Genomic DNA, 57,671 nt, shown 5'->3' with positions numbered 1-57,671 from the left:
CTGTTCCGTGAATGACTAATGTAGGTACTTGTATGGAGTGAAGCACCCCTTCATATGCATCATCGCCTTGAAGTAAAGCGTGATTAAACATGCTTAATAAATTGTTAGCTCGTTCAATTTCTTGTTTTACTTGATTATAGACTCTTTTTTCATCAAATGTGCGTTTGGACCCGCATAATAGACGGGACCCTGAAACTAAATATTCTGCTACAACATTTTCATTTGTCCAATCTAAATGCGTGCCATTTGCGTGATGTGTTAAAATTCTTTCATCCATCGGAGGTAAATCGCGCGTGTTATCGTCAGAGCCTATTATACTTGTAGCTAATAATGTTAACGATAAAATTCTTTCGGGATGTTTTACAGCAGCAATTTGAGCGATCATACCCCCTAAAGACATCCCGAATAGATGCGCTTGATCAATATGATAAGCATCAAGTACCCCAATTGCATCTTCAGCCATATCCGTAACGGAATAATTAGAAGTTCCAGGTTCATATGCGACGGAGCGTCCCACATCACGGTTATCAAAACGAATAACAAATGCCCCGCTATTCGCCAACTGTTCACAAAATTCTTCATCCCAATAAACCATTGAACACGTAGCACCCATAATTAATAAAATAGCTGGATTTTTAGGGTTTCCAAAGCTTTCTGTACATATATCAATCCCGTTTATTTTAAATATCTTTTCAGTCATAGAGTTCTCTCCATTTCTTTTGAATGTAATTAAAAACACAATTTTGAATGACTCTAAGGTGTGTGTAAGATTTTCTATGTTTCTTGCATAATTACCCCCAAAAATAAGTTTATGATAATTTAAGGAAAAAAATTTTGAGAAATATTTGTATGTTATTAAAATAAACAGTAAGGAGGAGAGGAAATGAAAGCAATTGTTATAGATCAATATGGTAGTGTTGAAGAATTAAAAGAAAGACAAGTTTTAAAACCAGTTGTTAAGAATAATGAGGTATTAATACGTATTCTCGCAACATCTATTAATCCTGTTGATTGGAAAATAAGAAAAGGAGACTTACAAGAACAGTTGCGTTTTTCATTTCCAATCATTTTAGGGCTAGATGTAGCGGGAGTTATTGAAGAAGTTGGGGAAGAGATAGAATGTTTCAAAATAGGAGATAAGGTGTATACGAAACCTGAAAATATAGGGCAGGGCTCTTATGCTGAATTCATTACAGTAAAATCGGATTTAGTATCCTATATGCCTACAAATCTGAGTTTTGAAGAGGCAGCTTCTATTCCTCTTGCAGGACTTACTGCATGGCAAAGTCTTGTAGATTACGCAAAAATAAAAGAACATGACCGAGTACTTATTCATGCTGGAGCTGGTGGAGTTGGAAGTTTGGCAATCCAAATCGCAAAATCATTTGGAGCTTTTGTTGCGACAACTGCCAGTAGTAAGAATGAAGAGTTTTTAAAGTCTTTAGGGGCAGATCTCGTTATTGATTATAAAAAAGATAAATTTGAAGAATTACTATCAGATTTTGATATTGTATTAGATACAATAGGTGGGGAAGTACAAGAAAAAAGCTTTCAGATTTTAAAACCTGGTGGTGTATTAGTTTCGATTGTCCATGAACCAATTCAAAAAGTAAAAGAGATAAAATCAGGTTTTTTATGGCTAAAACCAAACGGAAAACAATTAGAAGCATTATCAGATTTAATTGTACATGGAAAAGTAAAACCAATTATAAGTAAAGTTATGCCGTTTAGTGAGGAAGGGATTAGAGAAGCTCATATTTTGAGTGAAGGTCAGCATGTTAGAGGTAAGATTGTAATTAAAATGGAATGATAATGAAAATATTATTTATATGGTGAGTTTTATGTAATAAAAAGCAAATACCCCAAAATATTTTGGGGTATTTGCTTTTATAGCATAAACTTTCGCATTATATCATGTAATCTCTCTAATCCAATTATCATATCTTTTTCATTTAACATCGAATAGCTGATTCTTAAATGATTATTATTTGTTTCGGGATTTAATAGACAAGCTGTACCTGGTAAAAAAGACACATCTACTTCATTTACTTTTTGTAATAAGGTAAAGGGATCTATCGAATCAGGAAGAGTAATCCATAAATTAAAGCCGCCATTTGGTATTTCAAAGTGCATTTCTTTAAGTGGTGATAACATATCAATCGTTATATCACGTCTAATTTGTAAAGCCGTACGTAATTTTTCTAAATGATTTTTCATACGTTCTGCACGTAAAAATGGTAGAAGTGCTTTTTGTGTTAATAAAGGACTACCGATATCCATTGAACCTTTTACAGCATATAACCATTCGAAAATAGGGCCATCGGCAATAAGTGATGCAATACGTAGTCCTGGTGCTAACGTTTTACTAAATCCTTTTATATATATTACGTGACCGTTTGTATCAAAATTTTTAATAGGAGGGGGAACAGTCACGCCCTCAAAATATATTTCACCGAAAGAATCATCTTCAATGATAAAAAACTCATATAGCTCTGCCAATTCTATAAGTTCCATTCTTCGTTCTTTACTCATTACTGTACCTGTTGGGTTCTGAAAAGTTGGATTCGTATACAATAAAATGGGATTTTTACTTTGACAAATATCATCGATTAAGTCGGATCGAATTCCATAATTATCAAGAGAAACGGGTATAATTCGAGCCCCTTTATTGATGAAAATATCAAGCGCAGCACTATAACACGGACTTTCTACTAATACAATATCACCAGGTTTTATTAGTGTTTGAGCAATTAAATCAATTCCTTGTTGTGCTCCGCTTGTAATTAATAACTGAGATGGATCTGTCAATAATTTCTGGTGTTCATTTAAGTGCTTTGCTATTTCAACTCGCAATTCATAATCTCCTTGAACTGGTCCATAAGTTGCTAGAATCATCTGGTCTTTATTAAGTATTTTATGCATTTCGTCTGCCAAGAATGGATTTGGCAATAAACGAGGATATAAAATCGCTTGTGAAAAATCGTAATATTTCCGGTGCTGATTCATTGCATATTGAGATCGCATAACATTAATCGTTTTCGTTTGTTGCCATTTATACGGAACTGTTTTGAAATTTTTCTTTACATGTTTTTGTATATAAGCCCCTTTACCTTGTTCAATTCGTATATATTCTTTCTTTTCTAGCTGTTTATACGCCTTACGAACAGTTAATAGACTAATCTGTAAATCTTCGGCCATCGAGCGTAAAGATGGAAGTGAGTCACCATGTGAAAGCATGCCGCTTTGTACTCTTTCAACGATTTGCATATATATTTGCTGGTAATACGGTATGTTGGATTCTTTACGAAGGACAATCTTCATGGTTTCACCTTTTTCTTTTTTATTTAATTTAAGCGGAAAATATAAAGAGAATCAACTACGATTTTAGGAAACTGTTATATACATAAATACACTGTTATACACCATACCTTCTATACTCATGTGAAGAGTAAAAAGGAGGAAGAGTAATGGTCATTTTTAATTATATTTTAGTATGTATAATTTTTGGAACAACATTTTTAACAATAAAAATCGGAATTGGAGCAGGTGCACCCCCATTATTTTCAGCAGGAATTCGTTTCTTTCTAGCAGGAGTAATCTTAATGATTATATTTAAGCTAAAGCGAAAAGAAATTATGCCACATATATTTTCAAAACGTATTATATATGCTGGTTTTTGCTTAACGTTTATGACATTCGCAAGTTTGTACTGGGCGGAACAATATATTTCTTCAGGGCTAGCTGCTGTGCTATCTGCTACAGGACCGATGATGATTTTGTTATTACAGACAAAGAGAAATAAGACAAAATTACAAAAGGAGCAACTTCTTGCTTTAATCATCGCGCTAATAGGCGTTGTTTTTGTTTCTTTACCAGGAATGCACCAAGAAGTAAGTTTTATATGGAGTATCGCTTGTTTTGTTTTAATAATAGGAGAATTATTTTACGGAATAGGCTCAATTCGCTCAAAAGAAATACTTTCGGATTTACAAAGTGTATCGCCATTTCTCATTAATGGTATTCAAATGTTTTATGGAGGCGTTTTACTACTAATCGTGTCTGGCATAGTAGAACAACCGAATGTAACTACACTAGCTTCTTGGAGTGTACAGTGGCCTATTTTATATCTTATCTTTATCGGATCAATTGGTGGGCACGGATTATATTATTGGCTCTTATCAAAAACAAATCCTGTATTCCCGTCAACATGGTTATACGTATCACCGTTAATTGCTATTATAGTAGGATATATTATATTAGGAGAACCTTTAAACGCTACAATGGGAATAGGTGCATGTTTCATTTTGGTTGGTGTATTTTTAGCTAATCGATCCACACTCCGGTCTTATTTCAGAAAAGGGAGATTATTTGAGAAAGAAATGTAATTATATAAAGAAGCAGTTCTGTATATAGCAGGGCTGCTTTCATTTTATTCATGATACGGATTGACTTTATTTATTGGAAAAGCGTAATATTATTAAGCTATATGAAAGAGATCTGCAAAAAGAGGGGAGTTATTATGAAAATAAATTGGACTGAAGTCAAGGAAAAAATTCGACCGCAAATTTCAAAACCATCATATGAAACTTGGTTTACGAATACTACTGTTTATTTAGAGGATGATATATTAACAATTTATTGTCCAAATGAATTTGCACGTGACTGGTTAGAATCTCATTATAAAGAATTAGTATTTAATACATTAAGAGAAATGTTTAATACGACGTTTGAAATTCAGTTTGAATTAAAATCAAATACAAATACAACCAGTAATAATGAAAAATCAACAATTGAAGATATCACTTCCGAATTAGGAGAGCAGTTCAAAGTCTCTAATAACAGTTTAAAATATAATGATGTAGATGAGAGCAATAAACGTATTCGAGCGTTAGAAGCAAAAATAATGAACTTGGAAAAGGTCATTGGTACATTAGTAGAAAAATTAGATGCAGTAGAATTAAAAACACAGTTGGAAAAATAACCAACTGTGTTTTTTTACTTAATTCGCTTTTTTTATAAACCCTTTATAATGACGTTTTACAAGCTGGCTTTCTAACGTTTTCATTGTTTCAAGTGCCACACCGACAATGATCAGTAAGCTTGTACCACCAATTTGTGCAGAAGGTGGTAATGTAGCAATTTTCGTGAATACGAGCGGTAAAATTGAAATTGCACCTAAGAAAATCGCGCCGATAAATGTTAAGCGGTATAAAATTTTCGTTACATATTGTTCTGTTGATTTACCAGGACGAATACCAGGCACATATCCATTTTGCTTTTTCAAATTCTCAGCCATTTGTTCAGGATTTACTTGAATAAATGCGTAGAAGTATGTGAAAGCAACGATAAGACCGACATAAAGTGTCATTCCAAATGGATGTGCAAAATCCAGATTAGCAACTATCCATTTGGATACGCTTGAATCAGGGAAAAGCTGCGCAATTGTACGCGGCGTCATTAAAAATGCAGAAGCAAAGATTACTGGAATTACACCAGCACTATTTACTTTAAGAGGTAAATGAGTATTTTTTGCTCCTTGATATTGATTGTTGCCTGAAACAGCTTTTGCATATTGAATCGGTATTTTACGCACCGCTTGTTGTATGTAAATAACGCCAACAACTATCGCTAAAATTATAAGACAAATTAAGACCATCTTTATGATGTGCATGAATAATTGATCGCCTGCATTTTGAAATTGTTGCAAATAAATTTGGTTCGCAACATTTGGAATCGCTGCAACAAGTCCCGCGAAGATAATCATCGAAATACCATTACCTACTCCGTTAGCGGTAATTTGTTCGCCTAACCAAAGTAAAAATGCAGTTCCTGCAGTTAAAACTGTCGCAATAAATAAGTATGTAGTCCAGCTTTGATCTGTTATTAATTGTCCACCTGCTATATTATTAAAGCCATAAGACATCCCAATGGCTTGTATGAATGCGAGAATGATTGTAAAGTATCGAGTGAATTGAGCTGACTTCTTACGGCCCATTTCTCCTTGCTTTGCCCATTCCGAAAATTTAGGTATAACGTCCATTTGTAGTAATTGTACTATGATGGAAGCTGTAATATAAGGTGTAATACCTACAGCAAAGATTGAGAAGTGTTGCAGTGCTCCTCCGCCAAATACGTTTAGCATACCTAAAACGTTAGCTTGATCTTGTACTTTTAATACCTCTGCGTTAGTATGAGGAACTGGAATAAACGTGCCAATTCGGAAAACAATTAACATCGCTAATGTAAAAAGGATTTTCCTTCTTATCTCAGCTACTCTCATGAAATTTGAAATCGTACGAAACATAATGTCGCCTCCTATATTTTATCAGTTTAAAACTGATTATTATATCCCGATGAAGTAACCACAAACCTCCTTCCGCATTAAATTCATTTGACAAATGGAATTTTATACATTTTGTAGTTTTCACGGACATAAAAATATAAGGTGTTTTTTAGCGACCTATAAGTTTTTCGTAATCATTCAATACACATAATATATCGAATAAATTAACAAATGTACATACATACGCATGAAAAATGAATAAATAGGGTCATTTTTTACATTTATTTAATGATAAATTGATAGGACATTATTATTAGGGATTGTTATACATGTTATAAAAATAAAGGTGAGACATTATGATTTATAGCTAATATTCATTCGAATGTGTCAGCTAATAGTTTCTCCCAATCTTTAAAGGATAATTTATTAGTTATATGTTTTAGTGCATTAGGTACAATAATATGACAAATAAGTTCTAAGCTATTACCATCTGGATCAATAAAATAAACAGATGCATTACCTTGATGTGGACGGACAAAAGGTGCAATAGATTTATTACTCCCAAACGGAACAGCTTTAATTTGAAGTGAGTGTAACCAATTTAATGATTCTTTTAAATCCTCATATGAAACTCTAAATGCAATATGACGTAAAGAAGGATGATATTTCGTTTCACATTCAGAACCTTCCCATAACCCCAGCCAACTCATTCCTTCTTCAATCCAAAAGAATGCTGTTGATTCATCGCTCCAAGCTAATTTCAACCCTAGTTTTTCATAAAATTCAATTGAGTTTCTTAAATTGCTAACCGGTAAGTGTGCTTCGTATATTCCTTTAATCAATTTAAATCCTCCTTTATTCTTACAATTTCTTATCATTACTATAGCTGTTAAAAAAGAATATAGAATCGAGTAAAAGTATGAAAGTACATACAACTTTAGTAGTAAATAATCTTATTTCAATTAAGATTTATGCAATTAAGAAATTTGTTTATTTAAAAGGGATTTATCAAATTGAAAGATAAATAAATTGAATAGATACTTAATAAGGGGATGATATAAATGAAAGTAGTTGTAAAAGAATTACGACCATTAGAAGTGGCATTCATAAGAAGAACTGGTAGTTACTTTGAACCACAAGATCATTGGGGGAAGTTATTGAACTGGTCTATTGAAAATAAGCTTTATCCACCGGAGCAATCATTTATCGGAATCTCATTAGATAATCCTGAACTTGTTGCAAGCCATATGTGCCGACATGATGCTTGCGTGACCATACCTGAAAACTTTGAAAAAGAACAACATGAGGGTGTGCAATTTAAAAGTGTAGATGGAGGTCTATACGCTCTATACGAATTCTATGATGAACCTCATAAATTAAGTGTAGCGTATCAATACATGTACGCAGAGTGGCTACCAAATAGTGAGTATGATGCAGATTATGATAGAGATAATTTAGAGTTTTGCTTAAATAATGTTGCAGAAGATTTAGAAGGAAAGTTAAAGGTTGATTTATTTGTGCCAATTAAAAAAGTACCAATAAATATGAATGCAAATAAGTAGTATGTTTCTATCTAGCATTATCTTTACTATATTTTTTATTTGCTAATCAAACAGTAACGGAGGATACCGGCGTATTGGATGATATATTTTTAAAAGATTATTGGGTAGAGAAAACATTAAATAAACAATTAAATGAGACGAGCATATACTAATAAATGACACAATGCATAATTTATAATCGTATTTGAAGAGCACCTTAAAGTGCTCTTTTTTTATTGAAATTCATGCACTTATATAAGTTGTTCTTAATTTGAATCATCGTCCTTATATTATGTAATTTTGCATAATGTTACATAAATTGTGTATTTTCCCTTTTTTTCGACAGGAACAGCAAGTATACTTTGTACAAGCTTTCTATTTCAAAAATTATACGAGGTGAAAAAATGAAAAACAAAAAGACGTTAACTAAGGTAGCATTAACAACAGGTTTAGCTTTAACAGCAGTAGCACCATACGGAGTAGGTCATGCAGAGGAAACAGATCAACTACAAGTTCAAATTCAGGAGGAATCATTCCGTTCAGGTGAACTTACACAACCGTCACAAAAGGCACCAGAGAATGTAGTAAAAGATGCTCTGAAGGAGAAAACAGAACAAGCTCTTTCTCCAAAGCAAGTCAATGGAGAAACTGGAGTAGATTATAAAGTTCTTCAAAAACGTGGTTCATATGATGGGACTACACTTGTACGTATACAACAAACATATGAAGGAAAAGAAGTATATGGCCATCAATTAACTGCACACGTAGATCATAACGGTGTTATTAAAAGTGTTTCAGGAGATAGCGCGCAAAATTTAAAACAAGAAGAATTGAAACAACCTATCAATCTATCAAAAGATGAAGCAAAACAATATATTTATACGAAGTACGGGAACGATATCAATTTTATTACTGAGCCAGAAGTTAAGGAAGTTATTTTTGTTGATGAAAATAATGGCCAAGCTAGCAATGCGTACCAGGTTACATTTGAAGCTGCAACACCAAAATATGTTTCCGGAACATATTTAGTAAATGCACAAAATGGTGATATGTTAAAAAATATGGTACAAGAGTCTAACTTGAAAGCAAGTGAAAAACTAGTTGGAGCCTTAAAGAAAAGTAAAAAAAGCAGTCTTACATCATTAACGGGCACTGGAAAAGATGATTTAGGGATCTCTCGTTCATTTGGTATTTCTAAACAAAGTAATGGCAAATATGCTCTGGCTGATTATACAAGAGGGCAAGGAATTGAAACATATGATGTGAATTACAGAGATATTACGAAAGAAGAAAGCTATTATCCTGGTACATTAGCAACTAGTACTTCGACAACATTTAACGATCCAAAAGCAGTAAGTGCTCATTACTTAGCAACAAAAGTGTTTGATTTTTATAAAGATAAATACAATCGTAATAGCTTTGATAATAAGGGACAAAAGGTAGTTTCAGTTGTACATGCTTGGGATTCTGGAGATACGAATGATCCGAAAAATTGGCAGAATGCGTTAAGTGCTAATAATGGTAGTATGCTTGTGTATGGAGATCCTATCGTCAAAGCATATGACGTAGCTGGGCATGAATTTACACATGCTGTTACTTCTAGTGAATCTAATCTTGAATATTACGGTGAATCTGGTGCGATAAATGAGGCACTATCTGATATTATGGGAACATCTATTGAGAAATACGTAAATAATGGAAGCTTTAACTGGACGATGGGAGAACAAACTGGATCTGTCTTCCGTGATATGGAAAACCCAGCTTCTGTTCCATCTTCACTTGGAGTACCTTATCCAGATGATTACAGTGAATTTAACGATTTTAATGGATGGGATCAAGGCGGCGTTCACTTTAACTCAAGTATTATTAATAAAGTTGCATATCTCATTGCAAAAGGCGGAACTCATAATGGTGTAACTGTTAAAGGAATTGGTGAAGATAAAATGTTCGATATCTTCTATTACGCAAATACAGATGAGTTAAACATGACTTCTAATTTCAAAGAATTGAGATCAGCATGTATTCGAGTGGCAACTAATAAATATGGTGCGAATACAGCGGAAGTTCAAGCAGTACAGAAGGCATTTGATGCAGCGAAAATTAAGTAGGTTAGAAATATAGTTATTATTCATATATTATTACATTATGAAAAACAGCTAATATCCTTAAAGGACATTAGCTGTTTTTTTACGTAACTATGCATTAGTGAAAATATACTTACTTAACAATAATTAGGGAGGATATCTTTAAAAGTTACGTCAAATATGTAAGGTTTATAGTATATAAAAACAGAAAATTAATAATATATTGACCTCTTAACGGAAAGTGCTATAGAATGAAAGCGATAACAAACGATTGCTTTATAATGATTTCCCTGATCTTTTAGTATTTACAAATATATGAAGACATAAACAAACCTATTTTTTTATACATTAATGCAAACGTTTTCGTATTAAAAGATCATTGAAATACATATGTGAAATCAGCCAATATGGGGGTGAAATAAAAGAGATTTTTAGATTAATTTAAGTAGTTGTAATGTAGTACGAGCAGAATATAACGTTCATGCTATTTAAAGAAAGGGTGTATGTGGTGCAAATGATAAAAAGATTAATTAACAAATCAGTTTTATTACTTACTATAATCGTTATGTTATCATCTGTTTTCTCTTTTCAAAGTGTAAAGGCAGTTTCAAATTCGAAAACAACTGAAGTTATCATTCATTACAAAGAACAGTCTGGAAATACAAAAGACTGGAATCTTTGGATATGGGGAGAAAATGCAAATGGTAACTCATATGAATTTACTGGTGAAGATGAATTTGGAAAGTACGCAAAGATTAATATAGATGGTGACTATAATCGTGTAGGATTTATCATTCGTACAAATGAGTGGGAAAAAGATGGTAGCGATCGTTGGATTGAAAATATAAAGGACGGTCGTGCTGAAGTATGGATTCTTTCGGGTGATGAAAAAGTATATAATTCTAAGCCGTCATCGGATCTATCAATTCAAAAAGCAACTATTGATAGTTTCCATGAAATTACTGTAACGACTAATGTCCCGTTTAATATTAGAGAAAAGAAAATTGAAATGGAAGGGATTAAAATTAAGAGTATTAGTCCTTATGATAAAAACAGTGGAGATATTACGAATAAGTTTAAAATAATTACGGAGCAGAAAATTGATTTAAAACAGACATACAAAGTTAAAATCGAAAACGTAGCTGATACGAATACTGAAATCGGTAAAGTAATTCGTAGTGAGGAGTTTGATCATTCATTTTATTATGGTGGTAACGATTTAGGGAATATATATACACCACAACATACAAAGTTCCGTGTATGGGCTCCTACTTCGAGTGAAGCGAAATTAGTTACATATAAAAAATGGAACGATAAAATAGGTACTGAAATAAACATGCAACAAAGTGAAAAGGGCACTTGGAAAGCAGAACTTAAAGGGAATCAAAAAGGTCTCTATTATACGTATAAGGTAAAAATTGGTGATAAGTGGATTGAAGCCGTTGATCCGTATGCGCGTGCTGCTTCTGTAAATGGAGATAAAGGTGCGGTTGTTGATTTAGAAGAAACAAATCCGAAAAAATGGAAAGCAAACAAAAAGCCAAAATTTAAAAATCCAGAAGATGCTATTATTTATGAATTGCATGTACGTGATCTTTCTATTCAGCCCGAAAGTGGCATTAAACAGAAAGGAAAATATTTAGGTGTAACAGAAAAAGGAACAAAAGGGCCAGAAGGTGTAAAAACAGGACTTGATCATATAAAGGACCTTGGTGTTACTCACGTTCAGTTTTTACCGATATTTGATTATGCTTCAGTAAATGAAGAGAATGTAAACGAACCACAGTATAACTGGGGATATGATCCAAAAAATTTCAATGTTCCAGAGGGATCCTATTCTACAAATCCATATGAGCCAACTGTTCGAATAACAGAATTAAAGCAAATGATTCAAACACTGCATGATAATAATCTTCGTGTTGTAATGGATGTAGTGTATAACCATATGTACAGTGCTACTGAATCTAATTTTCATAAGTTAGTTCCAGGTTATTATTATCGTTACAATGAAGATGGAACATTCGCAAATGGCACTGGAGTAGGAAATGATACTGCTTCAGAACGAAAAATGATGAGGAAATTTATGATAGATTCCGTCACATATTGGGCAAAAGAATACAATTTAGATGGATTCCGTTTTGATTTAATGGGTATTCATGATTATGAAACGATGAATGAAATACGTAAAGCTGTTAATCAAATTGACCCTTCTATTATACTGCATGGAGAAGGATGGGATTTAAATACACCTCTTGCAGCTGAGCTGAAAGCAAATCAAAAAAATGCAGAGAAAATGAAAGGGATTGCTCATTTTAACGATAATATACGTGATGGATTGAAAGGTAGTGTATTTGAGGAGAAGGAAAATGGTTTTATAAATGGAAAGGAAAACATGGAAGATCGTATTAAAAAAGGCATTACGGCAGGGATTGACTACGATACAAATTCGTCGACTTATCAAGATCCAGAGCAGGTGCTAACTTATGTGGAAGCACATGATAATCATACATTATGGGATAAACTTGAGTTGACTAATCCAAGTGACAGTGAAGAAGTGCGAAAACAAATGCACAAATTGTCTTCTTCGATTTTATTAACATCACAAGGTATTCCGTTCTTACATGCGGGACAAGAGTTTATGCGCACGAAATATGGTGATCATAATAGTTACAAATCTCCAGATTCAATTAACCAGATGGATTGGCTGCGCAGAGCAACGTTTAATAATGAAGTAGATTATATGAAGGGTTTAATAGAATTACGCAAAAAGTACTCAGCTTTTCGAATGACATCTGCAGAACAAATAAAAACACATGTATCATTTATTGATGCTCCGAAAAATACTGTAGCTTATACAATAGAGGGGAATAAAAATGAATACTTTACGGTGGCTCACAATGCAAATAGAGAAGCTGTTGAAATAACACTTCCATCGAAAGGTCCTTGGAAAGTACTAGTAGACGGGAAGCAGGCAGGAAGTAAACCACTTTATGTTGTCCATGATAATAAAATTAAAGTTCCTGCGTTAAGTTCATTTGTTTTAAAGTTAAAATAGTATAATTTCACATACTGTAATTATATTACAATTTAATAAATAAAAAAGAGAAGAACTCACCAAGGTTCTTCTCTTTTTTATGTGTGATTAGGGTTTCCGTAATTGTAGACATACGAGTTTATGAATATAGCAAAAGGCAAGACGATGAACCTATTTACAAAGTGACGAGAAAATGACAAAACTGTAAGAATGCACGAATGTTTGTAAGAAAGTTCGATGTTTTCCTTTTTCTTTTTTTATTAAAGTGAAAAAGAAGAAAGCGATTTCGTAAGGTGTTGATATTTTTAGATGAGTACAATAACCAAAACGATTCATGTAATGAAGGTATATAGCAATCAGTCAAACACCTTACGAAAAAGGAGGGATTTGAAATGTCTTTTTCTCAATTCAATATTGATATTTTTCGAGCACTTAATGATTTAGGTAAACAATATTCATTCCTAAACCCGGCCATCGTATTTTTGGCAGAATATATGGTATATATTTTAGCTTTAATTATTTTAGCTTATTGGTTTACTGGGTCCAGAAAAAGTAGGATGATGGTTATTCAAGCGATGGTTGCTTTTGTAATTGCTGAAGTAATCGGGAAAATAGCAGGGAAATTCCATCTGAATTATCAACCGTTTGCAGTATTGCCTGATGTTAATAAACTTGTTGACCATGCTGTAGATAATTCATTTCCTAGTGACCATACGATTCTCTTTTTTTCAATTTGTTTTTCGTTTTGGCTTGTTCGTAAAAAACTGGATGGCTATGGCTTATACTTGCACTTTGTATAGCGATCTCTCGTATTTGAGTAGGGGTTCATTATCCTTTTGATGTTGCAGTAGGGGCTTTAATAGGGTGTATTTCAGCGGTAATTTCGTATTGGTTAGTACCGAAATTCTCTTTTATTAGGCAATTACTTACTCAATATGAAAGAGTAGAGAAACAAGTTTTACCATTCAAAAACAAATCAAAGGGGTTGTAAGTACAGTACTTTATCATCTCCATTACTATTCTCCACAAATTGAATGGACCAAAACATCCGATACAGCCAAGAAGACGAAAAGAAATAGGTAGTACGTCTAGGTAATAAAATAGCTTATTACATAGACGCATGATCTAAATACTGTCCCGTTCACATTTTAAATGTATCGTTATTGCAGAATTAAACCTACAATCATAATGAAACTAAATAGTATCATCCAACCAAACGCACAATAGCCAAAGAATCTAATCCATTTTGGTAATTGATTCATGTTAACTTTATTTGTGGGAACCCCTTGCATAAAAAACATCATTTTTTGATCTCTATCCCTATTATTTTGTTGTTCATACATAAAATCATCACCTTTCTAGAACCATTGTGTTTATAGTATATCAGTTTGAAAAAAATTATGTATAAGGGCTAGTTTGCATACGAATCATCCTTTATATTTAATCTTTAAGTACAGCCTATCACAAAAGATTTTTAAATTAATCCGAAAATTCTAAATTAAAAAATTCATCGATTACCTAAGGTGAAACCGTGTGCTTTCACATCAATTAACAAACAGAAAAAGGATTTTTGATTTAACTCTTAGAATATCATTCTATTAGGAGTTCTTTCATATGAATTGTTTTTTGATTACTTTTGATAATAACTAGGAAATATAGAAAGGTTGTGAATTTATTTGGTGGGTTATAAAGCTATGCTGTTTGATTTAGATGATACGTTACTTAATAGGGATATGGCCGTAGATACATTGTTTTTATTTGTTTTAGAAAAGTGTTATGAGGATGTTAGTGATACAGTCAAAAACAATATGCTACAGAAATTTAAAGAATATGATAAAAGGGAATACGGCATGAGTGATAAAACGATAGTTTTAGAATCATTGTTTGATGAATTTCCGCCGAAGTATAGATTACCACGCAATTACATTGAAGATTTTTGGAATGAAAAATTCCCTAAATGTTTTTCAATAGACAAAAATACTATTCATTTCTTAAATCATATAAAGAAGCACTTTAAAGTTGGAATTATAACAAATGGTTCAAGTCAGAGGCAAAGGGCTAAAATAATTAACACGAATTTAAACAATTACTTTGATACGATCATTATTTCTGAAGAAGTAGGATTTAGTAAACCGGATAAACGTATATTTGAACTAGCATTAAATAAGCTTAATGTGCAACCAGAAGATGTATTATTTATTGGAGATGACTTAGAAAAGGATATTGCTGGTCCTCAAAATGTAAATATAAAAGGGATATGGTTTAATCCTCATAGAATCACAAATAAGACTGAAATAAAACCGTATTCTGAGATTGACACTTTTGATAGTTTATTAGGTTATATTACTCCGCAATATTTTTATAATAAGTAAAAATATTGCGGAGTAATGAATTTTTATATTCTAAACAAATAATTAAGAAAGATTTCATTTACCGCATTGTAAGTAAAAACAAAGAAACACTTAAATCTCTACTTAAGGGAAGTGACTTTATAGAAACACTCATTACTGGTAAATGTTTAAGAAATAAACAAACTAAAAATACAAGTAAGGAATGTATTCTTAATCTCGCATTGCCCCCGCCTCTCGAGAAGTCATTGCTCCTTGTCCTGTTCTTACATCATTTTGAATTTCTTGTTTTACTTTTTGCGCATCAGTTGTAGCAAAATCTGATTTCATATTAGAAGCAGACTTTATAGCTTTTTTAGGATATTGCATACAAACCCTCCTCAATTTAATACTTTACAAACTTATTATTTACAAAAATACACTCTTCATCCCACGAATAATTAAACACATTTTATTTAAAGTAAAGTGGGAATTATAAAAAGAAGAGTAAGGACAAGTGACAAGGTTTTGAATATGATTACATGCAGCGGAAAAATCTATTCAATATAGATGCTTTGTACAGAAGATTACCCCATAAGGCATTTATATAAGGCAAGAAACAAGAATAAGAATAAGAAACGCTAATGATGTATTGGTGGCTACATGATATGGATGGAGACACTGGTTATTGGAAAGAGTATTTAGCGACAACATATCCTGAAGTGTTTGCATAAAAAAAACTCCAAATGGAGGCTTTTTTATTTAAGTAAAAAGTAAATTAAAGTAATAATTATATCTTCCCTTTTCACGTCACTCATGATTATATACATTCTATACAATGTAGAAGAACTGATGTTTGTGTTAAACTAAGAAATGAACAAAGGGGGAGTTTTCTTGAACCATTATAATGATACGATCCGAAATTTAGACAATATAGTTTACAAACCTAATAATTTAATGATAACGAATGTAAAAGAAGAAAAGCAAAACGCAGAATATGCAGGATGTATATTTCACTTAAATAACAAAACCATTCGTTTTAGAAAATCAAAAATTACTCCTAATAAAATTGGTCAATTTGTTTCTTTTTGGGAGAAAGATGACAATATGCAAAATCAAGCGTTTTCTTATGACGCTGCTCCTGATTTATTAGTTATCACTTGTATAGATGATAATAAACTAGGACAATTTATTTTCCCTAAAGAGATTCTTCTTAAGGAAAAAATCTTGAGAACAGAAAACCAAAAAGGCAAGATGGCTATGAGGATTTACCCTATATGGGATACTCCTGTGAGCAACCAAGCTAAAAAGAGCCAACTGTGGCAAATTCAATATTTTGTTGATTTAAGCGATCATAATAATTTACCTATAGACGAACTGTTAAATTTGTATTCGTAGCTTCTTATCTTAAGTAATCTTGTGAGTTAGACTTTTTGTACCAGTACAGTTAAACGAAATGTACATTGTTTCAGTACCCCATCAAATTTACAATCAACATATACTATTTTAACTTATACATTTTAAGGGGTGCTGACTATGACAAGTCTACAACATAAGCTGTTTACAAGATTGAATCTCGCAAAGCGTACTGAAGTGAAATTTGAGGAATTAAATACAATTCTCTTTGCATTTGCACACACTATACCATTTGAGAATTTAGATGTAATAGCACGTAATACGAATATAATTACTATGGAAAATTTACAGAATAAAATTTTAACTCGTTCCCGCGGCGGGCTTTGTTATGAGTTAAATACTCTCTTTTACTACTTTATAAAAGATTGTGGTTATGATGTACAACTCGCATTAGGTACCGTATATAAAAATGATATAAAGGCATGGGCACTTGAGGATGGACATATAACGGTTATTCTAAATTATGATAACGTACGATACGTAATTGATGTAGGTATTGCTTCATTAGTACCTCTAGTCCCGGTACCTTTTACTGGTGAGCCTATTTCTTCTAAAAATGGTACGTATAGAGTGATACGAAAAGATACGAGTAAAGAGAATTACGTTCTAGAAAGAAAAGATACGAATGGTGAGTGGAAAGTGTGTCATGCTTTTTATAATCGTATAATTGATGAAATAGTAGTGAATGATGTTCAAAAAAGAGTAATAGAAGATGAGAAATCTATTTTCAATAAGGGCCCAATTGCAGTCAAATTGACGGAATCTGGCCATGTCTCTTTAACAAATACTAGTTTAACTACAATGATTCACGGTGAAAAAACGAAACGTGAAGTTACAGAAGAGCAATATAGAGATCTTTTATATACTTTATTTGCTATTGAGTTATGATAAAACAAATAGCTAGCCGGTTCTTATAAAGAATCGGCTATTTTATTTTGATTTAAAACAATTATTAAAGTTTGATTTTCTTAATAGATATAATACACTAGAACAGTATGAAAAAGTATAAACAACGAATTTTGAATGTAAAGGAAGATCTTCATGTCAATTATCGATAAATTGAAACTTAATAAGTATACGAATATGGTTGTTATTAATGAACCAAGTGATTACGAAGTTTTTACAGGAAAAGAAACTGTATTTTCAAAAGAACACGATGCCATTTTTATTTTTGTAGAAACACTGGATGAAATGGTGAAACAAACGAATTATATTATTAGTAATGAAGAATTATTAATTGAAAAAGGATACGTATTCTTCGCATATCCGAAAAAAGGTAATTCTCGCTACAGTACGTTTATTCACCGTGACGAGATGTTTCCAGCATTAAACGTTGGAGAAGATGGATATGTGGGAGAAAGCGATATTAAATTTGCGCGAATGGTAAGTATGGATGATGTTTTTACTGTTGTAGGTTTAAAGCGTGAGAAGAAAAAAGCGACGAAAACGCCTGCAATGAGCCAATGTGTAGCTGATTATGCAGATCGAATTCAAGATGTTGAATCTTTATTAGCTAATCACCCAAATGAACTTAAGTTTTATCAAAGTTTAACACCTGGATACAAAAAAGATTGGGCACGTAATTTGTTTTCTGTAAAACAAGATAAAACACGTGAAAAACGTCTTGAGAAAATGATTGAAATTCTTTCGCAAGGATATAAAACGATTGAATTATTTCGTAAAAAGAAAAAGTAAGACTAGCAATTCACAATGATGCAACAATTAATTGCACTTGGCACATTGAAAAAAGGATTCCTTTCAGTATACTAAAGTATGTTCTTATATTTAAATAATTAGCAAAAGAGAAAAGGTGTTTGAAATGAAATCGTATATTGTAGTTGGAGCGGGTATTTTAGGAGCGTCTACTGCTTACCATCTTGCTAAGGCTGGCGCGAATGTTACTATCGTGGATCGTCAACAAGTAGGTCAAGCAACTGATGCTGCAGCAGGTATTGTCTGTCCATGGCTTTCGCAACGTCGTAATAAAGCATGGTATAAAATCGTTAAAGGCGGTGCACGTTACTATTCTTCGTTAATTCAGCAATTAGAAGATGAAGGTGAAACGGACACAGGTTATAACCGTGTAGGTGCAATTAGTTTACATACTGATGAGAAAAAACTTGATCAAATGGAAGAGCGAGCGTATAAACGTCGTGAAGATGCCCCAGAGATTGGTGAAATCACTCGCTTATCAGCTGAAGAAACAAAAAAATTATTCCCAGCATTATCAGAAGAATTTAGTTCTGTTCATATTAGTGGTGCTGCAAGAGTAAATGGAAGATTATTACGTAATGCATTAATAAGCGCTGCGAAAAAACATGGCGCAACTTTTATAAAAGGAGATGCAGTATTAGTCCGTGAAGGTAATCATATTACGGGAGTTATAGTAAACGATGCAACTATTTTAGCAGAAAAGGTTATTGTAACTGCAGGTGCATGGGCGAACGAAATCTTAAACCCTTTAGGAATTAATTTCTTAGTTACGTTCCAAAAAGGACAAATTGTTCACTTGCAAATGGAAAATACAGCAACAGAAAATATGCCAGTTGTTATGCCGCCAAATGATCAATACATTTTAACATTTGACAATGGCCATGTCGTAATTGGTGCAACACATGAGAATGATACTGGTTTCGATCACCGTGTAACGGCTGGTGGTTTAAATGAAGTATTCCATAAAGCATTAACAGTTGCACCTGGCTTAGAAGATGCTACTATGCTTGAGACGAGAGTTGGATTTAGACCGTTTACTCCAGGATTCTTACCTGTTATCGGACCGCTTCCTAACTTCGACGGTATTCTTGTTGCAAACGGATTAGGAGCTTCAGGTTTAACTGCTGGTCCATATTTAGGATCAGAACTCGCTAAATTAGCGCTAGGACAACCAATTGAATTAGATTTAAACGATTATGACGTTGCAGGCGCAATTGAATAACATCGGGTATGAAAAAAATACACTAAGCAAATTTGATAGAAAATAAGCGTTTTTTTCTTCGCGAAGAATTAGACAGTTTATGAAAAATAAAATTCTTCAAAAATAGAGGGCTGACACCATAAACCTGCATTATTCATGTAGAATTATGATGTCGGCTCTTTATTCATATGTATTTAAAGCCTATTTTCGAGAGGAGGTTAAGCAATGAGAGCACCATATCAAGTATTAATATTTCCTTATATAAAAATTGATGACTCTATTCAATATGCGATTTTCAACCGAAGTGATTATGGTTATTGGCAAGGCATAGCTGGTGGTGGAGAAGACGGTGAGATTCCTATTGAATCAGCAAAACGTGAAGCGTTTGAAGAGGCTGGTATTACAAGAGAATGTTCATATATACAATTAGATTCTGTGTCTTCACTACCAGTAGAGGATGTAGTTGGAGGGTTCCTTTGGGGAGATGACGTTTATGTAATAAAAGAATTTTCGTTTGGAGTTAAAGTCCCTACAAAAAACATCTCATTATCTAAAGAACACTTAAATTATAAATGGTTATGTTTTGAGGAAGCCGTAACGTATTTGAAGTGGGATAGCAATAAAACAGCATTGTGGGAATTAAACAAAAGACTATTAAAACAATAAAAGTGTTAGCTAACAAAGATAGTAGTGGAACAAGAATTGAACAATTAAAAAAAACAAATATAGATTTGGCATGACCAATGAACTGAGAGAACTTGCACTTAGAAAAGCCTTATACAGTTGCCTATGAAAAAATAAAAATAGTTAGAAATATTTTTTATTGTATGGTTTTTGGCTCTGAATAGCGGAATACATATTAAGTATTCAACAGTTCAAATAAAATTCGCTTAGTGTATATTTTCGTTAAAATGTGGGTAAGCCCCTTTTAGCAAAACCGGAGTGGAAACGATGAGTATAAATAGTTTTGTGGGATTGATAAAGGATGAATTATTAAAAGAGGTAATCATAAGAAGTGAGGACGAATTCGAGCCTGTAGTAGTTAAAGATATTCCTAGACTTTGGAAGTGTTTAGGGAAAGGTAATTATGCTGCAGTATTCATGCACAGAGAATTCAAAGATTGGGTAGTGAAAGTTTACGCGCGAGAAGGAGAAGGAATTGAAAAAGAGTCAGAAGTATACCGCAGAATCGGAAATCATCCTTCTTATTCAAAGCTTATATATAAAGGAGAAAATTTCATAGTATTGAAACGTTTAAAAGAAATTACCTTATACGATGCTATTCATAAGGGAATTAAAATTCCTAAGCAGGTAATCCTTGATATAAATAAAGCTTTAGAGTATGCAAGGAAACAAGGATTAACTCCTTGTGATGTTCACGGGAAAAATGTGATGATGGAAAAAGGAAGGGGATATGTAGTCGATGTATCTGATTTCTTAAAAACAAAAGAAGATAGTAAGTGGAGAGACCTAGAAAAGGCATATTTTACATTTTATTTGCCTTTCATTTATAAATTGCCTTTCCCTGTTAAAATACCGTATTTTATGTTAAACATTGTTAGACGTTCGTATAGAAAATATAAGAAACTTAAAAAGAAATTCGAATTGTAAAAAGATCACATACTTATAAGTGGACCACTAGTAAACAAAAGGACCGTACATATTAGACATTTCTAAAATGTACGGTCCTAATCTTATATATTTTTTTATTAGTTATTTCACTATCAATTCCAAAACGGGATATTTTGAATAAATGAAACCGTCAAAATAAGTGTTGATGCGGAACCAGCAGTTAATAGCATTACAAATCAATATTTTCCTGTTAAACCACCTTTTTTAAATAGAAATACGACTGATAAAATAATAACAACAGCCTTCAAACTGCCCCAATATGGATAAATAGCATGATCTGTTAGATTAGCATGCTGAAAAATGTTCTCTAATCCAAAAATCCCAATAATGACCGCTAAAAGAAAAGCAGCTTTTCCAATAGTTGTATTACGATAGAGGGTAAATAAATATAGCGCAAATATAAGTGGTAAGATGATTTGTAGTAAAAGTGTCATAAGTAGCCCCCTAGTTTATTTATAATTACATTATATACAAAAATGTAATAAAAAGGAATGCTACTTATTTGATACTAATAAGATTACTCTAATCATACTCTTCTATTAAAAAGAATATAAAGGGGTGTAAAGTTAATTGACAAAAGTTAAGGTTCATTTACGACCCATTGTTCATAACATAAATTTACCGACTGTCATAAAAACAGCAATACTTCCAGATGAATCAGTTGAAAGACTATTTATCGCAACCCAATTAGGAGAGGTTTTTTACATAGGAGATGGAGTCATAAAAACATTTTTAAATATTCGTCAACGTATTATTAAATTAGGTACATCTGAAGAAGGTGTCTCTAGTAGCGGCTATGATGAACGTGGATTGCTTGGACTTGCGTTTCATCCACAATTTTATCAAAACGGTTTATTTTATCTTCATTATTCAGTAGCTGGAACTCAAGGACCCGGTGCACTTTCTGAACAATTTAAACCGAATCCTTGTGACCCGAAAACTTTAAACTTAAAATGGCTAAATAGAGATACGCAATATGATCATATTGATACAATTGAAGAATGGATTTTACAGTCAAACGGGCAACCTCAAAAACGTAGAACATTACTTCATATAAAACGCCCATTTTTTAATCATAATGGAGTAAATACTTTAAACTTTTCTCCAGAGACGGGGAAACTTGTATTTACAAATGGAGATGGTGGGTCGGGTTATGATCCGTTTAATTTAAGCCAAGATGATTTAGAATTAGCAGGTAAAATAATTGAAATCGATGTAAGTAGAGATACATTCATAAATAATCCTCCAGTAGTTACACGCTTTAATGAACTTCCTCTATCGATACAAGAAACACTTACAGTAATTGCGAAAGGCGTCCGTAATATAACCGGTATTTCATTCCAAAGGTTTTATAATCAATATATTAAATATGCAGGTAATGTCGGACAGGATATTGTAGAGTCTATTTTTTCATTTGTTCAATATAAACCAATTCCGGTTACTGAACTTATTAAAATGCATGTAATGAGATTCACTTCTAATCAAGATGGATTTATTAATTTTGGTTGGAGAGGATGGGAAGGAGAATTACCTACTTCTTTTATACGGCACTGTGCTGATCATCCTACTTTAGATGAGAGAACAATGGTTTATTATAATGAAACAATAGAATTATCCGCAAAGCGTATGCAGCCGCTCATTAGTTATTTTCATAAAGACCCGAGACCAGATAAGTTTGGAGGAACTTCACTTACAGGCGTTCAGCCATATATGGGAACTGCAATCCAAAATTTATATGGTAGCGTTGTATTTACTGATCTTGCTAAGAAAGAAGAATCTCGGCCGCCAGTTAAAGGTGTTTTAGCATATACTAGAGCCGGTATAGATGGTAAACATACTGACTTTCATGTTATTGAAACCAATTATGATTTTGGTACGCAAGCAGCTTATTATATGAGTTTAGGAACAAATTTGGATCAAACTAGGTTATATTTAGGAGTTTACGGTTCTATGAAAGTAACTGATTTTAACAAAGGTACCATATTTGAAATTATTCCTTAAAAAGATATACACTTATAGTTTATCCCCTAAAGGTCTTCTTTATAAACGTCTATTGTATTGTGATTAATAATAAGCAGAAAGCAAATCATAAACAACTAGTGTATGAATAATATAGAAAGTGAGGAATGAGATATCTTTAGGGGGTATATTGATGAATCGGTTTGTACGTTATTGGTATCAACTTATGATAGAGAATGATACGAACTTTGTTCATAAAAGAAAATTGTCCCTAGCAAATAAGCTAGTCATTACAGCTTTAATGAGTGCTTTAGCCACCATGTTTCAAGCAGCGGGGAATTTAATTCCTGGTATAGGGTTATTCATTAGTCCTTTTGCGACATTACCCATTTTTTTGGCTATTTGCTACTCTATTCGTGAGGGAGTACTTTCTTTTATCCTTACTATTCTCTTATTATTTATTATCGAGCCAAGTGAACTAATTGTTTTCCCCTTTACTACAGGTTTATTAGGTATAGCTTTAGGGCTTTCCTTTATACAATTCAAGAGGAGAATTTGGGTTGTTTCCTTTTCTGCGATTTGTCTACTTATAGGAATTATGATAGTTCTCGATATTTTCCGTTTTCCCGTACTTGGTCCTACTATTCATACAACTATGGATATAAAAATTATTTCATCTATATTTATACTGAGCTTTCTATACTGCTGGATCTATGCAGGGCTTTGTAGCATATTGTTGAATAGAGTATATAAAGCATTGTTTTAACAATTGTATAGAATGGAGATTTAAAACATGTATAACGTTGCAATTAGGAGACCAAATTCGGATGATTTAGAGGAACTTCACTTGTTTTTCCGTATAGTTATTACGAATACATATAAAGACGAAGGATTATCACAACAATTGGATGACATAGAAAATGAAATTAACATGAAAAAGCAATATTTGAAAACAGATTTTGATAGTAACGGAGAAAAACGTTACTTTTTATTAGCAATTGACACAAATAACGATAAAATCATTGGAACAATTGAAGTTGGCCCAGCAAGTACATTGATTACTAGTTGTACAAATGGTGTACTTAAGGATTTGTATGAAATAGGAACTGTATTTATACTTCCGGATTATCAAAGAAAGGGTATCGGGAGTTTACTACTACATACAATGTTTCTTACGTTACTTAGCAGAGGAATAACAGAATTCTGTTTAGATAGTGGATACAGAAAAGCGCAAAGTATATGGACGAAGAAGTTTGGAGAGCCTAGTTATGTACTAAAAGATTATTGGGGAGAATCAAGTGATCATATGATTTGGAAGAAGAGTTTACACGATACACCTATAATATTTGAATTATAAAATGAAATATGCCTATGAACGTAGCTTTTCTTACATATGTATGCTATTATTTATCTTTATAATAAAAGAGGACGTGAATGAACTTGATTAAAATTAGTATCCCTGAAGTTGATGTTACAATTACTGAACGTAAACAAGTTATTAGAGGAGACGAGCCAAGAATTACGCCAATCAATGGTTTTATCGATTTCCACTTGTTCCCTAGAGATAAAGGCGGCATTTTTATGTTTTACAATATTAATGACGAACTACTTTTCGTAGGTAAAGCTCGTAAAATTAGACAACGTATTAAGAAGCATTTCGAAGACAATGTTTCACCAATTAAAAATCACCGTGATGAAGTATACCGCATTGATGCATGTATCGTAGAAGATCCAACAGAAAGAGAAATTTATGAAACATATATCATTAATGAATACAAAGCAAAATATAACGTTGATAAAGTATTCTATAAATAAGTAATAAAAAAACAATCCTAGCACATAGAGTGGGATTGTTTTTTATTTAAAATTAGTCCTCATATTTTTCTACTTTTTTTAAATGATTCGCAATAATAAAACAGCATACTCCTATACATATAAGTACAATTCCAATCGTTTTATGTTTTCCCAAAAAGAAAGGAATATCAGAAATAACATTTGTCATACATAACCCTACAAACACAAGGATCGGTCCTAGCCAAAGTAATACATTGCCGAATTTTGTGTGCTTCCACATAATAACCCTCCTCAATCCTCTTTACATATATATCCATAAAATGAAAGTAAATTCATAGAGAAATATAGTTTTTTTCATATCGAAAATTTAACCTTCATATATTGGTACAAGCAAACAAGAAAGGGGACCATCATGAATTGGTTAGAAGCTTTTATATTAGGGATTATACAAGGTTTAACAGAGTTTTTACCGATAAGTAGTACAGGTCATCTTTATTTAGGAAGACATTTGTTTCAATTAGATGAAGCAGGATTGTTTTTAGATACGATGCTGCATATTGGCACTTTGCTTGCAGTGTTTATTTATTACAAAAAAGAATTTATATATTTAATCAAAAATCCATTTTCAAAACTAATGCTATTACTTATTGTCGGGACGATACCTGCGGTTGTAATTGGATTGTTATTTAAAGACTTTTTTGAGGATATTTCAAAAACAGGTATTACAATTGGTTGGGAGTTTTTAGTGACAGGGTTCTTTCTCTACATGGCAGATAAACAAAAGAATGGTCGTAAAAAAATGGACGACATTACATATAAAGATGCATTTATCATCGGTTCATTTCAAGCGGTTGCTATTTTCCCTGCAATTTCTCGTTCTGGTATGACAATCGTCGCTGCATTATGGAGAAAGTTAGACCGCGAAACCGCAGCTTACTTTTCTTTTTTATTATCAACTCCAGCCATTGTCGGAGCAATCATTTTGCAATTTGTAGATGTTTTTCAAGGGAAAGCAGAATCTATTTCTAGTACATCTTTAATTGTTGGAACGTTATCAGCTGCGTTTTTCGGTTACATAGCCGTTTCGTGGATGATTCAGTATTTAAAACGTCACTCCTTAAAAATATTCGCTTATTACGTCTGGGGATTAGGTATTTTAATTTTAACGTTACAATTTACTCATGTGTTTTAATTATAATGATAAAGAAGTTAATGAGTTTAAGATCCTGTTTCATTCATATAAGGCAGGATTTCTTTTTATTAAGGGGGAAAACATGTTTAATAAGGCTATCGTTATTGGCGGAAGTATCGCAGGAAAGCTCGCCGCAAAAGCATTATCAACTGCTTTTAAAGAAGTAATCATTATAGAAGCCGGTGAAAGATGGGATGGAAAAGCTTCGAGAAAAAGAGTCCCACAAAGTAATCATCCTCATGTGTTATTAAAAGGCGGAGAAAACGCAATTGAGGAATTGTTTCCTAATATTACGAATGAACTAATTGAAGCAGGTAGTATCGTAAATAACTTTACTCGTGATTTAAAATGGCATCAATTTGGTTCATGGAAACAGCCATTCATAGGAGAAGTACATATGATTCAGCAAAGTCGTTCTATGCTCGAAGCACATATTCAAAAACGCATTGAACAAATTTCAAATATTACTATTAAATATGAAACATTGGTTGAAGGGTTAGTAGTAAATGAAAAGCTTAATAAAGTGTGCGGAGTAAAAATGGAATGTTTAAATACAGGAAATCAAGAAGAAATTCATGCGGATATTATTGTTGATGCAAGTGGATTCGGTTCAAAAAGCATAGCGTGGTTACGAGAATACGAAATTGAAGTGCAAGAAGAGAAAGTACGTATTGATTTATTTTACGTAACGAGAATGTTTAAACTTAAAGAAAATGAGAAATTAGACTACTGTAATACGCTAATGTCTCCAAGTTTCCCTGATAATCCGTATGGCGTTCTTATTCAAACGATTGAGGATCATCGTTATTTTGTTACTTTCAGTGGATATGCAAATGAAAAAGCACCACAAACAGATGGAGAATTTTATAATTTTGCTGAAAACTTATCAATCCCTCATGTTACAGATTTTCTTAACAAAGCTGTGGCAATTTCAGATATCAAAACGTATAAAATTCCTTATCAAGTACGTCGGAGATTTGATCTCACCACAAATATGCCAGAAGGATTATTAGTCGTTGGAGATGCAAATTGTCGTTTCGACCCTGTTTTCGGTCAAGGTGTTTCAGTTGCCGCTATGGAAGCTCACCAATTGCAGTTACTTTTACAAAGGAGACAAAAGCTCGATCATGCATTTACACAGCAGTTTTATAAAGAGACCGCTCATATCATACAAACTCCGTGGGAAATGACAACAACGGAAATATCACGTCATCCACAGCTAAAAAGAGAATTAACGATAAAACAAAAATTTCAGCTATGGTATACGAAACAAATATATCAACTATCTGCAACTGATTCTGACGTTTATATTCGATTAGTAAAGGTGATGAATTTAATTCGTAGCCCATTTCACCTATTTCATCCAAAAGTGCTATTTGCTGTGTTACTGAAGCAAAAAAATAGCAGGAAAATCGTTGATTAAAAAAGAATATATAACAGTTAGTAGATATAGAAGGGGTAATCGAGATGAAAATATACATAGAACAATTAAAGAAACACGATGCTAAAGATTTATTTACGTTTGAACTTACGAATAAGTCTTTTTTTGAAACAATGGTACCTAATCGTGGCTCGCAATATTTTGATTTTGAATATTTCCAAAAACTACTAGATGATTTATTAATAGAACAGGCGGATGGAGAATCTTATTTTTATTTAATTCGTAATGAAGAAAGTGAAATTGTAGGAAGAATAAATTTAGTAGATATAGATTCGGAAACTCGAATCAGTTCGTTAGGTTATCGAGTGGGAGAAAAGTTTACTAAAAAAGGAGTTGCAACAGCAGCCGTAAAATTAATTTTAGACGTAGCGAAAAATAATGAAATTAATGAGGTTCATGCTAAAACGACTACTAATAATCTTGCATCACAAATTGTATTAGAAAAAAGCGGGTTTTCTTCTTATCAAAACGAAGCAGATACAACATCTGTAGTATTAAATGGAGAACATGTGAATTTTGTACATTATATTTGGAGAAATACTTCGCACTTATAATAAGGGGGACTTATTCATGAATGATTTACGTTATCCAATTGGGCAATTTACATATAAACGTCCTATAACGGAAGAAATGATTGATACGTGGATTCAAGAAATTGAAGATTTACCTAATGAACTAACGAAGGCAATTAAAGATTTAGATCAGAAACAGTTAGACACACCATACCGCGTTGGTGGATGGACAGTTCGTCAAGTAGTCCATCACGTTGTTGATAGCCATATGAATAGTTACATACGCTTTAAATTAGCACTAACAGAAAAGAATCCAACGATTAAACCATATAAAGAAGAAAAGTGGGCAGAATTACCTGATTCTAAATTACCAGTAGATGTTTCACTAGTAATGTTAGATTCATTACATAAAAGATGGGTTAACCTTTTATATTCTTTAGAACTTAAAGATCTAGAAAAGACATTTAACCACCCAGAGACTGGTGAAACAAAACTTGCTGTTGCAATTGGACTATACGCATGGCACGGACGTCATCATACGGCTCATATAAATTCATTAAGAAAGCGACTAAATTGGTAGTAACGTGAAGATTACATTAGAGAAGGCGACAGAAAGTGATGCAGCAGTTTTATTTCAAATGCAAATAGACTCATTTAGCCCTTTATTACATAAATATAAAGACTATGAAACAAACCCAGCAAATGAATCTATCGAAAAAACTATTTTTAGAATAAATAATCCCAGCAGTAATTTTTATAAAATTATAATAGATTCGAGACTTGTTGGGGCGATATGTATATCCCAAAAAGAACTACCTTATAAATTTTGGATCAGTCCGATGTTTATTCATCCAATCTATCAAGGGAAAGGAATCGCTCAGAAGGTACTAATTTTAATTGAAGGGATGTTTTCAAAAGCACAATGTTTTGAACTTGCTACGATTTTAGAAGAAGAAAGAAATTGTTTTCTGTACGAAAAAATGGGGTATAAAAGAACAGAAGAAACTAAGAAATTAAATGATAAAACTACACTTATTTATTACAAAAAAGAAAGGTAAAGCATTTGAAATACGCTTTACCTTTTTCTGTTATTTGAGATTAAATATACAAAAATGATGTATGTTCTTCCAAAATACTCGGGTTAGTAATTTTAGAATTGAATAAACATACAAAAAATTATTATTTGGTGGTATATGTTACTAACGCTTTTTGAATGCTTAAAACACTATCGTCACCTTTAAATTCTTTCGTAATTGGTGTACTCAAACTAGATACCCAAATTTTAAGTTCTGCATCTAAATCAAAATGCCCAGCTGTTTCAATGCTAAATTGTGTAATGCTTTTATAAGGGATAGAATGATACTCAGTTTTTTTACCTGATATCCCTTGTTTATCTACTAAAATAAGACGACGATTTGTGAATACGATTAAATCGCGAATTAATTTATAAGCATGTTCAACTTTCTCATCGTCTAACATAATCTTCTCTAAATCACGTTCTACACTTTCTGTACTCGTATTTGATGCATTTCCTAAAATACCGCTGAATAAACCCATAGGAAATTCCTCCTCCATTATTTGTGTAATGTGTTATTTATATTGTACCACGCTCTTGACTAAGAAATAATGACATTACTTTAGTAGTTTCTGGTTATTGTTGTAACGCACTTATATCACCTTGTCTTAAAGTCTTGTGCTAATATGTAAGTAACAAAAAAGAAGCAGAGGGATATAGTATGAAGAATATCGGTTTAGTATTAGAAGGTGGAGGAATGAAAGGTTTATATACTGCAGGCGTACTCGAATATTTTATGGAAAAAAACTTATTTTTTCCTTATGTAGTTGGCGTATCCGCTGGAGCTTGTATGGGAGCAACTTATTTATCACGTCAAAAAGGGAGAAATAAAAAAGTAAATACAGAGCTAGTAGCAGATCATCGTTATATATCTTATCGAAATTTAATTCGAAAACGTGAATTATTTGGAATGGATTTTCTATTTGATGAAGTACCGAATAAAATTGTACCGTTTGATTTTCAAACTTTCTTAAACTCAAATGAACAGTTTGTTATAGGAACGACGGACTGCGAATCAGGACAAGCTATTCATTATAATAAAGCAGAACACGGAAATGATATTTTAAAAATCATTCGTGCATCTAGCTCAGTGCCGTTTATAGCGCCTGCTGTAGAATATGATAATCGAAAATTACTAGATGGAGGAATTATAGATCCTATACCAGTTTTAAAAGCTCAAACTGATGGTTATGAAAAGAACGTTGTAATTATGACAAAGCCAGAAGGATATGAGAAGCAGCGAAATAAATTTTCAGGGCTGGCTAAAATTTTATATAGGAAATATCCGAATATCGCAAAATCTTTAGTAGAACATTATCGTTTTTATAATGAGACGATATCTTATATGAATCAAATAAAACAAAAAGACAACTTTTATGTCATTCAACCAAGTGTACAACTTCCTATAAGCGGTATAGAGAGAAATAAAGAAAAACTCGTTAATTTATATAATCTTGGGTATACAGATGCTCAATATCATTATGAAAACTTATTAAATTGGATAGAAAAATAAAGGGGTGAAAAGTTGAAGTTAGGAAAACAAATTATTTTTAAGGAATTGCAGAACATGCATAGTCCATTGCACAAGCCGTTTCCTTACCGTGCTACAGCAAAATTGCAGCGAACTTTAAAGAGTAAATTTACCGAAGATGACTGTATAAACGCTGATTTTAATCATTATTGGATGCATACAGCAGCAACTTTAAATTCTGTACTAAATGAACAGAACAGAACATTACGTTTCAGCAAATCAAGTGGTTAAAGAAATCTTTTTTTGAGTGGTTTCCACAATATCGTTTTCTAGAAACAGAGATTATGAAGTATCCCATTTTATATAGAGATTTCATGAATTATGAAAAGACCCGGAAGCTATTACTTTATTATCTTACTGAATAAAAATTTAAACGTACAAGTCATGCTGCTTGTGCGTTTTTTGTTCATAAAATATACAATATTTACAACTTGTCCATGTAGGTATTTTAACGAGAAAAAAGAAGTACATATAGAATATGTGCGAGGGAGGAGATAGAAGTTTGTTAGCTGTTTTCCTTTCAATTCATGTCCAACTCAAATATTTCGAGTAAAATTCGTTTCTTAATGGTATTATCAAATATCAGGAAAACTAATTTAGAAATGAAGAAGGGACAGGTTTAAAATGGAAAACGTATCAAATGTAGATAAAGTAGAATCAATACAGTCTTTACAGTCAACAATCCGTAAACTTGAAAATGCCTTATCACAGATGACTCAAAAAGGCTCAAACACTACTTTAGTGAAAAAAAGACTCAAAGCAGTTAGTATCGGCTTAGCTATGTTAGAAAGTATTTGGGATCAAGAAACCCATCATTACACGCAAGAGGATTTAGCAGACGCTCGAAATGTTCTAATTGGTTTGCTTCCATCAATTGAAAAGATTTATGTTAAGTCAAAGCTCGGGAGTCCTCAAAGAACTCTTTTAGAAAGAAGAATAAAATCATTGGAACTTTCTATTCAAGCAATTGATCATTTTTCTAATCAATCACTTCTCTAAACACATAACTTACGACTACTTTTATATAGGGATTCTAATGAAAAACTACATATAGAATACTACAAAGGAGGAAGAGGGGTGACTACGATAATCAGTCCTAAGTTAGAAAAGCTTAAAAATCACTTAAAGAATGGGAATGAAAAAGCTCTTTATACTTTTTTGCATGAAATAAAGTCAAATCACACGCCACTAATAGAACAATGTCCTGTAGAAAGTCAGTATAAGCTTATAACGTATATATGGTTAGGCGATCAAAATACTGAAAATGTTTATGTATTCGGCAGTTTTCCTGGTTGGGATCTGTCTGTAAATCAATTACAACGATTGTCACAGACAGATATTTGGTATGTTACGTTTAGGACGAATAAAAGGTTCATTTCAACTTATTATTTTACAGTAAATGATGTTTTCAAAAATGATTGGATAAAGCGTAGTGAACAGTATCAACTAGACCAATTTAATAAAAATACATTTGGAGAAGGTGCCAATAAAGCGTCTGTGTTAAAAATAGATATGGAAGTGCAGTATAGCAGTCGTTTTCCTTCAAACCATTATCCATCCGGAAAAATTGAAACATATTCTTTTCATAGTTCAAATTTAAATAATACACGTAAAGTTCATGTTTATACGCCTCATGATTATTCTCACACTTCACATCTTCAAGAACTTCTCATTGTATTTGATGGGAATTCATTCATTAATGACCTTTCAATCGCAAGAACACTCAATTATTTAATTCACGAAAAAGAAATCCCATTTTGTATTGCTGTTGCTATAGATCCTGTTGATCGATTAGAAGAGCTAACTTATAACGATAAAATGAATGCATTTTTAACAGAGGAATTACTTCCATGGATTCAGGTGAAGTATCGTGTGCAACAAGAAGCGAAACATATAACAATTGCTGGTTTCAGTCTTGGTGGCTTAGCAGCTTGTTATGCAGCGCTTCAAAATCCACACATTTTCGGGAACGTATTGTCAATGTCTGGATCCGTACATTGGAAAAAAGATACTTATGAAAATAAAATTCCTTGGATTGAAAATCAAACTTCAACTATAGATTCAAATGCAACACAACCTCATTTTTATATCGCAGCAGGAGAGTTTGAAAACAAACCTCTTTTAACGGCTAATAGACGTCTGTATAAAGCTTTAAAAGAAAAGGAATACCAAATCACTTACGAAGAATTTCAAGGCGGCCATGACGGTATTTGGTGGCGGGAAAAGTTATTTGACGGGTTGAAAGCTTTAAAACTTACAAAAAACACACTATAAAATAAAAAGGAGAGAGAATCTATGAATCAAGAGGAACTAGATAAAAAACTAAAAAAGCAGGAGATTTTAGTAAAAGATGAGAAAGTTTGGTCCTATACGTATGAGGATCATATTAGTTCTATCGTGAAAGAAGCAGAAAAGAAAGGATCTTTTGATAATATGCCTGGTAAAGGGAAACCTCTAAATTTAGATAAAGACCTTTCGTACAATCCTGAAAAGCAACTGTATAGAACGTTAAAGAATAATCATGTTTTACCTAGGTGGATTGAGCTTTCAAAGGAAATTGATGATTTAAAAGAAAAACTGAAAGAAAATACAAATACTGCAGAAGCAGCGGATTTAATTCGAACTATTAATAAAAAGGTATTAGAACATAACTTACTATGTCCACCAAGTGCGCAAAAAATGAGGGTGAAAACGGACTTTTAACAATTTTTCATGAAGCTATCTCTTGCTATATAATTAAGTAAGGCATTTTTAATTCATTATGAAAGGGAGGCAAATGTAATGAAGAATACGTATCAACTTCAAATTCCGAAAGAACTAGAACAGTATCGTACTATTTTAGAAGAAAGTGTGAAACCGTATATTAAAGTGTCTGGAACATTAGCAGAGACAACGCTTTTTGAGAGTAAGTTTGGTGGATATCCGTATTTACCTATAGATCAAGAGCACCCTAAAGATTCAAATGGACAACCTATGATGTTACTTGCTCAGCTAAACTTTGAAGAAATGCCGCATGTTGAATATATGCCTCAAGAGGGAATGTTACAGTTTTTCGTAAGTGCTGCTGATGAGCTTTACGGAGCAGATTTTGATCAGCCAACAACTCAAAAAGACTTTCGAATTATTTATCATTCTACAATTATAGAAGACTTAAATAAGGTTATTACTGATTTTAGTTATTTAAACACTTTAGAATTAGAGGGCTTTATTATACCTGAAGCAGCGAAATTAAAGTTTGAATTGGATTATCAACCCGTAACGTCAGGGGATTATCGATTCGAAAAGATTTTTAGTGAAGATATTGACTGGGAAGAAATTGTTGATGAAGAAAATAATACAGAATTAGGCGAACTGTATGATGATTTATGTAAAGATCAAGGACATAAAATTGGTGGATATCCATTTTTCACACAGACAGATCCGAGAGAATGGGAAGAAAAATACCAACAGCATGACATCTTATTACTGCAAATCGATACAGATGATTCATTAAATATTATGTGGGGAGATTCTGGTGTTGCAAATTTCTTTATAAAAAAAGAAGACTTGTTAAATCTAGATTTTTCCAACGTGATTTACAATTGGGATTGTTATTAAAAATATATAAATGAAATACTAGCAAGTTAAAAAATCTTCCTGAAGGTAAGGGAGATTTTTTTATGTTAAAAATAAACGTTATGTTAACTAGAATACGAAAAATGGGTATAACAAAAGTCAAGTGTAAATAACAGAAATAACAATAAATAATGTGAAGTTGTAAAACGTGTGTAAACAGCAATAAATTCATACAGTAAAACATAAAATATAATTATTAATTTATGTTTTGTTTAGAAATGATTTTTCTGTATAAAAATTTCTCGCTGATCAAAAATGATTTTAATTCGTTTAATCTAAATCGATTATTGATTCAGATTTGCTGCGATTGATTGTATAGCAAAATAAACGGTAAAAACTGTAGAAATCCGTTTAAATAAGATTTTATGTAAATCTCACTAAAAATCTCTGTTTCGTCTCATTAAGTATAGTTTACTTGTTTTTTGATACCTGATATTGCTTTGTTTCTGTAACTGCCTATAATATATATTATGTTAACTTACCGAAAATAATAAACTTATTAAATATTAGTATAGGTTGTTGTGTCCCCTTTTTCACCGAATCAGTAATGTGTGACTGATTGTGTAGTTATTCGCTTTATCCTCTATATAAATTGGATTTTAAATAATAAAAAATACAATTCGTTTAATGTGTTCATTTTAAACGAATTGTATTGATATGATTGCAAATACGTTTTTAAAATTAGTTTTCTACAGCAATTGCTTCGATTTCAATTAATAAGTTATCGTTAATTAACTTTCTAACTTCTACAGCTGAACTTGCTGGAGGATTTTTAGTGTCAATGTATTGGTCTCGAATCTCTCTAACAATGGCCATTTGAGAAATGTCTGTTAGGAAAAATGTTAATTTGACTACATCATTAAATCTTAATTCCGAAGTTTCTAAAGCGCTTTTAATATTTTCGAAAACTTGTCGCGTTTGTGTAGCTAAATCACCAATGCCTACTATTTGACCATCAGTATTGATCGCTACTTGTCCAGATATATAAATTGTTCGTTTAGTGTTACTAACTTCGACAACATGTGAGTATCCAAAAGTTGGTGGCATCGTTTCTGGATTGATAAATTTCTTTTGCATGGCCATTCTCCTCTTTTAATATCTTATTTTCTTTATATTAGATTATCCATTATTTACTCATAATTATTTATCCATTCAGCTGCTACATTTGTAAAAGTATATTAACACTTTAATTTAAAGTTATTAATGGATTATGTACGTTTGATTTTTTTGTGCGCTTGTTATAATTACACCTTGTTTTATTAATTCTTCAGTTACTTTTGTATAGAAAAAGTGATACCACCAGATAAAAAACTCTTCATAAGTAATTTCTTTTGAGTATCTGCTGCTGGCAAAGTATTCTTTTAAAGGTTTATCATTTCCATTAAACAATAAGACTAAATCTTCACTGATTGTGTTTGCAATTTCGTTAAGCGTAGATAAGTCTTTTCTTTCAAACACTGGGATAATAGGTTGTGAGTTTTGATATAAGCCTAATTTTTCGTAAACTACGTTAAAATGTAAGTCTTTTTGTCTATCTGCTGCTACGAAACCTTTTACTAATTGCTTTTTCTTATAATTAATATCAGTAATATTGTTTTGAAAATATTCTTCAAATGTTTCGTTATTTGCTGTTATTAAATTTAATGTTGAATATCGAGAATTTCCATAAAGACCAATTTGAACTTCTCCTAAATCTAAATACGTATTACCATACATCCCGAAAGCCTCTATATCTGTTAGTTCTTGTTCTTGAATAGCATAATAAAATCGTTTCTTTTTTCTTAAAGGTCGTTTCTTTTTTAAATAGTTTTCTTCAATGTGATTTATTTGTCCAAAATCTAATAACACACCACTATACAATAAAAGACTATAAGATTCTCTAGATAAATGATTAAACGTGTCGATTCTTTTTGAAATATCTTCAATATGACTTGAATAGTTTTCAAAGATCCTAAGTGTTGGTTTAATTAGAGGTTCACAAAGGTTATAAAGCTTTCTTCCTTCACAAGCTGTTATAACCATACATGTTGGATAGTACCTCCCTCCTGTTTGTTTCAATAGCTCCTCTACTTCTAATGAATTAACGTGCTTTTCGAATTCATCATTTGTCCAATTTAGCATCATTTTTATAGCATTTGACTCAAAACCAAGATGAACCAATACAAGTAAATATTGAAGTTTCGTTCCTTTTATTTTTATAGCTGGCGAATTATCTCCAGATGAAATCATTTTAGTTTCATAAGCCGTATGTAATATATTCTCCGGACTATTATTAGTGGGCATTTCATATTCCCTCCCTTACTAGTAAGTTCATTGTAAAATCTATGTATATACTAAGTTCTATAAACGAAAATAAGTATCCTCTAATAATCTCAAATTAAAAACCTTAGCATAGAGATACTAAGGTTTCTTGCATTTTTATATTGAATGAATTCTTTCATAGTCTTTTTTAAATTGTTTATCATTTTTTAACCAACGTTTAAAAGTGGATTCACTTATTTTTAAATTAGAGCAAGCTGTAGCACTACATTTATTTTTCATATATTCTTTAAGAAAATTTTGTTTTCTTTGTTTAACGGCAGTTTGAGTTTGTTTTAATTTTCGATCTTGTAATTGGTCTAAACTCAGACTTTCCTTCTGAAACACTTCATATTTTCTATGCAAATAAATATTTTTGTCTTTATAAATCCAATTTGAAAATAGTTGTATTGATTTTCTCCCTGATAAAATAACGCGATAATGTTTGTTTTGATTTAGTAACTCGGCTCGTAAATTGCGATTTTGAAGAATTTGATGTAAAGAATTCATAAAAGTATATGATCCTCCTACAAAGCTTACTGTATAAGTTTCATAATTGACGTAACCATCCCCATCAAAATACCCTCGCACAAAATGATGTAAATATTCTTCTGGTACAAAAGGAAATTCAATGTTAAAAGATTTACATGGCTTAATTCCGTGAATGTTCATTAGATCGTATTTTATTGTTTTGCTATTAATATTTAGCATATATACGCCTGTCTTTTTGTTTTGGTAAAGTGGCTGGTTTGTTTTTAGTTCTTTTTTTATGTCTTCTAAAATATAACTTTCTTTTTGTGATATACTGACGCATTGATTTTCTTTTGGTATAACACCGTCTGCTGCTATAAATCCTAATATATAAGCCATATTATTTGACCACGTTTTAAAATAATCTTCTGATATGTCATACTTCCTCTTCCAACTCCCTATAGCACGCCTTGGAACGTTATTGTCTGTTAAAACCATACGAATATACCTTGCAGATACGTTAGCAAGCATAGCGATTTCTGAGGTACCCTTCCCTTCCGCATACAGATGAATGATTTCAGATTTTGATAGTTTACATTTTGATTTCTTTTTTCTCTCTATTTGCACTTACATCCTCTCCTTCCCTTTGATAATTAGAGACATATTTTCTTCTATAACATATAACAAAACATATGTTCTTTGTTGCTTATAAGAAGAACTTTACTAAATTAAAACAATTTACATTTACTTCATATTCCTTGTATCTGCTGCTGTAGGATTTACATTTTATATACACAAATAATGAATTTGACAAATTTATGAAATGTACTGTATTTAAGGTGAAAGGTAAAATGATTTCGTTTAAACTACAGATAGCTACAATAACAACATACGTATATTGTTAAACGTAAAAAGGAGAACGAATGAAAAAGAAATATATAAATCAAATTCATACTGATGTAAGTTTTAAACCGAAAGATATTATAGGTTTAATGACTGATTACTTTAAAATGAAAACTAAACTGCGTCCTATAAAGAATTTACCTATTGTTTTATCGGAGAAAAACAATAAGTCTTTAGAGAGTATTACATGGTTTGGGCACTCTGCTTCACTATTAAAAATAGAAGGTAAAACATTGTTATTAGACCCGATGTTTGGAGATGCCTCTTCCCCGTTTCCTCTGTTTAATAGTAAACGTTATAGCGGTACCTTTTCTTTAGAACGTGAAGACCTGCAAGAAATTGATGCGATTATCATTTCTCATAATCACTATGATCATTTAAATTATAAAAGTATTATGCAATTAAAAGATCGTGTAAAGCATTTCTATGTTCCAACTGGAGTTGCACAATATCTTATTAAATGGGGTGTTTCACCTAGTAAAATTAGTGAGCATAATTGGTGGGATGAAATTATGCTTGATACTATTAAGTTAGTATGTGCCCCTGCAAGGCATTTCTCTGGACGAGGTATGACAGATAGAGATTGTTCGTTATGGTGTTCATGGGCTATCCTTGGTCAAGAAACTAAAGTTTTCTTTAGTGGTGATAGCGGTTATGCGCCTCACTTTAAGGAAATTGGTAATAAATACGGTCCATTCGATCTTACGTTAATGGAATGCGGGCAATATGATCCAAGGTGGTCTGCTATTCATATGTTGCCTGAAGAAACAGTACAAGCTCATATTGATGTAAAAGGAGAATTACTTCTTCCGATTCATTGGGGTGCTTTTACATTAGCATTACACGAATGGAGTGACCCGATAGAACGTGTTACGAAAGAAGCTAACCGTTTAGGAGTTAAAATTACAACACCTCAAATTGGCGAATCTATTACGTTAAAATCTATAGACTATCCTTCATCAGCTTGGTGGAGAGAAATTTAATTATAAATAGAAAAAGAGCGAAATTTCTTATAAGGAATTCGCTCTTTTTCTGTTTTTAAACTTATTTCACTATATTTGATTTCCCGCTATCTAAAATTCTATTTGCTGGTACACTGGACATTTCAATCACTGTATTCATACTCTTATCAGTTAGTTCAACGAGTTCGTTTTCATGATTGATTTTCTGTAAATCCCACACCATTCCATTGAACTCGTTATGCTGTCCACTTACCTTTGCAATACTTTTCGTTTTATTTGTAGGTTGTATTTGAAGGTTTGTAAATAGGTTACCACTAATTTCATTTGGCGTTGTTACATTACTATCCATATAAATCATATTTACACAATCTTCGAGAGAGAAATTCATAAAACGGTTGGCATTTATCCATGCATGTCCAGATTGTGGTTTCTTTGCTACTAATTTCACCCCAGTTTCCATTCCTACAACTTTTATATTTTCAAAATTAATAAATGAAATTTCATTTTCCTTCCCACCAGAATACAAAGAAATGCCGGTGCCTTTATTCGTTTCTGTCCAATTGATAATATTTATATCTTTTATTTTTGTTTTGTGCCAAGTGTTATAATACTTATTTTTTCCGTCTAAATATATAACTTCAGAATTAAATGTAGGATCATCTATAGCTATATAAGCTCCTTCAATAGAAGCGTTTTTTTCTAACTCTAGAACTCTAAAATTACCTTCAACAACAAATTGTGTTCCATAACCAAATAATAACTTTACACCCTGTTTCACTACGATTGGTGACGTGATTTTATACTTCTTATCATCAAGCAATACTGTTTTAATTTTACTAGATTCTGCTTTATTAATAGCAGATTGTATTTTGTTTGAATCATTTTTACCTTTAAAGTCTTCTACAAACACCTTATCATTTTTAGCTAAACCTTCTTTTTTGTTGTATTGATAAAAAGCAATAGTAATTAGAACGATACCTATAAGTAAAATACTTATTTTCTTCATCACACTCATCCTCATATAAATTTTCTCCTTAGCTACTCTTCGAATAATCTATGGCTTTTATATTTAGGTGATAATTATTTTGCTGTGTATGATAGATTAAGATTCTTACTTTTTATAATGGAATTATATTATCTATAGAGTTGTCCTGCTTCGCTAATTCTTTATTCCTATAATCTATTAATTTATGATTAGATAAAATAAAATTATGCTCTAATATGAATTCATTGTGGAGCACTTCAACTAAAAATTTAGGTATCATCTCTCCTACGCCGTAATTATAGTCACTAAGAATCCAAGAAACCTCTTTCCAATCTAAAATTCCTTCTGAGACTTTTTTTGGAGTGTGATATGTAAATTCATTAAATAGCTCTACTAGATAAACATACATTCCGCCAGAATATGAAGAATCCTCCCATTTAATAATGCCTTTAAATTGAATTTGGTCATGTGTAACTTTTATATTAGTCTCTTCTTTTATTTCACGAATTGCATTTTCTAAAGGTGTTTCTCCCTTTTCTATCTTTCCTCCTACCCCATTCCATAATCCTTTTACAGGGTCATATTCTCTATTTAACATAAGTATCTCTTCGTTTCTTTTTATAAAACATAAAGTGTGCTTGTACATAATGTAATTCCTTCCTACGTTTTTAATAAGCTCTTACTGGAGATATAAGATGTACTGCTGCAGATTGTGCCCCTGCTTCAATTAATATCGGTCTCATAGAACCACTGAAACTTAAAGTAACCGTTTCTTCTTTTATTGCCCTTAAAGCATCCACCATAAATCGTCCATCGAAAGATATATGTAATTGTTTTTCACCGTGAATTGCATCTACTTGTTGTGTTTCATATATTTTTCCAATCTGAGAAGCATTAGAAGAAACTTTAATTGTAGATTCGTTTACAATTTCTAAGTTAACATTGTTATTTGCCCATTCGCTTGCTAATAAGCTTGATCGATCTACCCCTTGTAACATTCTTTGTCTATCTATGTTAATGACTGTTTGAAATTTATTTGGAATTAAACTAGATATATTAGGATATTTCCCTTCAATTAATCTTGAATATAATGTAGTTGTGCCGAATGTAAAAATAATGTGGCTTTCTGATAGATAAATAGAAACGAATTCTAAATTGCTGTTCATTAATTTTAAAAGTTCATTAATGGTTGCACTTGGTACAATACAATTCGCTTTCACATTAGTAGAAATTAATGTTTCACGTATAGCTAGTCTATGAGAGTCAGTTGCAGCGCATATTAATTTGTTGTGGTCTAACTCGATATGTACTCCGGTAAGAACGGGCCTAGATTCATTTTTCGCTACTGCAAAGACTGTTTGTTTAAAAGCATCAATTAATTGTTTTGTTTCTATTTGTATTTCTGCATGATCGTCTATTTGTGGTACGTTAGGAAATTCATTCACTGGAAAACTATTTAAGTTTAATGTGATTTCTTCTGATTGTATGGTAATTATTTGCTCATTCTTACTTTTTATTACTATATCGCTTGGCATTCTCTTTATAATTTCAATGAAGTATTTTGCAGGTACAACAATTGTTCCTGCTTTTAAGGTAGTCGTAATTTGTTCGTCACCCATGGAACTAGGGATGAATTTTTCGATAAAAATATTTGAATTACTTGCGATTAAAGTAATTCCAGATTGATTTGCAGTTATTTTTATACCGGATAGTATAGGAATTATAGCTTTGGTAGATATTGCTTTACTTACTTCTGAAAGTGCTTGAGTGAAATGTTTATGATTAACGATAAACTCCATTTTTTCCCCGCCTCATATGAAATGATATTTTTATGTTGCTTGATGAATGATTGTTCCATTAAAAATGTAAGGTACTGTTTCTTTCTTTTGTAAAATGTCTAGTAAATGTTCTGGTATACGCAAATACGGTGCTGCTATATGAAGTTCCATCCAAGTAATCTCTTCAATTTCTTTTGGTCTTGATATATATGTCTCTCCGCCGATTATTTCGCCTAAAAAATTAAAGAAAATTGCATGATGTCCTCTCTCTTCAAAAAAAGATTCGCTAATGTAACAAATACCATTTACAGTTATATGTAGACCGGTTTCTTCTTTCACTTCCCGAATTACTGCCTCTTCTAACGTTTCTCCCAATTTTACCGCGCCACCTGGTAGTGTGTAATAAGAACCATTCTTCCCTTTGTTTTTTACCATTAAGATCTTTTCGTTTGTTTTATCGTATAAAAGTGCATATGTAACATTTACTTTCTTCATCTAAGTCCACCTCTAATAATGGGAATTTTCTATCTTTGTTACATTCTACCATTTATTCGTTTTAAAATATAAAAAAGTTAATTGAGTATTTCATTTTTCTGTCCTTAGTAAAGGTAATAATCGATACCCCTTCATTTCTAAATAAAAAAGAGCGTATTTTGAAAGTAATTATTCAACGTACGCTCTTTATGGTTTGATTGATTCATTTTGGGATTCTATATATTTTCTAACCTTTTTTCCAAATAGTATCGATTATGCCCTTTAGGGTGATCTTCGCTTACTCCAATTACTTTATATCCATGTTTTTTATAAAAAGCAGGTGCCTGAAAGCTAAAAGTATCTAAATTGATTAGCCTACACTCTTTTTCAATTGCAAATTCTTCAATAAGTTTTATTAACTTGGTTCCATAACCTTCGTGTCTATATTCTTCAGAAACCCACAGGAAATCAACATGTACGTGATGCCAAAATGTAATTGCAGTTATTCCACCTACTATTTCATCATCTTCATTTTTCACTATAAAACTAATTTTTTCTGAAGGCTTTTTCTCTTCATCTGAAATATGTTTTTGATTATATTCAATTACTTTTTCTCTTATGTAATCACTATCTTCTTGGACCCATTGTTTTACTATTTTCATTTTAATCATCACGCTCCTTTTAAAGTATCTATTCAATTTAATAATCGTAATATCCTGTCTAACTTAATAGTCGTAGTGCACTGTTTCATTTCACTACAATTTTAAAAAGCCGTACTACATTTTATTTGTAGTACGGCTTTTTACCGCTTTTGATTCTTTTTAATTAAAACTTCCGTTAGTTTGAACGTATTAGTAAAATAATTCTATTGTATTACTGGGAAAAAGAATGAACATGCCTAAACCAATTAGAACGATTGGCACGATAATATGACAATTTCTCTCAAGTAATTTAGCTAAAATAAGAGCTCTTAACAATGTGTAGCTAATAAAACACCATATTGCTATCATGCAAAAAAAGATAACTAATGTAACAATATTTGTTGAAGTAAATGCAATAAAAGAAGAAATTATGGTTGTAACCAAAATAAGCCAACTACCTTTATAATAAAATAATGGTATATAAATGAAATGTTTGCCTAATAACAAAGCGGATTAACTATAGTTTTATAATAGCATTCTGATTCTTTTATAAAACAATATGAATATTTTACTTATCTGCTACTTGATTCGGTAATAAATAAACCACTTTATTGCTTCTCAAATCATTTCATTTTAAATTAAGTAAGTGTATTCTTCCTACACAATGGCTAAAAAGGGCAAATTAAATGTTGTGTAATATAAAAAGAGCCCTTTATGAGGACTCTTTTTAAACTTAAGCTACTTTTCGATATAAATGTTGTGTTTCTTTTTTCTTTTCTGCTTTTGGTGGACGAATTAAAATAGATATAACGAAAGAGATAACAGAAAGAACGCCGATTATAATAAAGGTTGGTTCAAATCCTCCAAGAAGCGCCCCGATGAATGATCCTGCAAGCGCACCAAATCCGAACCCTTGGTATACAATCCCGTAATTTGTACTATGTTTTTTTAAACCGAAGTAATCCCCAACAATGGCTGGGAAAATTGTAATATTACCACCAAAGCAAAAGGCTACGCTGGCTACACAAGCGAAATAAATCCCGTAATTTAGTGGAATGAAACTTAAAGCAAAGACTGACAATCCAATAATAACAAACGTTGCAGAGACAATTTTCATTCGACCAATTTTATCTGATAGCGTTCCAAGAATGATTCTACCTACTGTATTAAAAATTGCAATCATTGCGACGGCATTAGCAGCAGTTGCAGCGCTAAGTCCAACGAGCTGCTCTCCAATATCTTTTACCATACTGATTAAATATAGACCACCCATACACGACGTAAATAGCATAAAAAACAAAAGATATACTTGCTTCGTTCGCATCATTTCACGAGGCGTATAATCATTGTGTAACGTCTCAGTTACAGTGTTACTCACTATTGCTTCACGTAAGAAGAACGATCCGATTAATACTAAAAGTAAAACGATGATACCCCAATATAAAAATGCTTGTGATACACCAAGGCTATCGATCAGACTTCCGTTTATATATCTAAAGATTAAGCTACCCATTCCATATGCAGAAACAGATATACCAGAAATAAGTCCTTTTCGATTTGGAAACCATTTAATTAAATTAGATAATGATGTGATATAAGCAGTTCCATCTGCATAACCAACTACTACACCAGCTAATAAATAAAGTAATGGTAAGGAAGAAACTTGTGAACTAAGTATTAAACCGAGTCCCAGCACAATCCCTGCAGTAGCGATGAGTTTTCGAAGCCCTAATTTTTGCTGTAACTTTCCTGCAAATAATGTTGAAAATGATAAAGAGAAGCTTGTAATGGAGAAAGTTATCGCAACGGCATTAAGGTTCCATCCAAACTTACTAACAAGGGGCTGATTAAATAAACTCCATGTGTAAATTGTTCCAAGGCCAATTTGAACAATGATTGTACCTAGAACAATTAGTAACGGATTTATAGAGGTTTGTTTCATACTAACTGTCCCCTTCTTTTATCGTGACATGAATTTTCACAGTTAGTATAACCATCATAAAAAGCAAGATACTGCATGAAAAATGGAAATTGAATTCATGTACACAAAAAGACACTCCATAATGAAGTGTCTTTCTGCAGGTTATATTAGATTTACTTAAAGAAAGCTTTGTTAAGATAAGACATTTTCAAATGCTTATGTATATAGAGTACCAAAAGTTTTCAATCATGTGATGGGACTTAAGATGTATTTTTGATTCATCATATGGTCGGATAAACGAAAAATTAATATTCAATTTCATCAAAATCCTTCGGCTGCGGTACCGTTTGCATATTAGCTGCATCTTTCGGATCGCTATAAATTGCATTTTGCTCTGTATTTACATCTTTTATATTTTGCTTTTTGTTTTTATTCATTTTATCTTTCACTTTCTCTCACTCCTTTTCATTATAGGAGTAATTATGCCCTATTACCGTTACGAAATGTATCCACGACTAAATTGCTGAATTCACGTAAATAATATAAATAATTATCACCGCCGTAGTTATATCTTTTATTATACATTTTTGCAACAACTACATTATATTCAGGTATTACTAATATAGTTGGCCCCGTAATTCCTAATATTTGATATGATCCTTTTGGTACTCGTTCACCAAGTTCACTCAACTGTGCAGATTCATTTTGAACGAACCAAAATAACCCATTTTGTGGTAGTTCATTGTTTGTAAATGTTGGACTCTGTAAACTTGTCGCAATTTCTATCACTTCTTTTGGAACAATTTGTTTCCCGTTTAATACACCTTGATTTAAATGAAGATTTCCCCAATAAGCAAATTCTCTAGCTGAAACAAACAGATTTTTTTCCGTACCGTCATCTACTGTACCAATTGCGCTAATTGCATCTTCATTTGGATCATTAACGACTTCAACTAAATTTTCATCTTGCTGAACTCTCCAACCTGTTTCTTGAAAATTAGCATGTTTAAACACACGCTCTTTTAACAATTCAGGAAAACTTTTGTTATATAGCTGATAAATAAGACGTGTCATCATCCTTACATTAATATCTCTATACGCCCATCCTTGCCCCGGTTCAAATTCACGAAAAATTGTCCCGTCATTCGTTTCTTCTAATCCGTGCGAATGTGTTACTAAATGTCTTATCGTCGTTTTACCAAGCAATACAGGATCAAAGTCTTTAAAATATTTTATCGCTTCATCATCAATAGAGTTTATTTTCCCCTCGTAAAGCGCATACGCTATCATTAATCCTAAATAACTTTTTCTAGCAGAAGCAACGTTAAATTGTGAAGATGCTGTTACTCTCTTGTTTGTAGATGTATTTGTGTGATAACCACTATAATGCTCTAGTACGATTTTATTATCTTTTATAATACAAAGTGCTGCTGCAGAACTATGATTTTTTTCTTTTATATTCTCTACCCAAGAAATCAACTTATCATATGTATACAAATGAATCCCCCTTAACACTAATACAAAATTACAGCATGAAAGAAAAGTGCAAAATAATTTTCACACCTTTCTTTCATGTAAAATAGTTTTGATCTTCTATACCTAAATGATCCACCAGTTCCAGCAATTAAAGCAACCGAAACATCCTGCACAACCTACGCATCCACCACATCTGCCGCCACAACCACCGCAGCGTCCGCCACAACCACCGCATCCACCGCAACGACGTACATCGCCTTGAATGTAATAATATGGATATTGATTTTGTTGTTGATCCCAATAAACAACATTACCAGTTTGAAAATCATTAAGGTTTAATGATTGTAGTTCTTGTTGAAACTGATTCATTATGAAACCCTCCATTTATTAATGTAAATTCCGTCCAAATATTAAAGTTAATAAATTTTTGTAAATAAAGTAGAAACAAGACTATAGACTAAATGCGTACATCAACAAAATATGAACTTACACTAGGTGATGTACCTTGTTTTTTAGCCTATTTTCTTATTTTCCTTTTGGCGGACGGATTTACTATTGATAGAGGCGTTTAAAAATTGCTAATCCAACAGTTTAGTAGTTCATCACTTAATTTTCTTTCTAGTAACTCTTTAACTGAAGGAGCTGGCATAATTTTATACGTATTTAATGTTTCTTGATTATAATCTATCCAGTGAAACGCTAAATGAGATTCTTTAGATTTTGGTACGAAATCAATATGTAACTCTTGTGAATCTATCTCAAAAATATGATTGATTTCATGGTGAAGAACTTCTCGATCTTGCCATTGGTTTTCTATGACTCCTAAAAATTGTTTTATACTACAATTTACTCCGAGTTCTTCTTGTAGTTCTCTTATTAATGCATTTTCAGCTGATTCGCCAACTTCAACATGACCACCTGGTAAAAAATAATGATGGCCAATATATTCCGCCACTAACAATTTTTTATCCTTTACCATAACAGCTCGTACAATATGATGGAATTTACTTTTCAATTGATATTCCTCCTAGGTATTCAATTTATACTTGCTCAAAATAGTCATTTAATATCGGGATATTATAAATCATTGGTGTCTCATACGGATGAATTTTATTGATAACTTCAAGAGCATTTTTTACAAGTTCTCGTTTACAATTTATTTCAATTTTACATTCTTGCCCTTCACAAATCTGACCAATTTCCCCGTTAAAAGGTGATGCGCCTTTTAACCGTCTCCAGTATCCTTTCACAGAACTATAGGACAGACAATGATCATATTCTCCCGTTTTACAAGCACCAATTTTATTTAACTCATTCCTCAACATTTCAATGTATTCTTCAGGGATAAATACTTCAATTTTGACTTCAGTAAATTGCATAATTCATTTCACACCTTTGCTACATAAATAATTAAACGAATAAGCGATATACTTGCTCACCATCATAATCATGTCCCAATGATTGAAAACCATAACGTTCATATAGTTTCTTAGCAGAGATATTATCTTTATGTACTGTTAATCTAATTTCTTTACATGCCTTAAACGTATTTTTTATTAAGTATATACTTTCTTGTAATGCCGCTTTTCCATAACCGTTACCTTGCTGCGATTGATCAATAATAAATCCGTTAATCCAATACATATCCGATGTCTCTCTTACAACAGCATGCATAATAAAACCAACCATATGGTCGCCATCATATATCACAAATGGCATGTACTCTACATTGTCACCATCTGGTTTTATATATACTTTAGCAAGTGAAACTGCTACGGATGGAACAAATTTCAACTGATTTTCTTTAACTTGTAGCTTTAATGCTTCTTCCCAATTTTCTCTCGTAACAACCTTTAACTGGACATTCAATATTGTAAGCTCCCTTATATAGAGGATGTATGTTTATATTCAACGTAGTGAAACAATTCCCTTTGTCGACACCAACTTATAACATGGTTTTTATAAAATCTTGAATGAATTTTTGTTCATCTATTTCTAATGCTATATGGGCTCCTTCAGATATAGAGCTAGGGCGAAAATCAGCAAATGTTTGTCCTTTCGTATCTCCGTATGTATCTACATTTACTGTACGATGCACAAATTCAAAAAAACTTGGATTTACTAATCCACTTATTGCAACCACATCATGTAGCAAAGGTCCTTCGATAGATGGATTAAGTTTTTTGTATGCGGATAGATAGTAATCATACATTGGTTTCATTATCATATGAAATGGATTCTTTGTATTAGCTTGAATATAGTTAAATACATTTGGTGTTAACACAGCTTTGTTTGTTACATTTAAAGGGAATATTAATAAATTCTTTGCTTGATGGAAAACAATTTTACTTGCTATAGGATCGCCATACACGTTTGCCTCTGCTAATGGCGTAACGTTTCCTACTTCTAAAAAAACACCACCCATGAAATAGATTCCTTTTACATTTAGCATTAAATCATTCCATAAATTAAAAGCAATTGCTAACGAGGTAGATCTTCCTACATCAACAATCGTTAAATCTTTTCCGTACTTTATAAGAATCGCAGCAATACTGCCAAAATTGTATATTGGAATAGATAATACTTTTTCTGGAACATGGATGGGACCTAATCCTTCTGCTCCGTGAATTTCAGGGTAGTACGTAGTGATTTCTTCTGTAAGTGGTTTTGTTGCACCACTAATGACAGGAATGTCTTGTCTATTTGCTAACTGTAAAATATACGCTGCATTATGTGCAGCATGTATATGCTCAACATTTCCGTATCCGGTTACAATACCGACAATTTCAATTTCGGGATGCAGTAAACCATACATAATAGCAAATGAGTCATCAATACCTGGGTCTCCGAAAAATAATACTTTTTCCAAGAAATACCCTCCCTTCACAAAAACATAGAATCATCAATAACTATGTATATGAAAAAAACAAGTATATCTATGCGAATTTTAGAATGGATAATGTTTTACAAGATAGTAAAAAGGAACTAGCGTATGCTAATTCCTTTTTAATTAACCATTCTCAAATTTAATTAATTATCGTATCCATCATAAATTGCATCATTTATTTGATTTTGTGTCTTTTTATTATCAGGTACAGGTTTCCACCAATTTCCTGTAATAAATAACATAGTTAATAAATTATAACTATCACTAAAATAGCTTTCTCTCTTATTCTTCATCCAATCCCAACCGCTATTTACCCACTTTTGATTATTACTATCTGTTATACTTGCAGCAATAAACGGTGACACAAATACAGCAGTTGGATAACTACCAATATTGGATCCGTTTAATTGATAACCATCCACAATTTTAGAAGGAGTTCCATTCGTCTTATTTTGAATCCATGAAGATACTTTATCAGAAATGACTTTACTTCGCTTCTCACCGTACATCGCATAGTCCATTACAATTCTTAAAGGTACTCGACTAGCATTGTAATAATATGCATTTGTATATTCTGACTCATCTAAGAAGTCTTTAGGTGCGGGTTGTGGTGGGTTTTTTACAACGAAATCTGAAATAAGTCCTGTATTGGGAGAGTATTTATTACTAAATTGCGTATAAACATCGTACAAATTATGAATAACAGTAAGCCAAGTTTTATCACCTGTAAATTCATAAAATGCTCTAAGATGTGACATCATCCAATCAGATGGTCTCGTATCAAGTGAACTTTTAGAATCCCAATCTCCTAAATTTAGTCGGTTATTATTTGTAACATTACTAGCTTTAATACCTTTTGTAATCATGTCTTGTGCTTCTTTCAAATAATTAACTGTTCCATTAGATCCCCACTGCTTATGAGCAAGAAGAAGAGAATAGGCAATATCTAAATCCCCATCAGTAGCAGAATCAAAATGACCTTGTGCTTTTTTACTATCTGCGACAACCCATCCCATTAAATTAGGATTTTGAGAGCTTTTAAAAGTTCTTGCTGTTTTAAATAAACCGTCATAGATTTTTTGAGCATTCGAATCATAACCAGCCATTAATACTGTAATTATCATCCCATACCCTTGACCTTCTGAAGTTCCAAGTGGCTTAAATCCATCCGCATCGCCCGTAATCTCTCCGTTTACGTAATAACCACCAGGTAAAGAAGATAAATCATTTTTCAAATATTTCTTTTTCCAATTATCGTAGTAACTTCTTACAGAAGCATTTAAACTTTCCTGTGTAACATGATTCGGTTTTATAACACCTGCATAATTAACTTGCTGGGGAAAGGGTTTCATTTCCTTTGCAGCAGCTACTTGTTGACTAACTACGGGAATAGAATTTTGTACTGAATTGTCCGTTACAATTGCTGCGAGACTAGAATTAGAAAAACTAGCTAGTCCGATTCCTATAATAGAAATACATGTGAAAATTTTTCTTTTTCCATCCATTATGTTGTCAGCTCCTTTTAAAATGCTTACTACATAAAATGTAACATACAATATTTAACTGAAATACAAAATATTATATTTATCAACATAAGAAAGAAACTATATAAAAAAGTATCATAAAATTATGATTGAATTACATTATACGGATTGATCATTTGCTAAATTCCTATGTTTTTCTTTTCTTAATACTGGTATATGAACAATCAAAATTCCAAGTATAGTAATCCCCCCACCAATTATTGAAACAAAAGTCGGTACTTCTCCTAACCATATCCAAGCAACGAAACATGCAGTTATTGGCGTTAAATATAGAGAACTTGTTGCTTCAGAAGCACCAGAATGAGATATGATATAAGCCAATGCGATATATGGGAGTACTGTTGGAAATAAACCTAAATATATAACACTCATATTCACTTCAAGAGGAGCTGCTAGTATTTCTGTATACATTCCAGGTAAGAAAATAAGCATACATACCGTACTAGATAGAATTGTATATATCGTAAATGGTAAGAAGCCGTACTTTTTTAAGTAAGAAGTTTGGAAAACAAAATATAAGCTTTCTGAAATTGCTGCTAATAGTATAAAAAATCCCCCACTATTTAATTGAATAGCATCTCCTTGGCTAAATGATATGAGAGCAATTCCTATAAAACTAATTACACCACCGATCCAACCGTTTAATTTCATTTTTTCGTTCAAAAAAATAGAAGCAAGAATTGCCGTTACAATAGGTGTGACGGAAACAATTAAGCTTGCAGACCCAGCATTTACTGTTTTTTCGCCGTAGTTTAATGCGATGTGATAAAAAGTAAATCCTAAAGCACCAAATATAAAAATTGCTGGGATATCCTTTAAATCCGGTAGCCGTAACTTATATTTAAAGGAAAACAAAAGAAGTATAAATGAAGCAATTAATAAACGTAGTAAAGTTAGATGCTCAGGTGTATAAGATTCAAGCCCCATGCGAATTGCCGGAAAAGCAGATCCCCATATAAGAATCGTAAAAGCATGAGCACATATAATGCGTAAATCCCATTTTTTATTATGCATGTTGTTTCTCCCTCCCTAATAAACCAACCATTTTTAAATTACCAATTATTTCTTTTCATCATATTTAATAGTTGATACAATGTCTTCAACCAGTTTTTTATCGTAAAAACCAACCACTTGGTATTTTTCAAGTGAACGAAGGAGTTTTTTGATGACAACTAGTAAAAAACTGCCTAAGTATCGGCAGATAGTAGATTATATGAAAGAAAAAATTGAAAATGGAGAATGGCCAATTGGAAGTAAGATCCCTAGTCAAAGGCAGTTAGCAAAATCATTTCAAGTAAATCGTAGTACTGTAATAACTGCACTAGATGAACTTATGGCTGATGGATTGATTCAAGGGAAAATTGGAGCAGGAACAATTGTAACGAATAATACATGGTCATTATTAGCAACGAATCCACCACCTGGAGGAATTAGATTATTTTGGATATGAGGAACAAAAAGGGTTTTATCCGTTACGTGAAGCAATAAGTAAATACGTAAAATCATTCGGAATACATACGTCACCGAGTTCTATATTAATCGTCTCGGGTGCATTACAAGCATTGCAATTAATATCAATTGGTCTTTTACATAGAGAGTCCATCGTTTTACTTGAACAACCTTCATACTTATATTCGCTTCATGTATTTCAATCAGCAAATATAAATTTATCTGGTATAGCTATGGATCATCACGGTGTTTTACCTAACGAATTATCAAAACACATTAAATATAGTAAAAAGAAAAACATTTTATATTCTATCCCTAGTTTTCAAAACCCAACAGGGATATTAATGTCTAAAGAGCGAAGAAAAGAAATAATAAAAATATGTGAAAAGGAACAGTTACCTATTATTGAAGATGATATTTACCGCGAGTTATGGATTGATGAACCACCTCCAGTCCCTTTAAAGTCGATAGATAAACATGGACATGTATTATATATTAGTAGCCTATCTAAAACACTTAGCCCAGGACTTAGAATTGGATGGATTATTGGACCGCAACCAGTTATTGATAGATTGTCAGATATAAAAATGCAAACAGACTATGGATCGAGTTCATTATCTCAAAGAGTTGCTGCTGAATGGATAAATAAAGGTTTTTATGAGGAACATGTTGCAAACGTAAGAATTCAACTAAAAGAACGAAGACAAATCATGATACGGGCTTTAAATGAGTATTGTGCAGATGTTGCAACGTGGGATATTCCTAGTGGTGGATTTTTTATATGGCTAAAGGTAGTACCTAGCATTCCGATGAAGAAATTATTTTCAGAGGCACTATCAAAAGGAGTTCTTTTAAACCCAGGACGTATTTATGAAGAAGAATCAGATCAGTACATACGTTTATCGTATGGATATGCTTCCCCTGAACAAATCACTAACGGGATTAAATTGTTAAGTGAATTAATTCGTAAGCTAATGGCATAACAAAAACTCCTCTTTTTCTATGGAGGAGTTTTTGTATATCTTATTTACCTGTACAGAGATAATAAAGTTGTTTAATTTACAATAAAGTCATTTAAAAAATAATATAGTTGTTTAAAAATCCTTCTTCTACTAACGAGGCAGGTTAGTGGAAGAAATAGCAAGTGGTTTTAACTAGGAGAAGTGTCTTCTGTTTTTTAAATTAAGAATATCGATAAATTAGGATTTATTTACTTAATATTATACTTATTTTCGGACCGAGGCATCTAATCGGTGAGTATATACAAACCAAGTAATGCTTGCTGTTAATAATGTTGACGAAATTAAAGCTGTAAGAACACTATATGTTTGCCAAATAAGTATCGTTGACCAATCGAAGGCAAAAAACATTATACACTGGGCAATCGTAGCGATTAGGAAAATAATTGTTACGATTGTTCTCTTTTTTGTCATCGGCTGCTGCTCATTCGTTTTCCTTTTTCTTAATCCTAAGAAAAATAACAGAACGGCTAATAGACAAAGAATAATTGTGGTAGACGACAAAATGATGTCCAAAAGCTGTGTGCCGCTTATCTCATATGACTGAGCTAGATTGCCGTTTAATATATTTTTAACTTTTAGTACCAGGTTTATATTGGTATTTGCGCCGTTGCTCAGTAAGCAGATGGCTGTTCTTTCATTTGGCAGTATGGCTACTTTGGTACTAAAATTTGGATTACCCCCAGTGTGTTCTATAAACGTTTGTTCGGCGTTTACCGACCAACCTGCCGCATAATACATATCATTGACAGCCGAAACAGACATATCACCCCTATGGGATTTTTCGATGGCCCTGTGAAATATTTCGGGTATGTCCTGCACGATACCCATCTGTATGCCCATCCAACGCGCCATATCTTTTGTATTAGAAATGATATAGCCGGCAGGTTTATTCCCAGCATAATCCGGAGCGTTAAATGGAGTTGTTATAAAAAAGGAAGAACGGTAGCCCTGTGCTAACTGTCCAGTGGCTTGAGCATCTTCTTTATAAACATACGTCTGGTGAAGACCTAAGGGTAGAAATACCTGTTCCTTCATAAAGTCTTCATAGCTTTGTCGTGATACAATCTCAATAACCAAACCCAATACGTCATAATTAACGGTTCCATAGTTATATTGTTCACCGGGAGAGAACGCCAATTCTGCATCTACCAGCGTTTCCACAGTCTTTTGCAACATATCAGGCGTATTACCTTGTGGAATATTTTGAGTATGTCTAATATTTGTTAGGCCGCTGGTATGGTGAAGAAAGTTATTTAGTGTAAGGTTTTGCATATCAACAGGTTTACCTTGATACTTTAACGTAAACCAAGGTAAATATTTTTGGATAGGGTCAGTCATTGATAGCAGCCCTTGCTCTTCCAATAGCAAAATCCCCATACCAGTAAAAGCTTTACTCACCGAGGCCAACTCATAGAGTGTATTTTCACTTGCAGACAGTCCCTTTTCAAGATCTGCATACCCAGAAGAAAAGTAGAACACTTCACCATCAGCAAGTATTGAGAGTGACATTCCAGGCACACCTGACGTACGACAGGCATCATCTAGCAATGCTTGTATTGCCACAGATTTCGAATCTGACAACGCATAACTTTGTGTTGCGAATCCTGAGAATAATATAAATATCGTTAATACAAAAACAAGAGTCTTTTTCATACACTCTCCTTTCTGAAGAATTATAAGGGTATAAATAACTTATTTTTATAACTATAAACTAAATTCTGATTTATATTTCTATTTATCTATATAATATCAAATAATTGTGAAGAGTTACACTTAAAGTAACGGGGGCGTTAGTTTAATAAGAAGTAAACAACTTTATTATTCATTTTTTAAGCATTACATAAGCAGATGGATATAATTTGAAACAACTTTAAAGAGCCTTGCTGCATATAGAATGTAGTAAGGCTCTTATCTTTTTTAATCAAAATTCAATAACTTTATTATCACTATACATTACCACAATCTCATTTCCTGCCCTAATAAAATAAGTCCTTCATAAGGATCTCCGTCAATATTTAATACTTGAGCAAAAGCAGGTTCTGTTTTTAAACCGTTCTCTTTTAAGCGAATAATTTCTTCTCTTATATGTGGATGCTGCATTAATAACATGTGTTCTACTATCATATGTCTATACGCATTTTGATTACGCACTGGCTTAGGTTGGGCAAATAATTCAAAATCAAAACCTTCAAATTTAAAATTCATCTTTATTGATTCGATATTTTTAATTTTTTTCTTTTTTATTTTGAATCCTTCATAAGAACCATATAAAGATCTCATTTCTTGTTCAAAAACATCAAAGTTATGTACTTCCATTACTATATCTAAGTCAGATTGAAGCGTATCAATTCTTATAGGTATAGTCCCGCAAAGAACGGGACTATACAAAGCTAAATCCTCCATGATGTTTAGTTTATTCAAAACATCATAAACCTTTTGTTGCTTGTCATTCCCTGATTGTAAATATGTAATAGATGTAAACATGGAAGTCTCTCCTTCATTTCACGTAATACGTGACTCACTAAATTCAAGAAAATTTGTTCTAAGAGTACCTTTATTTCAATATATTAAGACGAACAAAAGATATGTTTCAACTTTTCTCCTATACTGCAATACTATAAAAATAAAAAAGGAGGAATTATTATGAGCATTTTCAATGTTCTTTTAACCATCCACATTTTATTTGGAACAATATGTTTAATTACCGGTATTGTGGCGATGGTTGCTCAAAAGAAGAAAGGGAAACATACGGAATGGGGCGAAATATATCATGCATCCTATGTTGTCATTACCCTTACTGCAATTATATTATCCATTATAAACTGGGATAAAATCGCATATTTATTTTATGTAGCAATTTTCTCTTATGCTTTCGCGATTTATGGCTACCTTGCACGAAAAAAACGCTGGAAAAATTGGATCCACCACCATATTAGAGGTATGTTAGGTTCTTATATAGGTGCGGTAACCGCACTTTTAGTAAACGTCGGTATTCATATCCCCTTAATTAATTTACTACCACCTATATGGTTTTGGTTTTTACCTACATTGATCGGTATTCCTCTCGTAGCCAGTGTATCAAAAAAATATAAAAAGCGTAGTTAAAATTCATTACATTTTCGTTACTTTCTGATGATTACTATGAAAAATCATACTCAATGTAATATTTTATTTATAAATTGAAGGTCGTATTGCTTTAAGTTAATCACTTAGAGCTAAATAAAAAGAATCCAATAAAAGTATTGGATTCTTTTTCGGATTTCATTTTAATGTCGGCTCTATGTATTTAATGATGTTATTATCTGGATGACGAACTATTATTGAATAACGATGGATCCTTGCATCGTTTTTTAATCACCTCTTACATTATTCCTTTAAGAATTCTACTTTTAATTCATGAATTTTTTAACTTCAAAACGGAATGTAAACGATCCGGATAATTCGTAAACATCCCGTCAACTCCCCATAAAAGTAACTTTTTCATATCTTGTTCATTATCTACAGCAAATGGATGAACTTCTAATCCGTGTTTCTTTATTTTCTTTACGTAAGCTGAATCAATATATTTATAGTTCATTCCAAGACCAATGCAATATGTTTTATACTTTTTTATCTCTAATTCAGTTAATTGAACTGCCTTCTTATAGGATAATAATTGCACCAGGGGCATATTAACATGTAAACTATGTAGCTTTTGCAAACTTTCTTCACTAAATGATTGAATAATAACTTTATCCTGTATTTCATAGTGATTAATAATTTCTAATAACTTTTCTTCCATTCCTGGATATTCATCAGGTGATTTGGTTTCAATATAATAGTTCGCGTCATGCCCAAACACTTCAATTACTTCTTCGAGTGTTGGAACTTTAGCATTTTCATATTCTTTCTTTGCTAAATTTGGATACTTTTTATTGTAAGTAGAGCCTGCATTTAGTTGCTTTATTTCTTCTAATGTATGTTCCTTAACTAGTCCTGTACCATTTGTAGTACGATTTAATGTTTCATCATGCATAGCTACTAAATATCCGTCTTTTGTCATTTGGAGATCTATTTCTATATAATCGCCTTTTAATTGTTGTCCCAATTTATACGCAGCAATTGTATGTTCCGGTGCATACGCCGAAGCCCCTCTATGTGCAATGTTTTTTATATGATTCGATTGATTAATAGCTTTTGTGTACTTACGTTCATTTACTTTATGAAAAACAAAAGTACCTATTACTATAAAGATGCAAAGTATTGTAACGATATATATCTTTTTCATAATGATGTATTAACTCCTACATGAAAGCAATTTGGCTTGGATAATTTATTCAAATAAATGTCGATTTTCAAATACAGTCATTTGTCCAACAGATTGAAAACCAGCCTTTTTATAAATATTAATCCCATCAGGTGAAGCTTGTAATACGCATTGAGCAACGTTTAATTCCTTTGCTTCTTGCAGCAAGTAATGAAACATAGTAGAACCAAATCCTTTTCCTCTCATTTCTTCTTTCGTTGCTAT

60 protein-coding genes and 4 pseudogenes (2 of these 64 running past the window's edge) are annotated in these 57,671 nt (G+C 32.2%); 32 read left to right on the top strand and 32 right to left on the bottom strand.

The genetic code is table 11. The features are described from left to right. A protein-coding gene (locus PDK19_RS13915; RefSeq protein WP_049111610.1) for an alpha/beta fold hydrolase crosses the window boundary here: on the bottom strand, positions 1-700 show its 5' portion. The gene continues 164 nt to the left of window position 1, outside the view; the window shows 700 of its 864 coding nt (coding positions 1-700); the start codon lies at positions 698-700; its stop codon lies beyond the left edge, outside the window. Positions 701-883: 183 nt separating this feature from the next. Here PDK19_RS13915 and PDK19_RS13910 point away from each other — a divergent pair, with 183 nt between their 5' ends. After that, positions 884-1,810 carry an NADP-dependent oxidoreductase gene (locus tag PDK19_RS13910; protein ID WP_000644567.1) on the top strand — a complete coding sequence of 309 codons (927 nt, stop codon included), beginning with the start codon at positions 884-886 and terminating at the stop codon, positions 1,808-1,810. A 77-nt stretch (positions 1,811-1,887) separates the two neighbouring features. Here the strand turns inward: PDK19_RS13910 and pdxR are convergent, their stop codons facing one another. Continuing rightward, a complete protein-coding gene (gene pdxR / locus PDK19_RS13905) occupies positions 1,888-3,321 on the bottom strand; it encodes a MocR-like pyridoxine biosynthesis transcription factor PdxR (protein ID WP_049110937.1) in 1,434 nt (477 codons plus the stop codon). Between the two features lie 146 nt (positions 3,322-3,467). Here pdxR and PDK19_RS13900 point away from each other — a divergent pair, with 146 nt between their 5' ends. Both PDK19_RS13900 and PDK19_RS13895 read left to right on the top strand, forming a co-directional pair. Beyond that, entirely contained in the window at positions 3,468-4,385 is a 918-nt protein-coding gene (locus PDK19_RS13900) for a DMT family transporter (RefSeq protein ID WP_049110936.1), read from the top strand. A gap of 101 nt (positions 4,386-4,486) precedes the next feature. Further along, positions 4,487-4,981, top strand: coding sequence for a DnaA N-terminal domain-containing protein (locus PDK19_RS13895; RefSeq protein ID WP_411538077.1), 495 nt, complete (start codon positions 4,487-4,489; stop codon positions 4,979-4,981). An 18-nt stretch (positions 4,982-4,999) separates the two neighbouring features. Here the strand turns inward: PDK19_RS13895 and secY are convergent, their stop codons facing one another. Next, the gene (gene secY, locus PDK19_RS13890; protein WP_270707358.1) at positions 5,000-6,304 is read right to left on the bottom strand and encodes a preprotein translocase subunit SecY; all 1,305 of its coding nucleotides are present in this window, start codon (positions 6,302-6,304) and stop codon (positions 5,000-5,002) included. Positions 6,305-6,657: 353 nt separating this feature from the next. Further along, positions 6,658-7,125, bottom strand: coding sequence for a VOC family protein (locus PDK19_RS13885; protein ID WP_049112281.1), 468 nt, complete (start codon positions 7,123-7,125; stop codon positions 6,658-6,660). 219 nt (positions 7,126-7,344) lie between these two features. Here PDK19_RS13885 and PDK19_RS13880 point away from each other — a divergent pair, with 219 nt between their 5' ends. The 4 genes and pseudogenes from PDK19_RS13880 (at position 7,345) to PDK19_RS13865 (ending at position 13,933) form a co-directional block, all read left to right on the top strand. Then, the gene (locus tag PDK19_RS13880) at positions 7,345-7,845 is read left to right on the top strand and encodes an AraC family transcriptional regulator (protein WP_000869972.1); all 501 of its coding nucleotides are present in this window, start codon (positions 7,345-7,347) and stop codon (positions 7,843-7,845) included. A 383-nt stretch (positions 7,846-8,228) separates the two neighbouring features. After that, on the top strand, positions 8,229-9,932 hold the full coding sequence (locus PDK19_RS13875) for a M4 family metallopeptidase (protein WP_000791434.1): 1,704 nt from the start codon (positions 8,229-8,231) through the stop codon (positions 9,930-9,932). 484 nt (positions 9,933-10,416) lie between these two features. After that, entirely contained in the window at positions 10,417-12,963 is a 2,547-nt protein-coding gene (gene pulA, locus PDK19_RS13870) for a type I pullulanase (RefSeq protein WP_001177926.1), read from the top strand. Between the two features lie 371 nt (positions 12,964-13,334). Continuing rightward, positions 13,335-13,933 (top strand): annotated as a pseudogene (locus tag PDK19_RS13865) (undecaprenyl-diphosphatase). Between the two features lie 169 nt (positions 13,934-14,102). Here PDK19_RS13865 and PDK19_RS13860 read toward each other — a convergent pair. Beyond that, a complete protein-coding gene (locus PDK19_RS13860) occupies positions 14,103-14,285 on the bottom strand; it encodes a hypothetical protein (protein WP_014893663.1) in 183 nt (60 codons plus the stop codon). 336 nt (positions 14,286-14,621) lie between these two features. Between PDK19_RS13860 and PDK19_RS13855 the strand changes: the two genes are divergently transcribed. Next, positions 14,622-15,314, top strand: coding sequence for an HAD family hydrolase (locus tag PDK19_RS13855; protein WP_014893664.1), 693 nt, complete (start codon positions 14,622-14,624; stop codon positions 15,312-15,314). Positions 15,315-15,503: 189 nt separating this feature from the next. Here the strand turns inward: PDK19_RS13855 and PDK19_RS13850 are convergent, their stop codons facing one another. After that, on the bottom strand, positions 15,504-15,659 hold the full coding sequence (locus tag PDK19_RS13850; RefSeq protein WP_014893665.1) for a hypothetical protein: 156 nt from the start codon (positions 15,657-15,659) through the stop codon (positions 15,504-15,506). A 483-nt stretch (positions 15,660-16,142) separates the two neighbouring features. On the opposite strand from PDK19_RS13850, the gene PDK19_RS13845 reads away from it, so the two are divergent. The 6 genes from PDK19_RS13845 (at position 16,143) to PDK19_RS13820 (ending at position 21,210) form a co-directional block, all read left to right on the top strand. Beyond that, the gene (locus tag PDK19_RS13845) at positions 16,143-16,667 is read left to right on the top strand and encodes a MepB family protein (protein WP_074615466.1); all 525 of its coding nucleotides are present in this window, start codon (positions 16,143-16,145) and stop codon (positions 16,665-16,667) included. Between the two features lie 138 nt (positions 16,668-16,805). Then, complete coding sequence (locus PDK19_RS13840; RefSeq protein WP_270707354.1) at positions 16,806-17,573, top strand: arylamine N-acetyltransferase family protein; 768 nt, start codon at positions 16,806-16,808, stop codon at positions 17,571-17,573. A gap of 153 nt (positions 17,574-17,726) precedes the next feature. Beyond that, positions 17,727-18,380 (top strand): YdeI/OmpD-associated family protein, encoded by a 654-nt coding sequence (locus PDK19_RS13835; protein ID WP_000022239.1) that lies wholly within the window; start codon positions 17,727-17,729, stop codon positions 18,378-18,380. Positions 18,381-18,504: 124 nt separating this feature from the next. Further along, the gene (locus PDK19_RS13830) at positions 18,505-19,620 is read left to right on the top strand and encodes an NAD(P)/FAD-dependent oxidoreductase (RefSeq protein ID WP_049111481.1); all 1,116 of its coding nucleotides are present in this window, start codon (positions 18,505-18,507) and stop codon (positions 19,618-19,620) included. A gap of 204 nt (positions 19,621-19,824) precedes the next feature. After that, on the top strand, positions 19,825-20,265 hold the full coding sequence (locus tag PDK19_RS13825) for an NUDIX hydrolase (protein WP_001202581.1): 441 nt from the start codon (positions 19,825-19,827) through the stop codon (positions 20,263-20,265). Between the two features lie 285 nt (positions 20,266-20,550). Beyond that, entirely contained in the window at positions 20,551-21,210 is a 660-nt protein-coding gene (locus PDK19_RS13820) for a serine/threonine protein kinase (RefSeq protein WP_000026513.1), read from the top strand. Positions 21,211-21,407: 197 nt separating this feature from the next. Here the strand turns inward: PDK19_RS13820 and PDK19_RS13815 are convergent, their stop codons facing one another. Then, on the bottom strand, positions 21,408-21,665 hold the full coding sequence (locus PDK19_RS13815) for a hypothetical protein (RefSeq protein ID WP_000173557.1): 258 nt from the start codon (positions 21,663-21,665) through the stop codon (positions 21,408-21,410). Between the two features lie 136 nt (positions 21,666-21,801). On the opposite strand from PDK19_RS13815, the gene PDK19_RS13810 reads away from it, so the two are divergent. The 4 genes from PDK19_RS13810 (at position 21,802) to PDK19_RS13795 (ending at position 25,005) form a co-directional block, all read left to right on the top strand. Further along, complete coding sequence (locus PDK19_RS13810) at positions 21,802-23,232, top strand: PQQ-dependent sugar dehydrogenase (protein ID WP_270707351.1); 1,431 nt, start codon at positions 21,802-21,804, stop codon at positions 23,230-23,232. Positions 23,233-23,383: 151 nt separating this feature from the next. Next, complete coding sequence (locus PDK19_RS13805; protein WP_001079234.1) at positions 23,384-23,956, top strand: hypothetical protein; 573 nt, start codon at positions 23,384-23,386, stop codon at positions 23,954-23,956. A gap of 27 nt (positions 23,957-23,983) precedes the next feature. After that, positions 23,984-24,547 (top strand): GNAT family N-acetyltransferase, encoded by a 564-nt coding sequence (locus tag PDK19_RS13800; RefSeq protein WP_000282922.1) that lies wholly within the window; start codon positions 23,984-23,986, stop codon positions 24,545-24,547. A gap of 77 nt (positions 24,548-24,624) precedes the next feature. Further along, positions 24,625-25,005 (top strand): nucleotide excision repair endonuclease, encoded by a 381-nt coding sequence (locus tag PDK19_RS13795; protein WP_001048949.1) that lies wholly within the window; start codon positions 24,625-24,627, stop codon positions 25,003-25,005. Between the two features lie 52 nt (positions 25,006-25,057). On the opposite strand, the gene PDK19_RS13790 is transcribed toward PDK19_RS13795, so the two are convergent. Beyond that, positions 25,058-25,264, bottom strand: a complete 207-nt coding sequence (locus PDK19_RS13790) for a hypothetical protein (protein WP_000265469.1) — start codon at positions 25,262-25,264, stop codon at positions 25,058-25,060. 132 nt (positions 25,265-25,396) lie between these two features. On the opposite strand from PDK19_RS13790, the gene PDK19_RS13785 reads away from it, so the two are divergent. The 5 genes and pseudogenes from PDK19_RS13785 to PDK19_RS13765 all read left to right on the top strand — a co-directional run. Next, complete coding sequence (locus tag PDK19_RS13785; RefSeq protein WP_049113286.1) at positions 25,397-26,176, top strand: undecaprenyl-diphosphate phosphatase; 780 nt, start codon at positions 25,397-25,399, stop codon at positions 26,174-26,176. A gap of 82 nt (positions 26,177-26,258) precedes the next feature. Continuing rightward, positions 26,259-27,599: an NAD(P)/FAD-dependent oxidoreductase gene (locus PDK19_RS13780; RefSeq protein ID WP_049113287.1), complete on the top strand. Its 1,341-nt coding sequence runs from the start codon at positions 26,259-26,261 to the stop codon at positions 27,597-27,599. Positions 27,600-27,643: 44 nt separating this feature from the next. After that, the gene (locus tag PDK19_RS13775) at positions 27,644-28,171 is read left to right on the top strand and encodes a GNAT family N-acetyltransferase (RefSeq protein WP_049113289.1); all 528 of its coding nucleotides are present in this window, start codon (positions 27,644-27,646) and stop codon (positions 28,169-28,171) included. A 16-nt stretch (positions 28,172-28,187) separates the two neighbouring features. After that, entirely contained in the window at positions 28,188-28,709 is a 522-nt protein-coding gene (locus tag PDK19_RS13770) for a YfiT family bacillithiol transferase (RefSeq protein WP_000999073.1), read from the top strand. A gap of 4 nt (positions 28,710-28,713) precedes the next feature. Next, positions 28,714-29,187: pseudogene (locus tag PDK19_RS13765) on the top strand (GNAT family N-acetyltransferase); the annotation flags it as partial. Between the two features lie 121 nt (positions 29,188-29,308). Here the strand turns inward: PDK19_RS13765 and PDK19_RS13760 are convergent. Further along, positions 29,309-29,686 (bottom strand): PH domain-containing protein, encoded by a 378-nt coding sequence (locus PDK19_RS13760; RefSeq protein ID WP_000522480.1) that lies wholly within the window; start codon positions 29,684-29,686, stop codon positions 29,309-29,311. 179 nt (positions 29,687-29,865) lie between these two features. Between PDK19_RS13760 and PDK19_RS13755 the strand changes: the two genes are divergently transcribed. The 6 genes and pseudogenes from PDK19_RS13755 to PDK19_RS13730 all read left to right on the top strand — a co-directional run bounded on the left by PDK19_RS13755 (position 29,866) and on the right by PDK19_RS13730 (position 34,332). Beyond that, complete coding sequence (locus tag PDK19_RS13755) at positions 29,866-30,717, top strand: patatin-like phospholipase family protein (protein WP_049114382.1); 852 nt, start codon at positions 29,866-29,868, stop codon at positions 30,715-30,717. A gap of 102 nt (positions 30,718-30,819) precedes the next feature. Further along, positions 30,820-31,100: pseudogene (locus PDK19_RS13750) on the top strand (YxiJ family protein). Between the two features lie 259 nt (positions 31,101-31,359). After that, complete coding sequence (locus PDK19_RS13745; protein ID WP_270707347.1) at positions 31,360-31,734, top strand: hypothetical protein; 375 nt, start codon at positions 31,360-31,362, stop codon at positions 31,732-31,734. A 78-nt stretch (positions 31,735-31,812) separates the two neighbouring features. Continuing rightward, positions 31,813-33,009: an alpha/beta hydrolase-fold protein gene (locus PDK19_RS13740; protein ID WP_270707345.1), complete on the top strand. Its 1,197-nt coding sequence runs from the start codon at positions 31,813-31,815 to the stop codon at positions 33,007-33,009. A 21-nt stretch (positions 33,010-33,030) separates the two neighbouring features. Continuing rightward, the gene (locus tag PDK19_RS13735) at positions 33,031-33,438 is read left to right on the top strand and encodes a J-domain-containing protein (RefSeq protein WP_270707343.1); all 408 of its coding nucleotides are present in this window, start codon (positions 33,031-33,033) and stop codon (positions 33,436-33,438) included. 78 nt (positions 33,439-33,516) lie between these two features. Beyond that, the gene (locus PDK19_RS13730) at positions 33,517-34,332 is read left to right on the top strand and encodes a YwqG family protein (RefSeq protein WP_270707342.1); all 816 of its coding nucleotides are present in this window, start codon (positions 33,517-33,519) and stop codon (positions 34,330-34,332) included. A 699-nt stretch (positions 34,333-35,031) separates the two neighbouring features. Here PDK19_RS13730 and PDK19_RS13725 read toward each other — a convergent pair. The 3 genes from PDK19_RS13725 to PDK19_RS13715 form a co-directional block, all read right to left on the bottom strand. Continuing rightward, positions 35,032-35,427 (bottom strand): RidA family protein, encoded by a 396-nt coding sequence (locus PDK19_RS13725; protein ID WP_139865742.1) that lies wholly within the window; start codon positions 35,425-35,427, stop codon positions 35,032-35,034. Positions 35,428-35,550: 123 nt separating this feature from the next. Further along, positions 35,551-36,633 carry a hypothetical protein gene (locus PDK19_RS13720; RefSeq protein ID WP_270707340.1) on the bottom strand — a complete coding sequence of 361 codons (1,083 nt, stop codon included), beginning with the start codon at positions 36,631-36,633 and terminating at the stop codon, positions 35,551-35,553. 135 nt (positions 36,634-36,768) lie between these two features. Continuing rightward, positions 36,769-37,746: an LAGLIDADG family homing endonuclease gene (locus PDK19_RS13715; protein ID WP_270707339.1), complete on the bottom strand. Its 978-nt coding sequence runs from the start codon at positions 37,744-37,746 to the stop codon at positions 36,769-36,771. Between the two features lie 296 nt (positions 37,747-38,042). On the opposite strand from PDK19_RS13715, the gene PDK19_RS13710 reads away from it, so the two are divergent. After that, positions 38,043-39,005 carry an MBL fold metallo-hydrolase gene (locus PDK19_RS13710; RefSeq protein ID WP_139865739.1) on the top strand — a complete coding sequence of 321 codons (963 nt, stop codon included), beginning with the start codon at positions 38,043-38,045 and terminating at the stop codon, positions 39,003-39,005. A gap of 61 nt (positions 39,006-39,066) precedes the next feature. Here the strand turns inward: PDK19_RS13710 and PDK19_RS13705 are convergent, their stop codons facing one another. The 16 genes from PDK19_RS13705 to PDK19_RS13630 all read right to left on the bottom strand — a co-directional run bounded on the left by PDK19_RS13705 (position 39,067) and on the right by PDK19_RS13630 (position 51,704). After that, on the bottom strand, positions 39,067-40,005 hold the full coding sequence (locus tag PDK19_RS13705) for a hypothetical protein (RefSeq protein WP_139865738.1): 939 nt from the start codon (positions 40,003-40,005) through the stop codon (positions 39,067-39,069). A gap of 97 nt (positions 40,006-40,102) precedes the next feature. Next, positions 40,103-40,615 carry an NUDIX hydrolase gene (locus tag PDK19_RS13700; RefSeq protein ID WP_139865737.1) on the bottom strand — a complete coding sequence of 171 codons (513 nt, stop codon included), beginning with the start codon at positions 40,613-40,615 and terminating at the stop codon, positions 40,103-40,105. Positions 40,616-40,637: 22 nt separating this feature from the next. Then, on the bottom strand, positions 40,638-41,768 hold the full coding sequence (gene dnaN, locus PDK19_RS13695) for a DNA polymerase III subunit beta (protein ID WP_139865736.1): 1,131 nt from the start codon (positions 41,766-41,768) through the stop codon (positions 40,638-40,640). 30 nt (positions 41,769-41,798) lie between these two features. Then, positions 41,799-42,242 carry an NUDIX hydrolase gene (locus PDK19_RS13690; protein WP_139865735.1) on the bottom strand — a complete coding sequence of 148 codons (444 nt, stop codon included), beginning with the start codon at positions 42,240-42,242 and terminating at the stop codon, positions 41,799-41,801. A 215-nt stretch (positions 42,243-42,457) separates the two neighbouring features. Beyond that, a complete protein-coding gene (locus tag PDK19_RS13685) occupies positions 42,458-42,883 on the bottom strand; it encodes a GNAT family N-acetyltransferase (RefSeq protein ID WP_139865734.1) in 426 nt (141 codons plus the stop codon). Positions 42,884-43,072: 189 nt separating this feature from the next. Further along, positions 43,073-43,309: a cadmium resistance transporter gene (locus PDK19_RS13680; RefSeq protein ID WP_270707396.1), complete on the bottom strand. Its 237-nt coding sequence runs from the start codon at positions 43,307-43,309 to the stop codon at positions 43,073-43,075. Positions 43,310-43,595: 286 nt separating this feature from the next. After that, positions 43,596-44,804 (bottom strand): L-lactate MFS transporter, encoded by a 1,209-nt coding sequence (locus PDK19_RS13675; RefSeq protein WP_270707331.1) that lies wholly within the window; start codon positions 44,802-44,804, stop codon positions 43,596-43,598. Between the two features lie 284 nt (positions 44,805-45,088). Next, positions 45,089-45,232 (bottom strand): hypothetical protein, encoded by a 144-nt coding sequence (locus tag PDK19_RS13670; protein ID WP_000653369.1) that lies wholly within the window; start codon positions 45,230-45,232, stop codon positions 45,089-45,091. A 31-nt stretch (positions 45,233-45,263) separates the two neighbouring features. Further along, positions 45,264-46,280: a serine hydrolase domain-containing protein gene (locus PDK19_RS13665; RefSeq protein WP_242293564.1), complete on the bottom strand. Its 1,017-nt coding sequence runs from the start codon at positions 46,278-46,280 to the stop codon at positions 45,264-45,266. Between the two features lie 102 nt (positions 46,281-46,382). Continuing rightward, complete coding sequence (locus PDK19_RS13660) at positions 46,383-46,628, bottom strand: heterocycloanthracin/sonorensin family bacteriocin (protein WP_001071372.1); 246 nt, start codon at positions 46,626-46,628, stop codon at positions 46,383-46,385. 199 nt (positions 46,629-46,827) lie between these two features. Beyond that, a complete protein-coding gene (locus PDK19_RS13655) occupies positions 46,828-47,274 on the bottom strand; it encodes an NUDIX domain-containing protein (protein WP_242293565.1) in 447 nt (148 codons plus the stop codon). A 25-nt stretch (positions 47,275-47,299) separates the two neighbouring features. Further along, complete coding sequence (gene cutA, locus PDK19_RS13650; RefSeq protein ID WP_139865730.1) at positions 47,300-47,638, bottom strand: divalent cation tolerance protein CutA; 339 nt, start codon at positions 47,636-47,638, stop codon at positions 47,300-47,302. A 31-nt stretch (positions 47,639-47,669) separates the two neighbouring features. Next, positions 47,670-48,128: a GNAT family N-acetyltransferase gene (locus tag PDK19_RS13645; RefSeq protein WP_062822568.1), complete on the bottom strand. Its 459-nt coding sequence runs from the start codon at positions 48,126-48,128 to the stop codon at positions 47,670-47,672. 76 nt (positions 48,129-48,204) lie between these two features. Then, positions 48,205-49,128: a nucleoside hydrolase gene (locus PDK19_RS13640; protein WP_139865729.1), complete on the bottom strand. Its 924-nt coding sequence runs from the start codon at positions 49,126-49,128 to the stop codon at positions 48,205-48,207. A gap of 161 nt (positions 49,129-49,289) precedes the next feature. Beyond that, positions 49,290-50,651: a glycosyl hydrolase family 8 gene (locus tag PDK19_RS13635; protein WP_139865728.1), complete on the bottom strand. Its 1,362-nt coding sequence runs from the start codon at positions 50,649-50,651 to the stop codon at positions 49,290-49,292. A gap of 138 nt (positions 50,652-50,789) precedes the next feature. Then, positions 50,790-51,704, bottom strand: coding sequence for a DMT family transporter (locus PDK19_RS13630; RefSeq protein ID WP_074615449.1), 915 nt, complete (start codon positions 51,702-51,704; stop codon positions 50,790-50,792). Between the two features lie 148 nt (positions 51,705-51,852). Here PDK19_RS13630 and PDK19_RS13625 point away from each other — a divergent pair. Then, a pseudogene (locus tag PDK19_RS13625) lies at positions 51,853-53,122 on the top strand (aminotransferase-like domain-containing protein). A 243-nt stretch (positions 53,123-53,365) separates the two neighbouring features. Here the strand turns inward: PDK19_RS13625 and PDK19_RS13620 are convergent. Next, positions 53,366-54,814, bottom strand: coding sequence for a serine hydrolase domain-containing protein (locus PDK19_RS13620; protein ID WP_270707325.1), 1,449 nt, complete (start codon positions 54,812-54,814; stop codon positions 53,366-53,368). 300 nt (positions 54,815-55,114) lie between these two features. Further along, the gene (locus PDK19_RS13615; protein WP_074615619.1) at positions 55,115-55,645 is read right to left on the bottom strand and encodes a DUF4269 domain-containing protein; all 531 of its coding nucleotides are present in this window, start codon (positions 55,643-55,645) and stop codon (positions 55,115-55,117) included. Positions 55,646-55,804: 159 nt separating this feature from the next. Here PDK19_RS13615 and PDK19_RS13610 point away from each other — a divergent pair, with 159 nt between their 5' ends. Then, positions 55,805-56,266: a DUF2306 domain-containing protein gene (locus PDK19_RS13610; protein WP_000021777.1), complete on the top strand. Its 462-nt coding sequence runs from the start codon at positions 55,805-55,807 to the stop codon at positions 56,264-56,266. 289 nt (positions 56,267-56,555) lie between these two features. Here PDK19_RS13610 and PDK19_RS13605 read toward each other — a convergent pair whose 3' ends face one another. Together PDK19_RS13605 and PDK19_RS13600 are read right to left on the bottom strand one after the other, a co-directional pair. Continuing rightward, positions 56,556-57,428 (bottom strand): glycerophosphodiester phosphodiesterase, encoded by an 873-nt coding sequence (locus PDK19_RS13605; RefSeq protein WP_270707323.1) that lies wholly within the window; start codon positions 57,426-57,428, stop codon positions 56,556-56,558. 45 nt (positions 57,429-57,473) lie between these two features. Continuing rightward, positions 57,474-57,671 carry the end of a GNAT family N-acetyltransferase gene (locus PDK19_RS13600; RefSeq protein WP_270707322.1) on the bottom strand. 603 nt of this gene lie beyond the right edge of the window, so only the last 198 of its 801 coding nucleotides appear in the window; its start codon lies beyond the right edge, outside the window; the stop codon is at positions 57,474-57,476.

This window comes from Bacillus cereus group sp. BcHK124 (genome assembly GCF_027712065.1).
GTDB classification, from domain to species: Bacteria; Bacillota; Bacilli; order Bacillales; family Bacillaceae_G; genus Bacillus_A; species Bacillus_A pacificus.
The sequence above is the reverse complement of the archived record's forward strand: the minus strand, read 5'-3'. Positions and strand labels throughout refer to the sequence as shown.

Bases quoted from the DNA above. Each gene is read 5' to 3' on its own strand.
- PDK19_RS13820 (WP_000026513.1), top strand. From the start codon at position 20,551: ATGAGTATAAATAGTTTTGTGGGATTGATAAAGGATGAATTATTAAAA.
- PDK19_RS13705 (WP_139865738.1), bottom strand. From the start codon at position 40,005: ATGAGGATGAGTGTGATGAAGAAAATAAGTATTTTACTTATAGGTATC.
- PDK19_RS13825 (WP_001202581.1), top strand. From the start codon at position 19,825: ATGAGAGCACCATATCAAGTATTAATATTTCCTTATATAAAAATTGAT.
- PDK19_RS13635 (WP_139865728.1), bottom strand. From the start codon at position 50,651: ATGGATGGAAAAAGAAAAATTTTCACATGTATTTCTATTATAGGAATC.
- PDK19_RS13745 (WP_270707347.1), top strand. From the start codon at position 31,360: ATGGAAAACGTATCAAATGTAGATAAAGTAGAATCAATACAGTCTTTA.
- PDK19_RS13875 (WP_000791434.1), top strand. From the start codon at position 8,229: ATGAAAAACAAAAAGACGTTAACTAAGGTAGCATTAACAACAGGTTTA.
- PDK19_RS13835 (WP_000022239.1), top strand. From the start codon at position 17,727: ATGTCAATTATCGATAAATTGAAACTTAATAAGTATACGAATATGGTT.
- PDK19_RS13805 (WP_001079234.1), top strand. From the start codon at position 23,384: ATGAATCGGTTTGTACGTTATTGGTATCAACTTATGATAGAGAATGAT.
- cutA (WP_139865730.1), bottom strand. From the start codon at position 47,638: ATGCAATTTACTGAAGTCAAAATTGAAGTATTTATCCCTGAAGAATAC.
- PDK19_RS13690 (WP_139865735.1), bottom strand. From the start codon at position 42,242: ATGAAGAAAGTAAATGTTACATATGCACTTTTATACGATAAAACAAAC.
- PDK19_RS13620 (WP_270707325.1), bottom strand. From the start codon at position 54,814: ATGAAAAAGACTCTTGTTTTTGTATTAACGATATTTATATTATTCTCA.
- PDK19_RS13780 (WP_049113287.1), top strand. From the start codon at position 26,259: ATGTTTAATAAGGCTATCGTTATTGGCGGAAGTATCGCAGGAAAGCTC.
- PDK19_RS13700 (WP_139865737.1), bottom strand. From the start codon at position 40,615: ATGTACAAGCACACTTTATGTTTTATAAAAAGAAACGAAGAGATACTT.
- PDK19_RS13790 (WP_000265469.1), bottom strand. From the start codon at position 25,264: ATGTGGAAGCACACAAAATTCGGCAATGTATTACTTTGGCTAGGACCG.
- PDK19_RS13895 (WP_411538077.1), top strand. From the start codon at position 4,487: ATGAAAGAGATCTGCAAAAAGAGGGGAGTTATTATGAAAATAAATTGG.
- PDK19_RS13880 (WP_000869972.1), top strand. From the start codon at position 7,345: ATGAAAGTAGTTGTAAAAGAATTACGACCATTAGAAGTGGCATTCATA.
- PDK19_RS13685 (WP_139865734.1), bottom strand. From the start codon at position 42,883: ATGAAAATAGTAAAACAATGGGTCCAAGAAGATAGTGATTACATAAGA.
- PDK19_RS13800 (WP_000282922.1), top strand. From the start codon at position 23,984: ATGTATAACGTTGCAATTAGGAGACCAAATTCGGATGATTTAGAGGAA.
- PDK19_RS13840 (WP_270707354.1), top strand. From the start codon at position 16,806: ATGACAAGTCTACAACATAAGCTGTTTACAAGATTGAATCTCGCAAAG.
- PDK19_RS13605 (WP_270707323.1), bottom strand. From the start codon at position 57,428: ATGAAAAAGATATATATCGTTACAATACTTTGCATCTTTATAGTAATA.
- PDK19_RS13795 (WP_001048949.1), top strand. From the start codon at position 24,625: ATGAACTTGATTAAAATTAGTATCCCTGAAGTTGATGTTACAATTACT.
- PDK19_RS13675 (WP_270707331.1), bottom strand. From the start codon at position 44,804: ATGAAACAAACCTCTATAAATCCGTTACTAATTGTTCTAGGTACAATC.
- PDK19_RS13830 (WP_049111481.1), top strand. From the start codon at position 18,505: ATGAAATCGTATATTGTAGTTGGAGCGGGTATTTTAGGAGCGTCTACT.
- PDK19_RS13860 (WP_014893663.1), bottom strand. From the start codon at position 14,285: ATGTATGAACAACAAAATAATAGGGATAGAGATCAAAAAATGATGTTT.
- pdxR (WP_049110937.1), bottom strand. From the start codon at position 3,321: ATGAAGATTGTCCTTCGTAAAGAATCCAACATACCGTATTACCAGCAA.
- secY (WP_270707358.1), bottom strand. From the start codon at position 6,304: ATGTTTCGTACGATTTCAAATTTCATGAGAGTAGCTGAGATAAGAAGG.
- PDK19_RS13900 (WP_049110936.1), top strand. From the start codon at position 3,468: ATGGTCATTTTTAATTATATTTTAGTATGTATAATTTTTGGAACAACA.
- PDK19_RS13660 (WP_001071372.1), bottom strand. From the start codon at position 46,628: ATGAATCAGTTTCAACAAGAACTACAATCATTAAACCTTAATGATTTT.
- PDK19_RS13775 (WP_049113289.1), top strand. From the start codon at position 27,644: ATGAAAATATACATAGAACAATTAAAGAAACACGATGCTAAAGATTTA.
- PDK19_RS13725 (WP_139865742.1), bottom strand. From the start codon at position 35,427: ATGCAAAAGAAATTTATCAATCCAGAAACGATGCCACCAACTTTTGGA.
- PDK19_RS13720 (WP_270707340.1), bottom strand. From the start codon at position 36,633: ATGCCCACTAATAATAGTCCGGAGAATATATTACATACGGCTTATGAA.
- PDK19_RS13610 (WP_000021777.1), top strand. From the start codon at position 55,805: ATGAGCATTTTCAATGTTCTTTTAACCATCCACATTTTATTTGGAACA.
- PDK19_RS13630 (WP_074615449.1), bottom strand. From the start codon at position 51,704: ATGCATAATAAAAAATGGGATTTACGCATTATATGTGCTCATGCTTTT.
- PDK19_RS13615 (WP_074615619.1), bottom strand. From the start codon at position 55,645: ATGTTTACATCTATTACATATTTACAATCAGGGAATGACAAGCAACAA.
- PDK19_RS13850 (WP_014893665.1), bottom strand. From the start codon at position 15,659: ATGCAATATCCTAAAAAAGCTATAAAGTCTGCTTCTAATATGAAATCA.
- PDK19_RS13755 (WP_049114382.1), top strand. From the start codon at position 29,866: ATGAAGAATATCGGTTTAGTATTAGAAGGTGGAGGAATGAAAGGTTTA.
- PDK19_RS13760 (WP_000522480.1), bottom strand. From the start codon at position 29,686: ATGGGTTTATTCAGCGGTATTTTAGGAAATGCATCAAATACGAGTACA.
- dnaN (WP_139865736.1), bottom strand. From the start codon at position 41,768: ATGGAGTTTATCGTTAATCATAAACATTTCACTCAAGCACTTTCAGAA.
- PDK19_RS13845 (WP_074615466.1), top strand. From the start codon at position 16,143: ATGAACAAAGGGGGAGTTTTCTTGAACCATTATAATGATACGATCCGA.
- PDK19_RS13730 (WP_270707342.1), top strand. From the start codon at position 33,517: ATGAAGAATACGTATCAACTTCAAATTCCGAAAGAACTAGAACAGTAT.
- PDK19_RS13770 (WP_000999073.1), top strand. From the start codon at position 28,188: ATGAATGATTTACGTTATCCAATTGGGCAATTTACATATAAACGTCCT.
- PDK19_RS13735 (WP_270707343.1), top strand. From the start codon at position 33,031: ATGAATCAAGAGGAACTAGATAAAAAACTAAAAAAGCAGGAGATTTTA.
- PDK19_RS13910 (WP_000644567.1), top strand. From the start codon at position 884: ATGAAAGCAATTGTTATAGATCAATATGGTAGTGTTGAAGAATTAAAA.
- PDK19_RS13815 (WP_000173557.1), bottom strand. From the start codon at position 21,665: ATGACACTTTTACTACAAATCATCTTACCACTTATATTTGCGCTATAT.
- PDK19_RS13710 (WP_139865739.1), top strand. From the start codon at position 38,043: ATGAAAAAGAAATATATAAATCAAATTCATACTGATGTAAGTTTTAAA.
- PDK19_RS13785 (WP_049113286.1), top strand. From the start codon at position 25,397: ATGAATTGGTTAGAAGCTTTTATATTAGGGATTATACAAGGTTTAACA.